Here is a 54,568-nt window from a genome sequence, read left to right as displayed (position 1 = left end):
GGCCGGTGTCGAGCATTGTGTTCGCCGACCGCAGTACGGCGTGTGCGGGGCACAACAGGAGGGCCGGGCCGGCCTTGGCCTGGCCCCTCCCCCCCCCCTCTGCGGCGGCGGGATGGCCGGCCGTCAGGGCGGGTCGGGAGGGGAGCACCTCGAGGGTTCGGGACCTCTCCCCATCCGCCACGCGTGCGGACTCGGCGCACCCCTCTCCCGGCCCGCTTCGGGGGCCACCCTCCCCCGCAGAGGGGGGAGGGAGAGCCGCAGTGTTTCCTGTGTCTTCTGTGACCCCGATGTGTGGATCTGCAAGCCCCCAAGGGGGAGGGGAAAACGCGTCGTGTTTCCGGGACTTATTCTACGCCCGTCCCCCGGCCACCCGCAGCGTCGGCCGCGCCCGCTCGGCACAGCGCGCGATCACGGCATCGTAGGTCTCGAGGTAGCGCTCGGTCATGGCGGCGGCGTCATAGAGCGCCTCCGCCCGGTCGCGGCAGGCCCGGCGCGACAGGCCGGCCGCCTCGCGGATCGCCACCGATAGATCGTGCGAATCATCCGGCCGTGCGAGGCGACCGCACTGCGCGTCGAGGATGTCGGGCAGGGCGCCCCGGCGGAAGGCCGCCACCGGCGTGCCGCAGGCCAAAGCCTCGGCGACCACGAGGCCGAACGGCTCCTCCCAGCGGGGCGAGACGATCGCCACCCGGGCGCGGCCGAGATGGTGGGCGAGGTCCCGGTGCGAGAGGTGCCCGAGATGGGTCAGGTCCGGCCCGAGCCGCGGGGCGATCTCGGCCGCCCAGTAGCCGGGATTGAGCTTCGGGCCCGCGAATTTTAGCGGCAAGCCGGCCGCGCGGGCGGCGTCGATGGCGAGGTGGAGCCCCTTTTCGGGCACGATCCGGCCGGACCAGAACACGAAGGGCGTCGCGTCGGGCGTCTCGGAATATGCGAAGGTCGAGAGATCGACGCCGTTATCGACGACCTGCGCGCCGGGCACGAGCGATTCCCATTCCTGGGCGAGCGACGGCGACACCGCCAGGAAGGCCATGTCGGGATCGGCCTGCACCACCCCGGAGACCAGGGCGTCGAAGGGCGGCGTGTGCAAAACCGTGACCCAGGGCAGGCCGAGCCGGGCGCTCTGCTGCAGCGGCAACGCATGAAGGGCGTTGTTGTGCACCAGGTCGAAGCCCCCGGCCGCGACCATCTCCATCATCCGCCGGTAGGCGTCGTATTCGGCCTTGTCGATCGCTTCCTCGCGCTCCGGATCGGACAGGGCGTCCCCGGTCGGATCGCACAGCATCACCGGATCCAGCGCCGGGTCCGAGCCCCGGCTTGCGAACAGCGTCACGTCGTGCCCGTGCCGCTTCAACGCCACGGTGAGGAGATGGGTGTGCATCTCCAGACCGCCGGCATAGGGCTGGCCGATCGGGTACTTCAGATGTGCCAGGACAGCGATCTTCACGCGCGCACCGCATCCGGTTGTGTGGGGATCTTTGCCGGCCGCAGCGGAGCGAAAGGAAAATCGTCCGCAGCGAGCGTGGCGGGTATCATGCCCATCGTTTCTTCACCAAGCGTTGCGTCATCGGCACCGGGAGCGACGACGGACGCAGCGCGTTCCCATGTCCATAAGGGCTGTGGTCTGAACCGATGATGATCGAGACGACAGGTCGACCATTCAGCCGCGTGCGCCATCCGGCCTGGGTGCGCCTGACCCATTGGATCGGCGCCGCCGCGACGCTCGCGCTCATGGTGAGCGGAACCGCGATCCTGCTGGCCCTGCCGAAGCTGTTCTGGGGGGAGACCGGGTCCAACAGCGCGCCGGCCTGGATCACGCTGCCCCTGCCGGTCGATCTCGAGCAGACCGGCTGGGCGCGCAACCTTCATTTCCTGGCCGCCTGGATCTTCGTCCTCAACGGCGCCGCCTATCTGGCCCTCGCCCTGTTGCGCGGGCATCTGCGGCGGCGCCTCCTGCCGGCGCCGGCCGAGATCAAGCCCCGGGCGCTGGCCGGCGAAATCCGGGACCATCTGCGCCTGCGCGGCGGGGCGCCGCCGACCGGCCGCTACAACGCGCTCCAGAAGATCGCCTATCTCGGGGTCCTGCTGGTGCTGGCGCCGCTGATTCTGCTCACCGGCCTGACGATGTCGCCGGGCGTCACCGCGGCCTGGCCGGAACTGTTCACCCTGTTCGGCGGCCGGCAATCGGCCCGGACGATCCACTTCCTCTCGGCCTTCGCGATGGTCGCATTCCTCGCCATCCACATCTGGCAGGTGCTGGCCAACCGGCCGGTGGCGCTGATGCGCGGCATGATTCTCGGGCGGGCCGGCAACGCGGAGGAGACCCGATGAGCGCGCTGACCCGGCGCCGCCTGGTCCTCGGAACCGCCGGGTTCGGCGCGGCCGGCCTCGTAGGCGGCTGCGATCCCGGTGCGCCGCAACTGCGCCCCAACCCCTACGGCCTGAGCGACTGGCTGACCTTCGCCGGGCAGCGCCTGCTGTTGGCGCGCCAGCCGCTCGCCCGGGAATTCGGGCCCGAGGCGATCTCGGCGGTGTTCCCGACCATCAACACCACCGACCCGGACGATCCGGCCTATCGCCGCTCGAAAGCGGCCGGCTTCTCGGATTGGCGCCTGCCGGTGACCGGCCTCGTCGCGCGGCCGGGGGCGTTCTCCCTGGCGGAGCTGAAGGCGATGCCGGCGCGCACGCAGATCACGCTCCATTCCTGCGAGCAGGGCTGGTCGGCGATCGGCCAATGGACCGGCGTGCCGCTCGCGCAGGTGCTCGCCGCCGCCGGGATGCGCCCGGAGGCGCGCTACGTGGTGATCCGCACCGTCGACGGCTGGTGGGACAGCTACGACCTGTTCGACGCCCTGCACCCACAGACGATCCTGGCCTACGGCATGAACGGCGCCGACCTGCCGGTGGCTCACGGCGCTCCTGTTCGCCTGCGGGTGGAGCGCCAGCTCGGCTACAAGTCCTTGAAATACCTCAGCAGCATCGAGGCCGTGGACCGGGTCGACGGCATCGGCCACGGCCGCGGCAGCATGGTCGCGGGCCTCGGATTCAGCTGGTACGCTGGCATCTGAGCCGCCCGATGCGCGGCGGGCAAGGGGGGCTTGGCGGCGATGGATCTCACGATCGGGCTGAGCACGTTCGCGGTCGGCGCGGCGGCGCTGGCGGTGATCACGCTGGCGGCCGGCGTGAAGATGATCCCGCAGGGTCACGTGTTCACGGTGGAGCGGTTCGGCCGCTACAACCGCACGCTGGAGTCCGGCCTCGGCCTGATCATCCCGTTCGTCGAGCGCATCGGCCGCCGGATGAACGTGATGGAGCAGGTCATCGACGTCCCGAGCCAGCAGGCCTTCACCCGCGACAATGCCGGCGTGACCATCGACGCGGTGGTCTTCTACCAGGTGCTCGACGCGGCCCGGGCCTCCTACGAGGTCGCGAATCTCGACCTGGCCATGACCACCCTGACCATGACCAACATCCGCACCGTGGTCGGCTCGATGGATCTCGACCAGCTCCTCGCCCACCGGGACCAGATCAACGAGCGCCTGCTGCGGGTTCTGGACGCGGCGGCCTCGCCCTGGGGCGTGAAGATCAACCGCATCGAGATCAAGGACATCGTCCCGCCCGCCGACCTCGCCGGCGCCATGGCCCGCCAGATGAAGGCCGAGCGCGAGAAGCGCACCTCGATCCTGGAGGCGGAGGGCCAGCGCGCCGCAGAGATCCTGCGGGCCGAGGGGCGCAAGCAATCGGCGATCCTGGAGGCGGAGGGCCGCCGCGAGGCCGCGTTCCGCGATGCCGAGGCGCGCGAGCGCTCCGCCGAGGCCGAGGCGGCGGCGACCGGGATGGTCAGCCGGGCGATCGCCGAGGGCGACATCGCGGCGGCAAAACCTGCCCGCCGGGGGACGGGTGCGGGTGGTCGGGCTCTCGGGGACGGTGCTGCGGGTGGAGGCGGCGTGAGGCGCCGGATAGGCCCGCCGCGGCATTCTGACGGCGATCACCCGATCCGTCGCGGCCGGACGGTTCCGCGGGCGGACAGGCCTCGCGGCGCGGTGCGACCCTTTATCGTCCGTCGGGGCGAACACCTTCTGGCAGCTGGGTAAACCGGCTCGGACGTCCGCGCGCAGTGCAACGCGGAGCGTCCTCTCACTCGACCGTGACCATCGTCCGACGCAACAATCACGACGGGCGCAGATTGGGCAGGCGGCCGCCACGTTTCCTGGCGTGCCTTTCATCCCTGTTCCGACGAGATATCAATGACGCCTCAATTCTGGCTGTGGCTGGGCTTTGCCGGCATGGCCGCCGGCGCCGCCGTGATCCTGTTCATGGCAAAGCGACGGACCCCGGCCGAAGAAGCGGACGGGATCATCCACGGCATCGTGCCGATCATCGCGGCCTGCTCCTACTTCGCCATGGCGACCGGGCAGGGGAGTCTGGTTCTTCCCGCCGGCCCTGATGCCGCGGAAGCCGCGCGGCAGTTCTACTTCGCGCGCTACATCGACTGGACCTTCACCACGCCCCTGCTGCTGCTCGGCCTCTCGCGGACCGCGATGCATTCCGGGATGCGCCGGCCGGCCGTGGTCTGGGGGCTGATCGGGTCCGACCTGATCATGATCGTGACGGCTCTGGCCTTCGGTCTGTCCAACGTCGCTGCGGTGAAGTGGACCTGGTTCGCCATCTCCTGCGGCGCGTTCGTCGCCGTGTTCTACGGGATCTTCGTGCAGCTGCGTGAGGAGAATGCCAGCGAGCGCGCCGATGTGCGGAAAGCCTTCCTGCGCAATGCCGTGTTCCTGACCGGCGTCTGGTGTGCCTACCCGGTGGTGCTGCTCATCGGACAGGACGGCCTCGGTTTCCTGTCGCCGACCCTCGCCCTGGCGGTGATCGCGATCTTGGATCTCACCGCCAAGGTCGTCTACGGCATCATGGCCACGCTGGAGACGACCCGGGCCGTCGACCGCGACCTGATGGAAAGCCCGAAAGCCGCTCCGCTGCGCCGGGCGGCCTGACGCGGATGGCGGCTCCTTCGTCCATCCTCTCCCGCGGGGAGTCTGTCCGGGCGAGCCGCCATCCCGTTCCTGTATCGGGGACGGCGCCGCTGCGGCTGGCCGGTGCGCTCGTCGCTGCCGGTCTCGTCGCCTCCGCAATCCTGCCGCGCGAGACCGCGTGGCTCGTCGCGCTGACGGTCGTGATCGTCCTCGGGGTGCCCCACGGCGCTCTGGACGGGGCCGTGGCGGCCCCTCTGCTGCGCCCCCGCTTCGGACGCATGTGGTTCGCGGTCTTTGCCGTGCCGTATCTCGGGCTTTCGGCCCTGGTCCTCCTGGCTTGGCAGGTGGCGCCCCTCGCTACCCTGGCGGGCTTCCTGGCGCTGTCGGTGCTGCATTTCGGTGAGGAGGATGCCGGCCCGAGCCGGCACTTTGAGGCCCTCGTCCGCGGCGGGCTCCCGATCGCCCTGCCGGCTCTGCTGCGGCCTGAGGAGACGGCCGGGCTTTTTGCGGTGGTCACGCGGGTGCCGATGCCGCAGCTCCCCGTGTGGTGGGCGGCTGCGGCCTGGGTCTGGGTCGCCGTTACGGCAATCTGGTTGTTGACGGGGCCACGGCGGACGTCCGTGCTCATCGAGATGGCGCTTCTCGCGCTCGCCTTCTGGTCTCTGCCGCCGCTGACCGCGTTCACCCTGTATTTCGTCGGCCTTCACGGCCCCCGGCATGTGCGCGCCTTGTTGGCGGATCCGACGAAGGCCCCCGGTGTCGATACGATCCGGCGCGCGGTCCATGCGGCGCTGCCGGTCTTCGGGCTGACGCTTCTCCTCGGCGCGGCGCTCTGGCCGCTCTACGCGCCCGGCGCCCCCGATGCGCCGGCGAACCTGCTGACCCTGACACTCCAGATGCTGTCGGCCCTCACCGTGCCGCACATCCTGCTCGACCGGATCGCGACCCGGTATCCCGCTCGGGGCTCGTAACGGCTGGTGGGCCCCTGGCGGCGTCAGTCGCCTCGTCCGATCGGACCACATGCTGCATCAACCCCGAGATCTCCCGCACCGGGTCTAAGGGGCAGCGGATCGGCCGGAACAGGTCGGCAAGCTCGGTCTCGTGGATGTCGGCGTCCCGGGGCTGGCCGGTCAACGGTCTGGCCGAGCGTCGAATCCGGGGTGAGGGAGACGATTCGGCGAGCGGCGTCAGGCCGCTCGCCATGTCGACGCAGCGGAGCGTGCGATGGGCCGTGACCGTATAAACGGTCACGGCGGTTTCCTGTCCGAATCCGTATCCTTGGGAGGCCCGGCCTTACGCGGCCCGCACCGTCTTCAGGAAGCTGCTCACCTCGGTCGAGAGATGCTCGGACTGGCGTGACAGCGCGGAGGCCGAGCTGAGGACATGGGCTGCCGCGGCGCCGGTTTGCTCGGAGGCCTGGGCGACGCCGACGATGTTGCCGGTCACCGCGCTCGTGCCCGTCGAGGCCTGGGCGACGTTCCGGACGATCTCCTGGGTCGCTGCACCCTGTTGTTCCACCGCCGCCGCGATGGATGTGGCGACGGTGTCGATCTCGCGGATGCGGGCGGTGATCGTGGCGATCGCATCGACCGCCTGTTCGGTGACGCCCTGCACCGCGCCGATCTGGCGGGCGATCTCATCGGTGGCCCGCGCCGTCTGGCTGGCCAGTTCCTTGACCTCGGTGGCGACCACGGCGAAGCCACGGCCGGCCTCGCCGGCACGTGCGGCCTCGATCGTGGCGTTGAGCGCCAGCAGGTTCGTCTGGCTCGCGATGTTGGCGATCAGGCCGACCATGTCGCCGATCTTGGCCGAGGTCTGGCTGAGCACCTGTACGAGCTGCGTGGTCTGGTCGGCGTCCAGGACCGCCGCCTTGGCGAGGTTTGTCGAGCCCGTGACCTGACGGCCGATCTCGCTGACGGACGAGCCGAGTTCCTCGGCCGCCGCCGCGACGGTCTGGACGTTGGTGGCGGCCTCTTCGGCGGCCGCTGCGACGTTCGTGGATTGCACTGCGGTCTCAGTCGCGGTCTTGGTCATCGTCTGCGCCGTGGCCTGCAGCTCGATCGCCGCGTCTGAGACGAGGCCGACGATGCCACCCACGGCGGCTTCGAAGTTGTCGGCGAGCTCCATCATGGTGCGCTGGCGTGCCGCGGCGGCGGCGGCATCGGCGGCCTGGCGCAGCGCCGCCTCTTCGCCCGCCTTGCGGGCGACCATGGATTTGATGTTCTCGACGGCCCGGCCGAGGGCGCCGATTTCGTCCGTGCGCTGCGCTTCGCGGATCTCGGCGTCGATCTCGCCGCTCGCCATGCGTTGGAGAGCCGCCACCAGCCGGACGAGCGGCCGTTGGATGTTGAGCATCAGCAGGATCGCCGCCGCAAGCAGGCTCAGGAGCAGCGCCGCACCCGCGACCAGGCCGATGCTTGTCGCCGCACTGACCTGTCCGAAGGCCGTCTGCAGTGCAGCCTCGGTGAAGCGATTGGCGTTCGCCACCGAGGCATTGATCGTCTTCTCGCCACGCTCGCTCAGGTCGGCGATCTGCTTGCGGGCCGCCCCTGCTCGGGCACTGTCGACCTCCCGGCCGTACAGGTCCGCGCGGCCGATCTGGACATAGTCGCGCAAGGCCGCGGCCAGGTCGCGCAGATGGCGCGCGCTCTCCTGAAGGACGTCCGGCTTCAATGCGATCGCGATCGGGCGTTCCAAGCCCCTGGAGGCCGCCGCCGCCTCGTCCAATGCCGCCGTCGCGACCTTCTCCGCCTCCGGTCCGGTCCGCGCCAGATCGATGGCCTTGTAGTCGACCTGGATCCGATTCAGGGCGAGCTGAGCCTGAGAGATGCCGAGGAGGATCGCCTGTTCGCGCGCCAGCGCTTCGGTCGCCATCCGGATCTGTGTGTTGCTGCTCCACTGGTTATAGATCACACCGGCGGCGATCAGGCCAGTCAACGTTGTAGACAGCGTAAGTTTGCGACCGATGCTGAGACTGGGCATGATGTGTACTTGAACCTGCGATAGAACGAGATCTTTCGTCGGCCCGTTCGAATTTCTTTGCTAAAGAAAAATGCCGATCTGGGCGACACTCTATCGGCAACCGTATGAATTTATGCTTTCGAGTCAAATAAAATTATTTTCTAAACACCGTTAGGATCGCAATAATTCAAAATCCGATCGTCTGTTTCTTATCTCGATGATTTATATTCGAACCTGCTGAGTGTTAAATTTTGTTCACGATTGCGAGGATGTCGATCTATGCCGCCGTTTTCGGACGTGCTCGAAGTATCGAGTGTGCGATTGCATCGGAGGCCCGGTGCGATCGCGCGCTGTGGCCTTCGGCATCGCGTCCGGTGAACCCGTGCGCACGTCTGTGCGCAGGGTTCTACCCGAACGCTCCGACCTCGTGCTGGATCATCCCCGAGATCTCCCGCACTTGGTCGAACAGGCGGCGGATCGGCTGGAACAGGTTGGCATGCTCGGCCTCGTAGGTGCCGACATCCCGGGGGCCGGCCGGTTCGCCGAAATTCAGGCCGAGCGTCGGATCCGGGGTGACGGGAAAGATCTCGTCGAGGAGCGTCAGGCACCCGTCGATGTCGAGACGCAGGAACCGCTCCAGCAGCTGCTCGCGGGAGATGCCGGCTTGCGGCCGGAATCCCGGGATGTGCACGGCCAGGAACCAGATCCGGTGGATCAGCGCCAGGCGCAGGGCGTGCAGCAGGGTCAGGCGGGCCGACATACCCGGCAGGTCCGGGGCGGCGGTGGTGAGCGCCAGCCAGTCTCGGGTCAACCGACCGAACAGGCCGCGCAGCGACGCCGCGAGGTCGAGCCGCTCCAGGGCGCCGGCGATCACGACCAGCTCCTCCCGGCGGAAATCCTTCCGGGTGCGCCGGGCCCGCTCCAGCCAGACGGCCGGGTCGAGGGTGTCGATATAGGCGCGCAGCACGTCGAGATCGCCCACCGCTGCGGCGTGCTGGACTAGCCGGAACGCCCGCGAGAAGCGGACCGAATCCCGGCGCATGTCGCGGAACAGGTCGGGGCCGCGCTGGGCGGCCCGGCCGATCCCGTGGAGGGAATTCGCCAGGAAGCCGAGCTGGTGCAGGATCGCGTTGTTCGGGATCGCCCGCATCTGGGTCGGATGGGTGATCCGCGCCGGCCCGCCCGTGTCGGTCTGGCGGGCCACCGGGCGGGAGCCGGTGCGGTCGATCAGGCTCGGGCCGAAGGTGCCGAGCAGGGCGGCGTAGCCGGCATCGTCGACCAGCGCCTCCATGTCCTGCCGGGCGGCGGTGAAGAATTCCAGGGCGAAATCCGGCTCCGAATAAATCGGGTCGTCCTTGGAATCGGTGCGCGCCGCATCGTCGTTTAGGGCATAATCCGAAAAGCTGTCCTCCTCGGCGATGTCGAGGGCGTAGACGTGCTCGGCGATGCGGGCGACGCTGGCCTGAGCCAGCGCCTCGGTGCCGTAGAGCAGGTAGCCGTCGGTGCCCTGGAAGCTCGATTCGAGCCGCACCTTCAGGCCGGCCTTGCGGGCGCGGTCGCGGGCATCCTCGGGGGCCAGGTAGGCGAGGCGGTCGCGCAGAGAGGTCGGGTGGGCGCCCCGGCCGATCGATTCGCCGTGGGTGTCGAAGATCGCGAGTTCGACATCGGCCAAGCCGTTCTGGACCAGCATCTCGGTGATGCGCAGGCGCAGCCGCTCGATCCAGAAGGTGGCGGCGAGCTGGCCGACATAGCGGCCGGAATCCGAGTAGCCGAACTGCACGGTCAGCCGGCCGATGCGCTTCAGGTACTGGCGCCAGTGCGGGTTGCGCAGGGCGTCGTCGAGCACCCGGATGCCCTGTTCCAGGGCGCTCGCGGTCTCGAACAGGGGCGTGATCTCGAGCTTGTCCGCGATGCCGTAATGGCGCGCGAGCCACAGGGCGGCCAGCAGGGTGTAGCCGGTCTCGGTCTCGGCGATCAGGAAGCGCACCGGGTGGGTGCCGTCCACGTGCTTGAGGATCTGGGCGATGGTCATCATCAGCCGGGCGGCCGAGGCCCGCTCGGCGGCCAGCGCGCCGAAATCCACCGCCACCGGGCGGACGTCGTTGAGCAGGCTGTGGATGGTGGCGAGGTGCGAGCGGCGCTGGGCCGAATCCGTCGGCTCGCCCTCCAGGTCGATGACCCGGCGCACGGCGTTGTGGATCTGGCTGGCGTTCAGCCGGAAATGCGGCAGGGCGTTCGACAGGCCGTGGGTGGCGACGCCCGAGCGGAGGATCGCGATCGCCCGCTTGTCGGATTCGTCGGCGGCTTCGAGCGCGGCGGTGAGGCCGGCCACCAGGGCGCCGGCATCGGTCTGCGCCCGCTCGCGCTCGATGATCAGCGCCAGGGCGAAGCGGTGGACCGATTCGAGCGAGGGCTTGTCGCCGAGCCGGGGCGCCACCGCGAGCTGGCGGTTGACCGCGGCGAGCGCCCCCTCGGCCAGCGCGCGGACCTCCCGGCAGGCGGGGCTCTCGGGCAGGTCGCGCATCACCCGGTCGAACTGCATGCGCTTGGAGATCAGCCGGTAGCGCAGGGTGTCCCACCAGCCGATATCGGTGCGCCCGTCCGTGTCGCAGCCGACCCAGCTGACGATGGCGAAGGGCCGGGGCGTCAGCTCGGTCCAGCTGTCCCGCCAGCGGGCTCGGGCGGCGTCGAGCAGGGCGCCGTTGAACGCGTCCAGCGCGAGCCGGCCGTTATTGGCCGCCGCGCAGGCCTGCTCGAACTCGACATCTAGGGTGATCGGCGCGTCGGGCCGGGTCGAATGTGCGGCGGCCCGGGCGATCAGCTCGGCGCGGGCGGCGACATCGGCCAGGCTCGCGGCCTGGGCGAGCAGCGTTGCCACAGCCTTGGGCATGCCGAAGGTCGGGTGCGCGGTGAACACCACCGCGAAGGCGGTGTGGTGGATGAAGGCCGCGAAGGCCGAGACGCCGTCGGGGCCGTCCTTGGCCGCGGCCACGAGGCGGGCCGGGATGGCGGATTGCGGGTCGGCCGGCCCGGCCTCCAGCCCGACATAGCTGCGCAGCCGCTCCGCCCGAGCCGCGAGCGCAGCGGCGCGCAGCCGCGCGAACAGGATGTCGAGATCGCCCGCGGAAATCTCGTTGCGGTCGAACCGGCGGGTGATCGCCAGGGTCACGGCCAGGACCGGATTGCGGAACGGGTCCTCCCGGGCCTGCTCCCGGGCACTCTCGATCAGGCCGAGGAGATGGCTCTCCAGTTCCTCGGGCTCGCGGCTCGGCTCGTGTTGCATGAATCCGTCCCGGCTCCGGTCTGCTGGCCTCTACTGTTATAGGCAAGGCATGTTCCACGCGTGACGGGGTGACGGCGCCGCCGCGGGCGGCTAGAGCTTGCCGCCTCATGGAGCGCCTGCTGATCATCCTGGCCGTCCTGATCTGTGTCGTGGCCGGGGTCGCGGTCATCGCCATGGCCGCCCGCGGCCGGCGCGAGCCGCTGCGCATGGGCTCCGAACTCGACGTCGAGGACGAGCACCTTCTGATCGGCACCCTCGGACCGCAGCGGAGCCCGATCGACCGGCAGGCCGATGTGCTGGATCCGCGCCTGCTGGATGTGGAGTCGTTCGACCTGAACGCGATCCCAGCCCCCGCGCGGACGGTGCGGATCGCGCCGCCGCATCCCGAAGCACCGGATTCCGGGCGATGAGAGCTGTGATCCCCGGCACGGCGCGTCTGATGCTCGCCCTCCTGGCCGCCCCGGCGGCGCTCGCGGCACCGGCTTCTCAACCGCCGGCTCAGGTTCCCCCGGCTCCGGTCGCTCCGGCGCTAGCCGAGCCCGCTCCGGCGCCCGATCCCACCCCGGCCGCCGCTCCGCCGGCCGAGCAGCCCTGCGGGACCCGGGCGGCGCGCTACGAGGGCGGCAAGGGCTTCACCATGGTGGTCACCCGGGCCGGGCAGGTGAAGACGACGAATCCGCTCCGGCCGCTCACCCCGGAGGTGAACGAAGTTCTGCAGGTCGTGATCGCCGGCAAGGTCGCGACCGCGTACGGGCCCGATTTCACCAGCCTGCGGCGCGGCACGGCCCCGGCCACCATCGAGGCGATGCTGGGCGGGCCGATCCGTTGGGAGCCGTCCCTGCCGACCCTGGCGGACCCGATCGCCATCGTCACCGAGGAAGGCTCGACCCTGGCCCAGCTCACGTTCCGCGCCTGCCAGGATGCCCCGGCGGTCAAGGCGGCGCCGAAGCCCCAGGCCAAGAAGAAGGCTCCGGTCAAGCGCGCGGCCCCGAAGGCGGCCGAGAAGGCGCCCCCGGGCTTCTCCATGCCCCAGGGCGCGATCGCCGAGTAAGCCGCTACTTCTGCTTCGCGATGACCTTGTCCTTGATCCCGTCATAGACGCTCTGCGGGATGATCTTCTTGGACACGAGGTCATCCTTGCCGCGATAGGGGCGGCCCTTGATGATCGCGGCCGAGCGGGCGGCGCCGATGCCCGGCAGGGCGTCGAGCTCGGCGGCGCTGGCGCTGTTGAGGTCGATCAGGGCGCCCTTGGCGGCGTTGGGCGACCCGGCGACGGGGGCGCTCGGCGCCATCGGCTTGGCGGGGGCGGTCGGCGTTGCGGGGCTCGCGGTCTGCGGCGCCTGCGCCAGGGCGGGCACCGCCATCAGGCTCGAGAGCAGGACGAGGAAGGCGAAGGTCTTTTTGGAGGAAGCCATGGCGGTTCTCCCGAGGGGGCGGCCCGCTCTGCGGTGCCGTCGGAGAGATCTGGGCTCCGCGACTTGAACCCGGGCTTAACGGTTGTGGTGCGGCGCCTCTAGCCAGCGGCGGGCGCCGACGCTATAAGCGCGCCCTCATCCGTATCCCGCGGTGTGCGAGGCGATCCTCGATCGAGGAGCCGCCCGCGCGCCGCTTTGCCCGCGGCGTCACGAAGGATTTCTGTCATGGCCGTTCCGAAGCGAAAGACCTCCCCCTCCCGCCGCGGCATGCGCCGCTCGGCCGACGCCCTCAAGGCGCCGACCTATGTCGAGGACAAGGATTCGGGCGAGCTGCGCCGTCCCCACCACATCGACCTGAAGACCGGCATGTATCGCGGCCGTCAGGTTCTGAAGGTTAAGTCGGCCGAGGCGTAAGCTTCGGACTCGGTTCGACCCTTCGTCGTTCCGACCCTCGCCCTCATCCTGAAGTGTGAGCGCAGCGAGCCTCGAAGGAGTCCTCCAGACGTCTCCGTGATCCCTGGAGGGCTCCTTCGAGGCTGCTGCGCAGCATCTCAGGATGAGCGGCGTGATTTGGATGCGCCGTCAGGCTTGCATCCCGCATACTGTCATTGCGAGCGCAGCGCATCAAACTAGGGCCGGCGCGCGATCTCCTCGCGTGACGGTTCACTGGGTTGCTTCGCTGCGCTCGCAATCACGGCGCGAATAATCAAAGACACATCATGCGAGCCGGCGCGCGGTCTCGGCATAGCGTGCCGCGGCCGCTTTCGTCCGTTCCAGTCGCGACGGCGTGAGGGTCGGGTCGCTGGCGATCAGCAATTGCGCGACGAAGCCCGCCGAGGCGCGGCCCCCCTCGAATCGATCCGTCGCCACGATCGACGCGTGCGCCTCACGCCGCCCCCCATCCAGCACCACCAAAGCCCGGACCGGCGGGATCTCCTCGACCGACCCGACCGGGCCGGCAGCAGCGCCCGCCTGTCGCGCGGTCCTGCTCCAGCTTGCACCGGTCCGGCCGACTGTCCCGATCCGCGCCATTGCGACACCCTCCGCACGTTTCCGTGCCCGTGTTGCAAACGTGGGACCGCCGTTAAGGGTTCGTCAACTTATCGAAAACGCGTAGAGACGCCCGCCGTGATTGGTTTTGGCACAACCAATGTCACTTTTTAGCGAGCGCCTCGAGCCGCTGCTGCATCTCCAGCATCTGCCGCTTGAGATCGTCGAGCTCGCCGCCGGCAAAGGAAGCCGGCGCGGCCGGCGGGGCAGGGGGCTGCGTGCCCGCGGCGGGCGGCGTGAAGCCCGTGAACATCTTCATGGCGTCGCCGAAGAAGGTCATGTTGGTCCGCACCGATTGCTCGATCGCATTCTGGAACGCGGCCGGTCCGAAGCTGTGGGCGAATTTCTCGCGCAGGCCGTCCTGGTCCTTGGCGAAATTCGCCATCGAGAATTCCAGGAAGCTCGGCACCATGGTGCGCATGCTGTCGCCGTAGAAGCGGATCAGCTGGCGCAGGAACGCCACCGGCAGCAGGTTCTCGGCGCCCGCCTTGTTTTCCTGCTCGAAGATGATCTGCGTCAGCACCGAGCGGGTGATGTCGTCCCCCGCGCGCGCATCGTAGACGACGAAATCCTCGCCGTTCTGGACCATCGTGGCGAGGTCCTCCAGCGTCACGTAGGTCGACGTGCCCGTGTGATACAGGCGCCGATTGGCGTATTTCTTGATGACGGTCTGGGTGGCCTTGACGGTATCCGCCATCGGGAACGGCCTTTCTGGACTCTCGGGACTCTGGGGCTTTGCAGGCACGCGCGGCGCGGCCCGGCGGTGGTCGTCTTCGCGCCCGCAGCACGAACCTTAAAGCCTTCCACAGGCGCAGAAAACAGCAAACTGCACGTCTTCAACGCAGAATAATGCCGGGTGTCGACTGTGCATGGGTCATTTCAGTCTCGCAGTCGCGTCATCGTGGGATTTTCACCGTCGAGGGTCGATCCTTGACTTCGCCGACCCCAGGCCCTTCATCCCATCACCGGCTTTAAGAGCGCGCCCGGACCGAGGAGGCGCGCCGGCTCGTGAGAGGAGAACGTTCACATGGCAGGCAGCGAAGAGATCGTCATCGTCGGGGCCGCACGCACGGCGGTCGGGTCGTTCGGCGGCGCCTTCGGGGCGGTGCCGGCCCACGACCTCGGCGCCACCGCGATCAAGGCCGCCCTTGAGCGCGCCAACGTGTCCCCCGATGACGTGGACGAGGTGATCTTCGGCCAGGTGCTCACCGCCGGCGCCGGCCAGAACCCCGCCCGCCAGGCCGCGATCAAGGCCGGCATCCCCGAGAAGGCCACCGCCTGGGGCCTCAACCAGGTCTGCGGCTCGGGCCTGCGCACGGTGGCCATCGGCATGCAGCAGATCGCCAACGGCGACGCCAAGGTGATCGTGGCCGGCGGCCAGGAATCGATGTCCCTTTCGCCCCACGCCCAGTACCTGCGCGGCGGCCAGAAGATGGGCGACATCAAGCTCGTCGACACGATGATCAAGGACGGGCTCTGGGACGCCTTCAATGGCTACCACATGGGCCAGACCGCCGAGAACGTGGCCCAGGCCTTCCAGCTCACCCGCGAGCAGCAGGACCAGTTCGCCACCCGCTCGCAGAACAAGGCCGAGGCCGCCCGCAAGGAAGGCCGGTTCAAGGACGAGATCGTGCCCGTCACGATCCCCGGCAAGAAGGGCGACACGGTCGTCGACACGGACGAGTACATCCGCGACGGCGCCACCATGGAGGCGATGGCCAAGCTGAAGCCGGCCTTCTCCAAGGAGGGCACGGTCACCGCCGCCAACGCCTCCGGCCTCAACGACGGCGCCGCGGCGCTGGTGCTGATGTCGGCCTCCGAGGCGGAGCGGCGCGGGCTCACGCCGCTGGCCACGATCAAGTCCTGGGCGACGGCGGGCGTCGACCCGAAGGTGATGGGCACCGGACCGATCCCGGCCTCCCGCAAGGCCCTGGAGAAGGCCGGCTGGAAGCCCTCCGACCTCGACCTGATCGAGGCCAACGAGGCCTTCGCGGCTCAGGCGCTGGCGGTGAACAAGGATATGGGCTGGGATGACGCGAAGGTGAACGTCAACGGCGGCGCCATCGCCATCGGCCACCCGATCGGCGCCTCCGGCGCCCGTGTCCTCGTCACCCTGCTGCACGAAATGAAGCGGCGCGATGCCAAGAAGGGCCTCGCCACGCTGTGCATCGGCGGCGGCATGGGCGTCGCGATGTGCGTCGAGCGGCCGTGATCGTTTTGTAACGCCAGGTTCTCCACCAATATAGACTTGAGACGTAACTCAGAAAAAATCGCGTGCGGACGCCATCCGCACGCGGCATCAGGTGATGCGAAACAGGAGGAAACAACAATGGCTCAAGGACGCGTCGCACTCGTCACGGGCGGCACGCGCGGCATCGGCGCCGCGATCTCGAAGGGCTTGCAGGCCAAGGGCTACCGGGTCGCGGCCAATTACGCCGGCAACGATGAGGCGGCCCAGGCCTTCAAGAGCGAGACCGGGATCCCGGTCTTCAAGTTCGACGTCGGCGATTACGAGAGCTGCCAGGCCGGCATCGCGGCGGTCGAGGCCGAGCTCGGCTCGGTCGAGGTGCTGGTCAACAATGCCGGCATCACCCGCGACGGCGCCTTCCACAAGATGGATTTCGCCAAGTGGCAGGCGGTCATCAAGACCAACCTGGACTCGGTGTTCACCTGCACCCGGCCGGTGATCGAGGGCATGCGCAGCCGCGGCTTCGGCCGGATCATCATCATCTCGTCGATCAACGGCCAGAAGGGCCAGGCTGGCCAGACCAATTACTCGGCCGCCAAGGCCGGCGTGATCGGTTTCGCCAAGGCGCTGGCCCAGGAGAGCGCCTCCAAGGGCATCACGGTCAACGTGATCGCACCGGGCTACATCGCCACCGACATGGTGATGGCGGTCCCGGAGGACATCCGGAACAAGATCATCGCCACGATCCCGACCGGCCGCCTCGGCAAGCCGGAAGAGATCGCCCACGCGGTGGAATACCTGGCGAGCGACGAGGCGGGCTTCATCAACGGCTCGACGCTGACCGTGAACGGCGGCCAGCACTTCGTCTGATTTTTTAAGGGTGTGACAGGGTCCGGTTCCCCGCGGGGCGCCCGGCTCACCTCCAACGCCGCGCCGCCCTGCCGGGCCGTGCGGCGTTTTTTGTGACCGGCGCCGGACGCCGCTTCGATCGGGGGCGGGGAGCCTGTTGGACTGGTCTTGACCCAATCCTCCACCTCAGGATGCGGCTGGGGATTGGATGAGACCGGGATTGGTATCTTTGACCGAGGCCGTCGTTCCCCAAGCCGTCATTGCGCGCGCAGCGAAGCAACCCAGGGCAGCGCGCGATCCCAGACCGCTCCCCGAGGCTCGTCAAATCGCTGCACGCCATCCGGCCAATCCAGGGTTTCGGACGGCGAAGACTTCGCAGGCCGGGCAATCCTGACGAATCCTTTTCTCCTCCGCAGATTCATCGGGTCCGCATGTGGATCTGTGCATTGCGGGTGCGGGTGCACGAAATCGCACACGTGTTCCGACACACGAACAATTTGAGCGGACCGGGTTAGCTCCCGTTTCAGCCGGACGTGGTTGTTCGCGCCAGCAGAAACGAAGGCCCCGACACGATGAACACCGCATTCACCACGCGCCGCACCGGTGAAACTCTTTCCGCCGACCGGACCGGCAAGGCGCGTGGCGTCTCGATGCTCGCCAAGCTCGGTCTCGCTGCAGCTTGCACGCTGGGGCTTGCCGCCTGCGTCACCCCGCAGGAGCGGCACGCGATGGATAACGGCCAGTGCTACGAATTCGGGTTCGAGCCCGGCACCGATGCCTTTGCCCAGTGCATGATGGACCTCCACCAGCAGCGCGCGCTGACCCAGGCCAACCGGGATCTCTACTGGCAGTCCCACTTCGCCGAGCAGACCCGCCGCCGCGAGGCCCAGCAGGATCTCTACAAGCAGGTGAGCCTGCAGCGCAGCGGCGACCCGCGCTTTCCCGTCTGCGGCGCCTCGTCCGAAGGCGGCCTGGACCGCCGGACCATGACCTGGTTCGGCCCGAACTGCCGCGCCCGCTGATCCGGCTCGCAAGGAATCCCCGATGTCCGATATCATCACCCGCGGCCCGAAGAATCCGGGCCGGCTCATCTTCGTCACCACCGCCCTGGTCGGCATCGCGACCGGATTCGCAACCGGCGATCTCGGGTTGTTTGCCAAGGCTGTTGTCGGCTGCGGGCTGCTGCTCGGCCTCAGCTACGTGCTGGTCCGGCGGTGGCTTGGTTGGACGCCGCTGACGTTCGACGACCTGTCCGCCGTCGTGCAGCTGCTGTCGCCGCTCTGACCCGGTTCCCTTCGCGGGCCATGCGAAGGGATCCCCGAAAGACCGGCCCAATTCTTCGAAGGCTGGCCGGTCACGCTCCCCATTGTCGTCGCCGAAATCACGCCCCCGAGGCCGCCATGACGCTCGCCCTGATCCTCGCCGCTATCCTCCTGGTCAACTTTCTGATGGCCGGCCTGTTCTCCCTGGTCGCCCTCTGGGCCGACTGAGCTACGGTGCGCCGACGCAATTGGCGTAGAAGGTGGTGGTCGCCGGCCAGTCCGAGAATACGCCGAGCACGCCGACCTGCCCGTGCAGCACATCCAGCAACCGCAGGATGTCGCCATCGCCGGTCACCACCGGCTTGATCGACTGGTAGTAGTATCCGCCGCCCTCTTTCAGCGGTCCCGACCGCTCCAGCGACCAGGCGATCAGGCCGAGCCCGGCTTTCTTCGCCTCCCGGGCATAGGTCGAGGGCTCGATAGTGCCCTCGGGGCCCGGCCGGACCAGCATCCACAGCGGCGGCGCCAGGATCTTCACGCCCTTGGCGGTCAACTCCGCCATGCCGGGCTTCCAGGTCTCGGGCTTCTCCGGGTCGAAGCCCTTGGTGGTCTCGTCCCGGTCGTCGAGATAGATCGCTTGGCGACCGAATTCCGGGTCCTTCTCCAGCCAGTACAAGATATCCCTCAGCTGGAAGCTCTGTGGATAGACGTCGGAGGCCGGAATACCGGCCTGCTTGTACTCGTCGATGAGCTGCTGGGCGTATTGATCCTGGGTGTAGGTCCCCTCGAACGGCATCTGGACCTGGGGCGCCTTCAGTTCGGGGGTGAACTTGCGGCCCATTCCCTTGACCAGGGCGATGTACTCCTTGTGGGACATCAGCGTGCCGGTGGAGGCGTAGAGGTCGGTGCGCCAGTGCGGCGTCGCGTTCATGTAGGCGGCCACATTGGTGGCATCCGGGTTGGCCGCATCCATCTTGCCGTTGAGCGACTTGAATTCGGCCAACGTCAAGTCGCTGGTACAACACTTGGCGGAGGCCTTGCGGCCGGTGGCCGGGTCGGCGGGCTCGAACCCTGTCGTGCATTTCGCCGCGAGGTTCGGACGGGCCAGGATGTCGGTCGTCGTATGCAGGTCGCACTGGCTGTGCCGGCAGACCAATTGGCGATCCTTCGTGAAGGCCACGTCGCATTCGATGATCCCGGCGCCCATCCGACAGGCGGCGAGCACCCCCTCCCGGGTATGCTCCGGGAACATCAGCGGCGCCCCCCGGTGCGAGATCGAAAACGTTCTCGGCGTGTAGGGCCGGTCGATCCCGCAGGCGGCCAGGTGCTCCTTCAGCGGCCCGGGCTTCAATTGGTCGACCAGGTAGAAGGGCCGCGGACCGAGCTGCACGCCCTCGCCGGCCAACGCCGCCCCTCCGGCAAGCAGCAGCCCAAGGACGGCCAGGATCGCGCGCATCGACAGATCTCCCGTTTGAACCGCCCCTAAAGCGCGGCGATGACAGGGTCGTGACCCCTCTCGCCGACTCGACCGCCGGCATGATAGCGGCGATCCATGAGCCGGACAGTTACATCTTCCAGCCGAGCCACCACACGCTCGGCAGCCACCCTGGCGGGGTTCGCCGCGATCCTGCTGTGGTCGCTGCTGGCCTTGTTCACCGCGGCCTCCGGGACGGTGCCACCGTTCCAGCTCGCCGCGATGACGTTCCTAGTCGGCGGCCTGTGCGGCTGCCTCACCTGGATAGCTCGGCCGGCCCGGGCTCGGGCCCTGCTCCAGCCCTGGCCAGTCTGGCTGCTCGGCGTCGGCGGGCTGTTCGGCTATCACGCCCTCTATTTCAGCGCCCTGCGGTTGGCCCCACCGGCCGAGGCGGGGCTGATCAACTATCTCTGGCCGCTGCTGATCGTCCTGTTCTCCGCCCGGCTGCCGGGCTCGGGCGGGCTGCGCGCGGGCCACGTCGCGGGTGCGGCGCTGGGGCTGGCCGGCGTGGCCGCCTTGTTCGCCGGCAGGGGCAACCTTGATTTTGCCGCCGGCGCGCTGCCCGGCTACGCCGCCTCCCTGGCGGCGGCCTTCGTGTGGGCCGGCTACTCGGTGTTGTCGGCTCGGGTCGGTCAGGTGCCGACCGATGCGGTCGCTGGGTTCTGCCTCATCACGGCGGCCCTGAATTTGGCCTGTCACCTGGCCTTCGAGACGACGGTCTGGCCCGCGGATGCCACGCAATGGGGCGCCGTTCTGCTCCTCGGGATCGGGCCGGTGGGCGCCGCGTTCTATCTCTGGGATATCGGCTGCAAGCGCGGCGACGTCCGCCTGCTCGGGGTCACCGCCTATGCGGCGCCGGTTTTGTCGACGCTGATCCTGGTGGCGAGCGGCTATGCCAGCGCAAGCCCGGCGCTCGCGCTGGCCTGCCTGCTCATCGTAGCCGGCGCGCTGACGGCCGTGTGGGCCTCCCGGGCGGAGCCGAAGCCGGTCTGATACGGCTTCCAAACCAAGGCTTTGGTCAGCGGCGCCCCTGCGGCGGCAGAGCCGACCCCAGCTCGTCTCAGGGTGTCGAAGGCGGGACCGTGCGCGGTCTCAGCTGCGTCAATCGAACGGACGTTCTGGCTCGCCCAGTTCGCGCCGCAGGAGAGGGGCTGGAACGGGACGCGTCAGGCGATGGGCGCCTCAAGCCGCGATCAGCCGTGTGCCATCATGCCCCGCGATTGAGACCGCGTGAAACGTCCCTGCCGCGACCTCTCCGGTCAGCCGCACGGGCGTGAAATCCGCGCTCCGGCCGGTGCCGCCGCGCTCGGCCAGAACCGTCAGCCTGCGCCCGACCTGAGCGTCGAGATGCCGGCGCAACGCGTCCGCGCCGGCTTCGCGCAGGCGGGCGGCGCGGTCGCGGATCGCATTGGCCGCCACCGGGGGCATGCGGGCGGCAGGCGTCCCGGGGCGGGGGGAATAGGGGAAGACGTGCAGATGCGTCAGCCCGCACTCGGCCACGAGGTCGAGGGAGCGAGTGAACTGCGCCTCGGTCTCGGTGGGGAAGCCCGCGATGAGGTCCGCGCCGAACACCACGTCCGGGCGCAGGTCGCGAACCGTCTCGCAGAAGCGGATCGCGTCTGCGCGGTTGTGCCGGCGCTTCATCCGCTTGAGGATCAGGTCGTCGCCGGCCTGGAGGGACAGGTGCAGGTGCGGCATCAGCCGCTCCTCCTCGGCGAGCGCCGCGAGCAGCGCGCCGTCCGCCTCCACCGAGTCGATCGAGGAGACGCGCAGGCGCGCCAGCTCCGGCACGCCCCGGAGGATCGCCCGCACCAGGCCCCCAAGGGCGAGTGGCGGTCCGGGCAGGTCGCGGCCATAAGCCGTGAGGTCGACACCCGTGAGGACGACCTCGCGGCCGCCATGGGTCACGATGGTCTCGACCTGCGCGATGACGTCGGCCACCGGCACCGAGCGCGAGGTGCCGCGGCCGAACGGGATGATGCAGAAGGTGCAGCGATGGTCGCAGCCATTCTGCACCGGCACGAAGGCCCGCGTATGGCCGGTGACGGCGTCGATCCGCGTCGGCGCGATGGTTCGGGCCGTCATCACGGCGCCCGGGCCGGTGCCGGAGGGCGACCAGCCCGTGGAACTGAGCTTCTCGGCATTGCCGACGAGGCGCGTCACCTCGGGCATGGCCGCGTAGGCTTCGGTCTCGACTTCGGCGCCACAGCCGGTGACGACGATCTCGGTTCCGGGCCGTTCCCGGGCGATCCGGCGGATCGCCTTGCGGGCCTGCCGGCCGGCTTCCTCGGTCACCGCGCAGGTGTTCACCACCACCCGGTCGCGCCCGTCTGCCGCCGCGTGGACGCGCAGGGCTTCCGACTCAACCGTGTTGAGCCGGCACCCGAAGGTTAGGGTCTCGACGCCCATCAGGCGACGCCGGCAAACAGCTCCGGCGCCAGGGTGCCCTCGGCGACGAGCGCGACCGGGCCGGTCATCAGGACGTGGTCGTCGGCGCGCCATTCCACGAACAACTCGCCCCCGGGGAGGCGGACATTGGCCTGCCGGCCGATCATCCGAAGGCGCGAGGCTGCCACGACGGTGGCGCAGGCAGCCGTGCCACAGGCGAGCGTAAGCCCGGCGCCGCGCTCCCAGACCCGCAACGTGATCGCCTCGCGTTCGGTCACCTGGGCGATGGAGATATTAGCCCGTTCGGGGAAGAGCGGGTGGTTCTCCAGCATCGGCCCGATCCGGGCAAGGTCGAAGGAGGCGGGATCCCGGTCCACGAAGAACACCGCGTGCGGGTTGCCCATGTTCACGACGGCTGGCGAGTGCAGGATCGGATCGTCGATCGGGCCGATCTGCAGTTCGATCCGCCGCGTGTCGGGAAAGGGCTCCGACAAGGGGATCTCGTCCCAGGCGAGCTTTGGACGGCCCATATCCACCGTGAAGGCGCGCTCCGAGATCCGGCGCACGCCAACCCGCCCGGTTGCGGTTTCCAGGACCAGCCTTCCGCCCTCGGCGGGGCGGGCCATGGCGGGGTCGTCGAGCATCGCGTAGGCGACGCAGCGGGTGCCGTTGCCGCAAGCGCCGGATTCCGAGCCGTCGGTGTTGTAGATCCGCATGAACGCGTCGGTGCCCGCGCTCACGGGATCGTGCAGCACCATCAGCTGGTCGAAGCGCGAGCCGGGATCCTGCGCGATCGCCCGGGCCTCCTCGGGCCGGACTTTGGCGGTCGAGCCGCGCAGGTCCAGCACCACAATCGCGTTGCCGGCACCGTGCATCTTCAGGAAGCGTCTATGGGCGAGTGCGCTCATGCGGCCAGAAGCTTTGAGGGGATGAAGCGGCTATATGGCAAACCCGTTCGTCCGACGCGAGGGGGGCCGCCAGCGTGGCAGATGCGCCGCACCCGCGGCTCTCGTGGTGCGCGCCCTCGCAGGCCGACGGGATCGCCATTAGGTTAGCCGGCGGGAGCCCACGCGACGATCCGCCGGGACCCGACCGGAGCGCCACCCGTGATCCGCCTTCGTGCCCTCGTCGCCTTCTCGACCGCGCTGATCCTCGCCGCCGGCGGCCCGCTGGCCGCGCAGCAGCAGCCCGCGCCACCGCCCTCCACCGCGCCGGCGCCCGCTCAGACCAGCCCGCTGCCGACCACCACGGCGCCCAACCCGGTTGCCGACCCGACCAAGAGCGCGGCTCCGGCGCCCCAGCAAGCTATTGCGCCGCCCCCTGCAGGCCAGGCGGCGGTGGGCACGCCCGGGCGTCCGACCCTCATCGAAAAGCCGGGCGAGCCCGGCGACGTCGACGAGGTCACCCTGCCGGCCAAGCCCGCCGCGATCGTCTCGGGCAAGACCAAGTGGGAAGAGGCCATCGTCAACCTGACCCAGGCTTTCACGCGGATCGAGGCGGATCTCGCCAAGCTCGGCATCGCCCCCGCGGGCCGGCCGCTGGCGGTCTTCACCCGCACCGACGATGACGGTTTCGAGTTCGAGGCGATGATCCCGGTGGCCGCCGCCCCGAACCCGGCGCCTACCGAGACAGACGGGCTGCGCTTCGGGACGACCCCCTCCGGCAAGGCCCTTCGCTTCCCCCACCGGGGCTCCTACGAATCGATCGACAGCACCTACGAGACGCTGACGGCCTATCTCGACGCCAAGGACATCGTCGTCCAGGACCGCTTCGTGGAGGAATACGCCACCGACTTGAAGGACGGCACCGACGACAATCTCGACGTGAATATTTTTGCGCTGGTGAAGTAATCACCGGCCAAGCCTGTACCGTTCAGGCCGAGGGGACAGATCGCCGCTGTATTCGGCAACCTGGAACAGTGGTGGCGGCTCGCGGATTCATCGAGCATGCCGACCTCCCTATTTCCAATCACCTCCACGCCGCCATCGCGCCGCCGGACCGCCTCGCTACCGGGCGATCCGGCGGTTGCCGACAAGGCGCTGGCCATCCATGCTCGGCTCTGCCCGGTCTATGGCTGCCCAATCCCGTACTTTCATAGTCTCGATCCGCTGAGCGAGCTGGTCTCGTCGCTGCTCTCGCACCGGACCCGCAACGCCGAGTCCGGCCGGGCCTTCAAGGCTCTGCGCGCCCGCTTCCCAGATTGGGAGGCGGTGATCGACGCGGAGGTGCCGGAGATCGAGGCGGCGATCGCCGGGGTGACCTGGCCGGAACTCAAGGCGCCACGGATCCGCGAGGTTCTGGTCGCCGTGCGGGAACGGTGCGGCAGCCTCGACCTCGCCTTCCTGGGCGACATGGATGTCGCGGCGGCCCGCGCGTGGCTGGAGGCGATCCCCGGGATCGGCCCCAAGACCAGCGCGGCGGTGCTGTCGTTCTCAACCCTGCGGATGCCGGCCCTGCCGGTGGACAGCCACCACCACCGGGTCGCCCAGCGCCTCGGCCTGATTGGGCCCCGGGTCGATGTCGGGCCCTCGCACGCGATCCTGCGGGCGCAGCTTCCCGCCGACTGGAGCGCGCAGGATCTCTACGACAATCACGAGATCCTGATGCTGCATGGCCAGCAGGTCTGCCATCATCGCCGCCCGGCCTGCGGGCGCTGCGTCCTGGTCGATCTCTGCCCGAGCGCAGCCGTCGGTGCGCGGGAGCCGTGACGGCATCCTTGACCGGTCCGGGCCGCGGGTGCGAGTAACCCCGCGCCCGGCAGGCGCGGAGCCCCGGCGTCTTCGTTTTCAGGATCGGCGCCGATGGCCGCGTTCACCGAATTGGTCTTCTCGGGCGTCCAGCCCACCGGCAACCTGCATCTGGGCAATTACCTTGGGGCGGTAAAACGCTTCGTGGAGATGCAGGCACGCGAGGCGCAGTGCCTGTACTGCGTGGTCGACATGCACGCGATCACCGTCTGGCAGGACCCGGAGGCCCTGCGCGGCCAGATCCGCGAAGTCACGGCCGCATTTCTGGCCGCCGGCATCGATCCGAAGCGCTCGATCGTGTTCAACCAGAGCCAGGTGCCTCAGCACGCCGAGCTCGCCTGGGTGTTCAACTGCGTCGCGCGGCTGGGCTGGCTGAACCGCATGACCCAGTTCAAGGAGAAGGCCGGCAAGGACCGGGAGAACGCCTCGATTGGGCTCTACGATTACCCGGTGCTGATGGCGGCCGACATCCTGGCCTACCGCGCCACCCATGTCCCCGTGGGCGAGGACCAGAAGCAGCATCTGGAGCTGACCCGGGACATCGCCCAGAAGTTCAACACCGACTTCTCGAAATCGATCGCGGCCCATGGCCATGGCGATGCGTTCTTCCCGATCACCGAGCCGCTGATCGGTGGCCCGGCGGCGCGGGTCATGTCGCTGCGGGATGGATCGAAGAAGATGTCGAAGTCGGACCCGTCCGACAACGCGCGCATCAACCTCACCGACGAGGCCGACACCATCGCCCAGAAGATCCGGCGGGCGAAGACCGATTCGGAGCCGTTGCCCTCCGAGATCGCGGGGCTCAAGGAGCGACCGGAAGCCGACAACCTCGTCGGGATCTACGCGGCGCTCGCCGGCATCACCCGCGAGGCGGTACTGCGTGATTTCGGCGGGGCGCAATTCTCCACCTTCAAGCCGGCGCTGGCCGATCTCGCGGTGACCAATCTCGCACCGATCGCTGGTGAGATGCGCCGGCTGACCGCCGATCCCGGCCATATCGACGCCGTTCTGGCCGACGGCGCCGGGCGGGCCGAGACGATCGCCGCCCAGACCCTCGACGCGGTGAAGGACATCGTCGGCTTCGTCCGCCGGAGCCCAAACCTTCAGGCGGTGCGGTGACGATCCGGGCGCTCGTCTTCGACGTCTTCGGGACGCTCGTCGACTGGCGCTCCGGGGTCGCCCGGGAGGCCGCGCGCCTGCTCTGCGCCTACGCGCCAGCCCTGGATGCTGGTACCTTCGCGGATGCCTGGCGCGGCCGCTACAATCCCTAGATGGAGATTGTGCGCTCCGGCGCCCGGCCCTTCGTCGATCTCGACACTCTGCAGGCGGAATCCCTGCCCGACGTGCTGGCGCAGTTCGGCATCGCCGGTGTGCCCGAGGATGTGCGGCGGGAGCTGGTCCAGGCCTGGCACCGGCTCGACGCCTGGCCGGACGTGCCGGACGCGATGCGCCGGCTGCGGGAGCGGTACCTCCTGGCGCCGAACTCGAACGGCCATGTCCGGCTGATGGCCGACCTCGCCCGGCGCAACGGCCTGATCTTCGACGCGATCCTGGGCGCCGGCTATTCCCGCGACTACAAGCCGAAGCCCGCGCTCTACCGCGACGCGGTGGCGGCTTTCGGCTTCGCCCCCGCAGAAACCCTGATGGTGGCCGCCCATTCGAACGATCTCGTGGCGGCGGCGAGCCACGGCCTGTCCACCGCTCACATCGCTCGGCCCCACGAGCACGGGCCGGCTGGCGGCGAGACCGCGCCCAGCATCCCGGTGACCTACGCGGCCCGGGACCTGACGGAGCTGGCCGACCAGCTGGGCTGCTGACCACAGAGCAGAAGGGGAGCACGATGACCGATTGGAACCCTGCCCTCTACACCCGCTTCGAGGACGAGCGCACCCGCCCGGCGGCCGAACTCCTGGCGCGCGTGCCGCTCACAGAGCCATGCCTCGCCTACGATCTCGGCTGCGGCCCCGGCAATTCCACGGCCTTGATCGCGGCGCGCTTCCCGGAGGCGGAGGTGATCGGCCTCGACACCTCGCCGGCGATGCTGGAGAGCGCCCGAGCCCGGCTGCCCGGTCTCGCCTTCGCGCTCGCCGACGCCGCGACCTGGGCGCCCGAACGGGCACCGGACCTGATCTACGCCAACGCCGTGTTGCAATGGTTGCCGGACCATCCGGTGCTTCTGCCTCGGCTGTTCGATCTGCTGGCGCCGGGCGGCGTGCTGGCCGTCCAGATGCCGGACAACCTCGCTGAGCCGTCGCACCGCCTGATGCGCGAGACCGCCGCGTCCGGGCCCTGGGCCGAGGCGATCGGCGATCCGGCGTTGGCCGGGCGCCTCGGACGCATGCTCGAACCGGCCCGGTATTACGATTTGCTGGCGCCGCTCGCCGCCGACGTGGATGTCTGGCGCACCGCCTATCACCACCCGATGGCAGATGCCGCCGCCATCGTGGCCTGGGTCAGGGCAACCGGACTGCGTCCATTCCTCGATCTGCTGGACCCGGACCAGACAGGCAGCTTCCTCGCCGCCTATGAGGCTGCGATCGGATCGGGCTACCCGCGCCGCAGCGACGGACGGCGTCTGCTGTCCTTCCCGAGGGTGTTCATCGTCGCGCGCAAGAACGGGTAGGCCCGGGAGCCCGGCTTGATCGGGGCGCGCGCGGGGGCGTGCGGATCTTGGGGCGGGGATTGGTCTCATCCGCGGTGCGGGTGGACAGTCCAGTAAGGGGATCACGCGCGCCCTCTCTACCGAAGAGGGCTACCGCATCCATACATCGGCTTAAGAAGGTCGCGACGCGAGCCCTCTCCTGCACGGAAGAGGGGACACGCGCCTCACCCGGCCACGTGCGACCGGCCGTGGTCCCTATGGGCGCGATGAAAAAGGCAAGAGCGCCGGCGAGAAAGCTTGGCCCCTCAGGCCGCCCGCACAGTGCCGAGGAAGCGGTTCACCTCGGCGTTCAGCTGGTCGGATTGACGCGACAGCTCGGAGGCTGAGGTAAGGACCTGGCTCGCGGCCGCGCCGGTCATCTCGGCGGCGTCGGCGACCCGGGTGATGTTGGTCGTCACCTCGCCCGTTCCCGAGGCGGCCTGCGTGACGTTGCGGACGATCTCCTGGGTTGCAGCGCCCTGCTGCTCGACCGCGGCCGCGATCGTGGCGGCGACGCCGTTGATCTCGTCGATGCGCGCCGAGATCGTGCCGATCGCCGTCACCGCCTCGCCGGTCGAACCCTGGATGCGCGCGATCTGGCCGGCGATTGCTTCCGTCGCCTTGGCAGTCTGATTGGCCAGTTCCTTGACCTCGGCGGCAACGACGGCGAAGCCGCGACCGGCCTCCCCGGCCCGGGCCGCCTCGATCGTGGCGTTGAGCGCCAGCAGGTTCGTCTGGGCCGCGATATTCGTGATCAGCGTCACTACGTCCCCGATCGTCGTCACCGCCGTGCTCAGCTCCTGCACCAACTCCACCGTGTGCGAGGCCTCTGCGGCCGCGGCCTGGGCGAGTTGGGCCGAGCCGTGGACCTGCCGGCCGATCTCCTGGACCGACGTGCCTAGCTCCTCGGCCGCCGAGGCTGCGGCGCCGACATTCGACGCCGCCTCTTCGGCTGCGGCTGCGGCAGTGGTCGACTGCACGGCGGTATCGCTGGCCGTGCCGGATAGGCTCTGGGCCGTGGCCTGAAGCTCGTTCGCGGCGGCCGTGACCGTCTCGACGATGCCGCCCACCGCCCGTTCGAACTCACTCGCCAGCGTCGCCATTGCCTTCTTGCGCTCCGCCTCGGTGGCAGCCTGGGCGGCGGCCTTGTCGAGGGCGTCGGTGTCGGCTTGCCGGCGCAGCCCGTCCCGCAGCTTCAGGACCGCCTGCCCGACGATCCCGACCTCATCCGAGCGCCGGGCCTCGGGCACGCTCGCCTCATAATTACCGCCGGCCATATCGCCGATGGCCGCCCCGAGAGCGCGGATCGGCGTCCCGACCATCCTGTGCAGCACGCCAACCAGGACAGCGCAGCCGATCAGCACGCACAGGAGCGAGATGCCGATGAGCATCGTCCGTGCCTGATCAGCGGCGGCCGTCAGCGTCCGGACAGGCACGGCGGCCACCACCGCCCAACGATCCTGAGTACCGCCGGCCTGTATCGGCTCCGACATGTAGCGCCACAGCGCGCCGTCCGGGCCTGCCGCATCGACCACGACATGGGATCCCGCGGCGATCGCCGCCTTCGCGGCATCGGCTGCGGAGGCATCGACGGTCCGGAGCGGTTTTCCGGCGGCCTCGCCGGTCGGATGCGCGACGCTGATCCCGCTCGCCGAAACCACGGCCAGGTAGCCGGTGCCGAACGGCTTCACTACGTTCAACGCGGCGTTGAGGGAGCCGAGGTCCAGGTCGATGCCGGCCGTGCCCCGATACGTCCCATCAACCGTGATCGGTGCGCCGAACGACATGATCGTCAGCTTTTGGCCGGCTACGGGATATATATAGGGCTCGATGGCGACCGGACGGTTGAGCCGCTTCGGCAGCAGGTAGTAGGCACCATCCGCCTCGGTATCGTATCCGGTGAGCACCTCGCGCTTGATCTCACCCGTGCCGCGATTCCAGTAGGGCAGGAAGCGACCTGTCGCGTCCGATGAAGCCGTGCCGGCAAAGTCCTTGTCGCGACCATCGAGCGCGTCCGGCTCCCAGCCGGTCCAAGTGGCGAGAAGATGGGGATTGGCGCGCAGCAAATCGTGGACAACGGCATCGTAGGCCGCGCGATCCTGGATTCCACTCGCCCGCAGGGCCGCGGTCGCGACCGCGAGGCTTTCTGCCGTCTCGGCCGCCGCGGCCAGTTGCGCGCGAACCTCGCGCGCCTCGTTCGACAGGGTCTCGGACTGGATCTTGGCCGTCTGTTCTTCAAACGCGGCATCGATGCGTTGGGTCAGAAACGCCGTTCCGCCGGCGAAGACGAATGCCAGCGAAAGACTGCCGGCGACCGCGGCTTTCAGTGGAAGCGATGCCATTGACCAACATTTTCTAAGTGCGAACGCGAATCGTTCTATCGCACGAACATAACCTGCCAGTTAATCATCATTTGCGTCTTTAATGCGCTTTCAGCACTGAAGATATATCGCCGAAAAATTGTTGAATGAGAAAAATGACAACATATTTTTATCTTAAATAGGTAATTATCACGACGTGAACACGTCAAATTGCCAATTCAATAATGTTTTCATCGGCCCTCATGTTGACCATGAGGGCCGGTTCTTACCTCAAGCCTCGCCGCGAGCGACCAGAGCCTCGTACTCAGCCACCTCGAGCTTGCCCTCTTGGGCGACCCGGGCCTTGTCCGCATCGCTGATCACGTCGCCGGCGAGGTCGAGGCGCTTCCAGGAGGCGAGGGGGGTCTCGCGTTCCGGGGTCGGGACGTACTTGTTTTGCTCGAGTTTCTGATACTTGTGAATGTAACGCGGGCAATTGACCCAGATCTTCTTCACCGTGACCTTCACCAGATACTTGGCCTCGGTGTACTCGGCCATGAGGGCGTCGTCGCGCAGCAGCGTCGCGTGGCCCTGCACCCGGATCCGGTGTGGCGTCTCGAAATCGATGAACAGCAGGCCGACCTTGGCCTGACCCTCGATGTTTCCCATCGAATAGAACATGCCGTTGCCGTCAAAGCCCGGGAACGCGAGGGTGTTCTCGTCGAGCACCTTCACCAGGCCCTGGGGCCCGCCCTTGTAGGAGACGGTCGGCATCCCGTCGGGATCAACCGTGGACAGGAAGAACATATCCCGGGAGCCGATGAAGGCGCCCTCGTCCGGGCGGATGCTGTCGTGGACCCAATCCTCGTCCAGGCGCACGGCGAGCTTCGTGGTGCCGAACTCGGTCTGCAACGCCCGGTGGGCGTCCGAATAGAGCGATGCCATGGCGTGTCCTCTCTAACCCTCACCGGTCCTCATACGTGCGGGACCGCTGAGGCGTTTATCGCCGGGAATGCCCGCGTTCGGCAACCGGCAATAGAAAAAGCCGGCCTCGCTATCACGTGACCGGCCTTCCGGAGGTGCGGCCGAGCAAAGCCCGGCCGCGAAATCCCAAAATCAGTTGCGGGTCTTGTCGACCAGCGCCTTCTCGGAGATCCAAGGCATCATGGCGCGGAGCTTGGTGCCGACCTCCTCGATCGGGTGGGTGGCGAGCTTGGCGCGGGTCGCCTTGAACGAGGTCTGGTTGACCTTGTTCTCCAGCATCCAGTTGCGGGTGAAGGTGCCCGACTGGATGTCGTTGAGCACGCGCTTCATCTCGGCCTTGGTCTCGGGCGTGACGATGCGCGGGCCGGTCACGTACTCGCCGTACTCGGCCGTGTTAGAGATCGAGTAGTTCATGTTGGCGATGCCGCCCTCGTAGATGAGGTCGACGATCAGCTTCACCTCGTGCAGGCACTCGAAATAGGCCATCTCGGGGGCGTAGCCCGCCTCGACCAGGGTCTCAAAGCCGGCCTTGATCAGCTCGACCAGGCCGCCGCAGAGCACGGCCTGCTCACCGAACAGGTCGGTCTCGCACTCTTCCTTGAAGGTGGTCTCGATGATGCCGGCGCGGCCGCCGCCATTGGCCGAGGCGTAGGACAGGCCGAGATCGTGGGCGTTGCCGGAGGCGTCCTGGGCGATGGCGATCAAGGTCGGCACGCCGCCACCGCGCAGGTACTCGGACCGCACGGTGTGGCCGGGGCCCTTCGGGGCGACCATCAGGACGTCGAGGTCCTTGCGCGGCTCGATCAGGTTGAAGTGGACATTGAGGCCGTGGGCGAACAGGAGGGCGGCGCCCTCTTTCATGTTCTTCTCCAGCGACTCCCGGTAGATGTCGCCCTGCAGCTCGTCGGGGGTGAGCATCATCACCACGTCGGCCCACTTGGCGGCCTCGGCGACCGACAGGACCTTGAAGCCCTCGTGCTCGGCCTTCTTGGCGGTGGCGGACCCCTCGCGGAGCGCGATGACGATGTCCTTCACACCGGAATCGCGCAGGTTGAGCGCGTGGGCATGGCCCTGGCTGCCGTAGCCGACGATGGCGACCTTCTTGCCCTTGATCAGGTTCAGGTCGGCGTCGCGATCGTAATAAACCCGCATGTCGATTTCCTCTTCAGCGTTGGTTTCGGGTAGGGTTAGGTGTTTGCCTGGCCGTACAGGGCCAGGAACTGGTCCACGGCGCGGCCCGCATCGCGCTGGATTTCGTCCGCGTCGAGGTCGAGCGCCTCGCCGAGCAGCAATCGGATCTGGATATCCCGGCCGACCAAGCCGAAGAAGGTCCGGAACGCTGCCTCGCTGTCGGCGAAGGCGAGCAGCCCCGCCGCGCGCCCGGCCTCCAGCACCGGCTTGACCCGCTCACCGATGGCGAAGCGGCCGTTCGCCAACACGATGCCGCCGAGATTGCTCTTGCGCGAGCCGGCATGGGCGACGGCGATCCGGTTCAGCGCCACCGAGGTGCGGCTGGTGATCACCGTGAGCCAGGAGACCGCGAAGTCCTGGAGATGTTCGCGCAGGCTGGTCCCGTCCAGCGCCTGCACGGCCTCGCGGCCGGCATGGACCCGGGACGCCTGCCATCGCACCGTCGCGGTGAGCAGGCCGTCGCGGTCGCCGTACCACTTGTACAGGGTCTCCTTGGAGCAACTCGCCCGGCGGGCCACCGCGTCCATGGTGAGCTGGTCACCGCCCTCGACCATGAGGGCGAGGACGGCGTCGAGCACCGCCTGCTGGCGCACGGACGGCGTCGCCGGCGCCACGGCGCCCGCCTCTTCCGTCTCCTGCCGCTCTGCAAGGCTCGACCGCATCGCTTCTAGTACCGTACCGTACGGTACGCTCGATAGAGCGATTCGCCGGACGCCGCAAGGGGCCCGGCGGGGCGGCTTCAGGCTGGCAGGGCCAGCCCTTCGCGGGCGAACACCGCCTGCACCGCCGGCCGCTCGGCGACCCGACGAGCATGGGCGTGCCAAGCCGGGAAGCGCGCGGGCATGTCGAACCGGAGCGACGCGCCGGAGGCCCAGACCCAAAATACCATCAGGTAGGCGTCGACCACGCCGTACCGGTCCCCCACGGCCCAGACGCCGTTCGAGAGGTGGACCTCGGTCATGGTGCAGAGATCACCGTAGGTGTCGGCGGCCTTGTCGCGGATGCCGGGAAAGGCGTCCTCGTCCGCAGTGTAGCGTTCCGGCCGGCGGACATGCGCGTAGGTGACGTGGTGATTGGCGGCGAGCCAGCCGAGCCACTCGTCGGCCCGGGCCTGCTCGCGCAGATCGGTCGGCCAAAAGCCCTTCTCGGGCACGGCGCGGGCGACATGGCGCAGGATCGCCGCGCATTCGGTCAACACCCAGCCGTCCTCGACGAGGGCCGGCACCCGGCCGCGCTCGTTGATCGCGAGGTATTCCGGCGCGCGCTGGTCCCCTGCCGCCAGGTTGAGCTTGACGCCTTTGAAGGGCAGCCCGGATTCCTCTAGGATGATGTGGGCGGCCAGCGAGCAGGCGCCGGAGGCGTAGTAGAGGGTGCGGGTGGTCATTCGGAGTTCTTACCGTTGCTGCACTGAGCGGGCGTCCGCACCGTCGAAAGTCAGGCCGAGAAGACTGCGCAGCTTGCCGCGCACTTCGGCGACAACATCGTCCGGTGCCGACCCGAGGCTTCTGAGGATCCGGGTCGCCCGGTCGATCGAACGGACTTGATCGACCAACACGGCGCCTCCGACGACCAGACCGGCTGGCAGGAAGACTTTGGTTGGCCATGGATGCGGGTTACGCGTGATCGGGCATATGATCACCCGGCGCGTCAGGTGGTTCATGTCCGGGTCCGATACGACGAGCGCCGGCCGGATCCCGTTCTGCTCGGTGCCGCGGACCGGTTCGAGATCGATGAGGAGCAACTGGCCCGGAATTGGCTGCCAATCAGTACGGGTCGTTGGCGTCATCGATGATCTCGGAACCGCGGTCGGGACCCCAATCGACGGATTCAGGCTCCGCCTCGGGCCTCAGACGCCGTGCTTCAGCGATCATCTCCGCCATCGTATAAACGGGCAACCCGTCAACGTACCGACGCCCGGTCCATTGCTTGGGCTCGACCTCCGGCCGCCCCTTCGAGACGATCTCGACGGTCTCTCCTTCGAGGATACCGAGTTCCTCGGCCTCCATGCTGCTCAGCCGCACGGCGAGATCATCGCCCCAACGAATCACCTTGGCTTCCATCGCTTCGCCTCCCGTGAGGACGGCGGAGCATAGCAGATCGGAGCCGCGGGATCCTACAGCGGCTCCGAACCCCGGCCCATGGCGCTGATGCCGGTGCGGCAGATCTCGACCAGCCCGATCACGCTCATCAGCCGCACGAACCGGTCGATCTCCTCGGTGGCGCCGGTGAGTTCGAACACGAAGGAATTGAGCGTGGCATCCAGCGTCTTGGCGCCGAAGGCGGCGGCCAGGCGCAGGGCCTCGCTGCGATGCTCGCCCTCGCCCTTGACCTTCACGAGGCAAATCTCGCGCTCCAGCGCATTGCCCTGGAGGGTCAGGTCGACGACCCGATGGACTGGCACCAGCCGATCGAGCTGCGCCTTGATCTGCTCGATCACGGCGTTCGTACCGGTGGTCACGATGGTGATGCGTGAGATATGGCGCGCCTCCTCGGTCTCGGAGACGGTCAGGCTCTCAATGTTGTAGCCGCGGCCGGAAAACATGCCGGAGATGCGCGCGAGCACGCCGGGCTCGTTGTCGACGATCACCGCGAGCGTGTGCCGGTTCACCGGCTCGACGCGGCCGGCATCGGGGTAGTGGGTGTTCATCGCGTTCATCGCCGGCTTCGTCCTCGTCATCCAGTCCGTGCTCATTGGCGGCCGCGCGCCGCCGCCCAAACGGCAGGCGGCCACCCCGAGAGGGCCGCCGCCAAACCCCTCACACCAGCATCTTGCCTTCCTCGGAAATCACGTCGCCGAGTTCGACGCCGGTCTCGCCGAGGTAGTCGGACAAGAGCATCTCGTTATGCGCCTTGCCCGAGGGGATCATCGGGAAGCAGTTCTCGGTCTTGTCGACGATGCAGTCGAACAGAACCGGCCCGTCATAGGCGAGCATCTCCGCGATGGCGCCGTCGAGGTCGCCCGGCTTCTCGCAGCGCATGCCCTTGGCGCCGTAGGCCTCCGCCAGCTTGACGAAGTCCGGCAGGCTCTCGGAATAGCTCTGCGAGTAGCGCGAGCCGTGCAGCAGCTCCTGCCACTGCCGGACCATGCCCATGTACTCGTTGTTCAGGATGAACACCTTGACCGGCAGCCGGTACTGAACCGCGGTCGAAAGCTCCTGCATGTTCATCAGGATCGAGGCCTCGCCGGCGATGTCGATGACCAGCCCCTTCGGGTGGGCGAGCTGCGTGCCGATGGCCGCCGGCAGTCCGTAGCCCATCGTGCCGAGACCTCCGCTCGTCATCCAGCGGTTCGGCTCGTCGTACTTGAAGTACTGCGCCGCCCACATCTGATGCTGGCCGACCTCCGTGGTGATGTAGGTCTCGCGGTCCTTGCAGGCCTCGTAGAGGCGCTGCACGGCGTATTGCGGCTTGATGATCGTCCCCGACGGCCAGTAGGCAAGGCAGTCGCGGGCCTTCCAGGCGCTAATCTTCTGGAACCACGGGTCGAGATTGGACTTTTCGGGCCGCGATGGCAGGGCGCGCCAGGCTTCCAGCATATCGGCCAGCACCGAGGCACAATCGCCGACGATCCCGACATCGACCTTGACCACCTTGTTGATCGAGGAGGCGTCGACGTCGATGTGGATCTTCTTCGAGAAAGGCGAGAACGCATCGAGCCGGCCGGTGATCCGGTCGTCGAACCGGGCGCCGACGCAGATCATCACGTCGCACTCGTGCATCGCCAGGTTGGCCTCGTAGGTCCCGTGCATGCCGAGCATGCCCAGGAACTTCGGATCCGTGCCCGGATAGGCGCCGAGCCCCATCAGGGTCGAGGTGACCGGGAAGCCGGTCTCGGCGACGAGCTCGCGCAGGAGGCGCGAGGCCTCCGGACCGGAATTGATCACGCCGCCGCCGGTGTAGAAGACCGGGCGGCGGGCGGTCGCCATCAGTTCCACCGCTGCGCGGATCCGGTCGCCGTCGCCCTTGACGGCGGGGCGGTAGGTCTTGTGGCTCGCGATCTCCGGGCGCTCGTAGAGGCCGGAGGCGAACTGGATGTCCTTGGGCAGGTCGACCACGACCGGGCCGGGCCGGCCGTTCGCGGCGACGTAGAACGCCTCATGCAGGATACGCGGCAGGTCCTCGATCGATTTGACCAGGTAATTGTGCTTCGTGCAGTGGCGCGTGATGCCGACCGTGTCGCATTCCTGGAAGGCGTCGGTGCCGATCAGATGCGTCGGAACCTGCCCGGTGATGCAGACGAGCGGGATCGAGTCGAGCAGCGCGTCGGTGAGACCGGTGACGATGTTGGTGGCGCCGGGGCCCGACGTGACCAGCACGCAGCCGACTTTGCCGGACGAGCGCGCATAGCCCTCGGCCGCGTGGACGGCACCCTGCTCGTGGCGCACGAGGATGTGCTTGACGGCGTCCTGATGGAACAGCGCGTCGTAGATCGGAAGTACGGCGCCGCCCGGATACCCGAACAGTGTGTCGACCCCCTGATCCTGGAATGCCCGGATGACCATCTCGGCCCCGGTCATGACCTCGCCGCCCATGCTCTCCTCCTCCGCTCCCCGGATCGTCAGCGGCGGTCGTGCGCCGCCGGACGAACCGGTTCCTTTCGTCCTGCACTTTCGTCACGCGAGGCGGCATCCGCCTCGCTCGAAAGTACTGTCTTGGTCGGTATCTCGAACGCGTGGATCTCGTTGACCGTGATGCGTCACTGAGCAGCGGGCAATAAAAAAGGGCCCCGAGGGACCCTGCATGCGCCACCGCTCGGATTGCAGCCCTGATCTAGGGCCGCCCCGTCGGTGACGCTTCCACTACAATAAGAACCGCGTTCATCGGATATCCGAGCCTGCCTCGCGGCGGACGCCAAATCCGGGGTCGGATTCGTGCGACTCACGCGTGAAGTGTCGAGCCTCATACCGGAGCCCCGGGAGCCGGTCAACGCGTTTGCCGAGGATCGGACGCGCGCTCAGTGCAGAGGCGGCGGCCGGCGGCGGACCCAGTTGCCCGCGGCGTCGTAGGCGGCGCCGAGCTGGAGGCAGGCGAGTTCGCCGTGGTTGCGAGCGACGATCTGGATGCCCGTCGGCAAACCGGCCTCCCCGAAGCCCGCCGGGACGTCGAGGGCCGGCAGGCCGGACATGGTCACCGGGACCACAGTCTGCATCCACCGATGGTAGGTGTCCATCGCGCGGCCGCCGACCTCCCGGGGCCAACGCAGGCCCTTGTCGAACGGAAAGACCTGCGCGCTCGGCATGACCAAGTAATCGTAGTTTTCCATGAACCGGCGCACAGTCTCGTACCAGCGGGTGCGACCCTCCAGGGCGGCGACGACCTGATCGGCGGTGAGCGCCAGCCCACGCTCGGCCTCCCAGATCGCCTCGGGCTTCATCTGGGCCCGGTGGCCGGGCTCGTCGTAGAGCGGCCGGAGCGCCGCGGAGACCGACAGCGCCCGCAACGTCAGAAAATCGCGCCAGAGCTGCTCCATATCGAACCGGGGCGCCGCCTCCTCGACCACGCAGCCGATCTCCGCGAAGGTTGCCAGCGCCGCGCGGCCGAGTTCGAGCACGCCGGGATCGAACGGGATCTGTCCGTCGCAATCGCCCAGCCAGGCGATCCGGGTCCCGCGGAAATCCCGGGCGAGCGGGCTTGCGAAGGCCGTTGGGTCCTGGCGGATCGTGTTTGGGCAGCGCGGATCGTAGCCAGCCTGGACCGACAGCATCAGGCCGATATCGGCCGGGCTGCGCCCGACGGCGCCAAGCACCGACAGGCCGGGGCTGAACACGTCCTTGGTCTCGACCGGGATCCGGCCCCAGCTCGGGCGCAACCCGTAGCAATTGTTGAAGGCGGGCGGGTTGCGCAGCGAGCCGCCGAAATCGCTGCCGTCGGCCACCGGCTGCAGTTTTAGGGCGACCGCCACCGCCGCACCACCACTCGATCCCCCGGCGCTCTTCTCTGGATCGTAGGCGTTTCCGGTGGCGCCGTAGACCGGATTGAAGCTGTGCGAGCCGAGCCCGAATTCGGGGATGTTGGTTTTGCCGATGAAGATCGCCCCGGCCGCGCGCAGCCGGGCGACCATGATCGTGTCCGTTTGCGCGATCCGGTCCGCGAAGATCGGCGATCCTTGCGTGAACGGCAGCCCGCGCACCGCATCGAGATCCTTCACGGCGAGCGGGAAACCGTGCAGCGGCCCCACGGCCTCGCCGCGGGCGAGCGTGGCATCCCGCGCCTCGGCCTCCTGCAGGAGTGCCGCCTCGCCCTGAAGCCCGACGATGGCGTTGACCTGCGGATTGAGCCGGTGAATCCGCTCCAGATAAGCGCGCATCACCTCGACGCAGGAAACAACCCGGCCGCGGATGGCGGCCGAGAGATCGACGGCGCCGAGCGCCGTGATGCCGTCCTGTCGCTCATCCTGCATGGTCGGTCGTCTCCCTCTCGCGGTCCGCGCCGGCATAGCAAAGGCAAGGCCGATCACACGTTTGATCGTGTGCGGCGGTCTACTACTCGTGATGGTCGGAGAGGCAAGAGACGTGCAGGGATTCGGCCGATGTTTCCGAGCCCCGACAAGGGGCCCCCGTCGCGCGCAATGGCGCGATGATCCCTGGTCCCACTTCCACGCCCAGCACCGTCATCGCGAGCGGAGCGAAGCAACCCAGGGCAGCACACGCTCGCCGAGTGTGGCGTTTCCCTAGATGGCTTCGCTCCGCTCGCAAGGACGGTGGGAGGGGTACGTGCTCCCGTCGGAGCCAGATCAGACCACAGCCCAGGGCAGCGTTTCATCCCCCCGGAACACCACCACGGCAGTGTCCTCCACGGCCACCGCCTCGATCACGCTACTCTCTCGACGCTCGAGGGTAACGGTGGCATCGTTGGGTGCCAGCCCGTGGAAGCGCGCACCATTGAGCGACGCGAAGGCTTCGAACTTGTCGAGCGCGCCCTCCTCGTCGAAAACCTGCACGTAGGTCTGCAGAGCGCTCGGGCCGCAGAACACGCCGGCGCAGCCGCAGGAGGCCTCCTTGGCGCCGCGGACATGCGGGGCGGTGTCGGTGCCCAGGAAGAAGCAGGCCTCGCCCGAGGTCGCGGCCGCGCGTAGGGCCAGGCGATGCCGCTCGCGCTTGGCCACTGGCAGGCAGTAAAGGTGCGGGCGCAGGCCGCCCTGGAAGATATGGGTGCGGTTGATGACGAGGTGATGGGGCGTGATCGTCGCCGCCACGCGACTCCGGTTGGCCCGCACCACGTCGAGGATCTCAGCCGTGGTGGCATGCTCGACGGTGACCTTCAGGCCCTGGTGCCGGGCCAGCAGCGGGATCAGGCTGCCCTCCATGAAGGCGGCCTCGCGGTCGAAGATGTCGATCTCCGGGTCGGTCGCCTCGCCGTGGATCAGAAGCGGCATGCCGATGCGCTCCATCCGCTCCAGAACGGGCGCGAGCCCGATCAGGTCGGTGACGCCGGCATGCGAGTTCGTCGTCGCGCCGGCCGGGTAAAGCTTGGCGGCGATCCAGACCTTCTCGGCGAAGCCGCGCGCGATTTCGTCCGGGTCGGTGTCGTCCCGCAGATAGCAGGTCATCAAGGGCGTAAAGTCGACCCCCTCGGGCAGCGCGGCCAGGATCCGCTCGCGATAGGCCCGCGCAGCTGCCACGGTCGTCACCGGCGGCACCAGGTTCGGCATGATGATGCCCCGGGCGAACTGGGCCGCCGTGTAGGGCAGCACCGCCTTCAGCATCGCGCCGTCGCGCAGGTGGATGTGCCAGTCGTCCGGCCGGCGGATCGTGATCCGGTCGGCCGCGGTCGAAGCGGGCGGCTGCGCCGCGGGGAACAGATCGGCGACGCTCATCGCTTGCGGCTCCTCAGCCCTGCCCGAAGGACGAGATGCCGCCGTGGGCGGCCGACCACTCCGCCGGGGCATTGAGGAAGCGCTCGACCTCGGCCAGGGTGTTGGCGTCGAAAGTACCCATCTCCTTGGCCACTGCCAGCACATCCCACCACGTGGTGAGGTAGTGCAGCTTGATGCCGATCTCCTGCATCAGCGCGGCGCTGCCGGGGAAGATATCGTAATAGAACAGCACGAAGCAGTGATCGACGTTGGCGCCCGCATCGCGCAGAGCCTGGCAGAAATTGACCTTGCTGCGCCCGTCGGTGGCGAGATCCTCGACCAGCAGGGTCCGGGCGCCGTCCACGACCTCGCCCTCGATCTGGGCGTTGCGGCCGAAGCCCTTCGGCTTCTTGCGCACGTACTGCATCGGCAGCATCAGCCGGTCGGCGATCCAGGCGGCGAACGGGATGCCGGCGGTCTCGCCGCCCGCGATATGGGTGAGCGACTCGTAGCCGATCTCGCGCACGATCGTGGAGGCGGCGAAATCGATCAGCGTCGAGCGCAGGCGCGGGAACGAGATGATCTTGCGGCAGTCGATATAGACCGGGCTGGCCCAGCCCGAGGTAAACTTGAACGGTTCGTCCTTGTAGAAATGGACGGCCTGGATCTCCAGGAACATCTTGGCCGCTTCGCGGGCGATGATCGTTCGGTCGATGGGCAGGAACGACGTGGTCATGCGGCGTGCGCGCTCCGCTGAGTGCGCTCTCCGGCGGGGACCGGTCTCGAAGAGCGCGGGATGGGTAGGCCTGACCGGTCTCCTCCGCCCTGTCTCCGCCAGCGTCAACCCTCCCGAAGCCGCTATCCGCGTCTCAGGCGGCGTCGCCTTTCGTTCGGAGCAGCGCCAAATGCCGGATTGCAAGCGCGTAGCCATGTGTGCCGAAGCCGGCCAGGACTGCGGTCGCCGCCAGTGAGATGTAGGAATGGTGGCGAAACGCCTCGCGCCGGTGGACGTTCGAGATGTGGCACTCGATCACCGGCACCTCGCAGGTGTTGAGCGCGTCGAGGATCGCCACCGAGGTATGGGTGTAGGCGCCGGCATTGATCACGATGCCGGCCGACCCGACCCGGAAGGCGTGGATCGCGTCGATCAGCACGTGCTCGGCATTGCTCTGGCGGAAATCGACGTTGAGCCCGAAGCCGACGGCGGTCTCACGGCACAGGACCTCGACATCGGCGAGCGTCTCGCGCCCGTAAATCTCCGGCTGCCGTTTGCCCAGCAGGTTCAGGTTCGGCCCATTCAGGACCAGGACGGTGTCGTTCATTGCGTTCCTCGCCGCGCGAGAGGTGCGGCAAGCCGCCGTCCGACACAAGTCCACCCTGTCACCGGCTCCGAGATGTCCCGCGCCGAAGGCCGCCCGGTCCGCCAGAGCGGTTCAGTTTCCCCGCCTGCGGGGCTATCCCGGGCGCGAATCAAATGAACGATCAGGGAGAAGACGCGATGGCAGGATCCCCGAGCGACGCGCCCGTCGTGATTGCGGTGGCGATCACCGGCTCGGTGCCGCGCAAGACGGACAACCCGGCCGTGCCGGTCACCGTGGCCGAGCAGATCGAATCGTCCCAGCAGGCCTTCGAGGCGGGCGCCACCCTTGCCCATATCCACGTGCGCAACGACGACGAGTCGCCCTCGTCGGATCCCGACAAGTTCGCGGCCGTGCAGGAGGGGCTGCGCAAGCACTGCCCCGGGATGATCGTGCAATTTTCGACAGGCGGGCGTGGACGTGACCCCGCCGCAAGGGGACTCTCGCTCAAGCACCGGCCCGACATGGCGTCGCTCTCCACCGGCTCGGTGAACTTCCCGACCATCGTGTACGAGAACAGCGCCAGCCTCGTCACGGACCTCGCCGGCCAAATGAAGCAGTTCGGCGTGCGGCCCGAGATCGAGATCTTCGACCTATCGCATCTGCACGGGGCGAAACGGCTGGTGGAGGCCGGCGTCATCGACAGCCGTCCACATGTTCAGTTCGTGATGGGCGTGCAGAACGCGATGCCGGCCGAAGCGCACCTGCTCGATATCCTGCTCGCCGAGACGCGCCGGATCCTGCCCGAGGCCACCTGGACCGCCGCCGGGATCGGCCGCAACCAAGCGGTCGTGATGGAGTGGGCGCTGGCCCGCGGTGCCGACGCGGTCCGCACCGGGCTCGAGGACAACATCCGGATCACGAAGGACCGGCTGGCGGCGAGCAATGCCGAGCTGGTCGCCCTCGCGGCCGATGCGGTGCGCCGCCATGGCCGCCGGGTCGCAAGCCCGGTGGAGGCGCGGGCCACCTTGGGGCTGGGCTGAGAGGAACCGTATTCTAAAACTCCGCGTCGGGCGACTTCCAATCTCGTCGGTCGTCAAGCGACCGCTCGCGAAGCCTTTCCTGCATCACGGCTTTCGGGCGACGATGGCATGCAGTCTACCGACGGAGCGGTCCTGATCGATGATGAAGCCGATGGCCCGCAATTCCCTCGCCAAGGCTGCAGGCTGAAGCCGCAGCTTCCGATAGCTGCTTTTGCGCAGCGTCCAACCGCCATTGTTGCGGACGTAGATGATATCCGCTACGACGACGCTTTCGGGCTCGTAGTCGAGTGCGCAGACCATCAAACGTTGGTCGTCCGCCCGAACCGGAATGAAGCGATCCAAGCCCGTCAATTCCAGCGAAAGATCGCGAAACGTCAGGACCAAGCGACCTGCCGCACGTAGCGCATCATGCGCATCGCGGAAAAGCTTCGATACGTCGCCGCGATCGTCGAGATGCGTCAGGGTATCGCCCATACATACGATCGCATCGATGCTATCGCGCTCGACCAATGTCGCGAAGCCGCGTATATCGGTCAATCGCGGTTCGATTGAATCTCTCGCTTTAAGCGTCTTCAATTCCTCAAGCAGAGCGTGACAGGAATCGAGTGCAATAACGGATTCGAAGCCGAGATCGCGAAGAGCAAAGCTCTGATAGCCCGGCCCGCAACCGAGGTCGATGGCCCGACCATTCGGTCGTGAGCATATTCCAAGGTCGATAAGCAGTTTTCGCTGCTCGGCAACCTTATCGCTGAACGATGAGCCGTTCATCCACGATTAATGTTTCGTCAGAATATTGTCATAATATGCTCGAACCTGGCTCATCAGCAGCTCCGGGATCGCGTTTTAAACCGCATTATTGTCGTGCCGGGCCGCTTGTCGAGATTGCGATCAGCGCAGCCTATCTCGCGACACCCTTCACCCGAATGCGGGCACGGCCCCAATGCCCATCTTCTCACGGGCCGGGCGGTGTGCTAACGCTCCGCCCGCGCGGGTGTAGCTCAATGGTAGAGCAGCAGCCTTCCAAGCTGAATACCCGGGTTCGATTCCCGGTACCCGCTCCACGTCTCTCCCCGGATGGCACAGGGCACGGGGTACATGATCCCAGGATGTGTGGGGTGGATAGAGACTGACGCGTCTGAGTTCTCTCGTTCTGGCCTGATGGACATCCTGGCAGGTCGTAACACCGTGCTGAGCCCTCAGGCGTCGCGCATGATTGTGGTCGACGAATAGCTGCAGGTGCGGCTGTGGCTTATGGCGGACCTCATCGATATCGCCTAGCCATCGCGGGCTTGGTGGTGCCGCTCCTTCGCTTGACCTAACTTCTAGTTCACGGATGCTTGGGCTTGGTCAGGTGATGCGCGATGCCGCGCTCCTGCCAGGCACGACCGAAAATGCGCCCTCTTCAGAGGACTATCGGGCCTGAGCGGTTGCGCGCGGAAAGGCAGGGGTGCCCCCCGTGTCCGTTCGCACCTTTTGCATCTGGCGCGGCACGATCGCCCTCAATGCGGGTAAGACGCCCGATGCCGCGTCGGGACCAACTTCCGCCCGCAGTCGACGAAGGCAGACGAATACCGCCGAAAAGGTAAAGCTTGCCCGCCTTCGTCCTAACACCGGCGATATCGACGTAGACATCGCTAATGGCGTAAGCGGCGAGACGCGTCTGCTGGGGTTTGTCGCCGTCAATCTGCCTGGGCGGCTGATATCCTGTCGCTCAAGGAAGTATCTAGCAGTTCGGGTGGAGGATCGTGGGCGAGAGGCGATGGAGGCCGTCGTCCGACGGCAGCAGCGTATGCCGCCAGAAGGGAACGATGCCCGACTTGTTCTATGATGTGAGGACGGTCGAGCGCGGCTGCTGTGCCCTCCATGGCGGGTATCCGACGTCGTCCGACGCGTCCATTTCTGTATGGTTGTCCGCCTGATACCGCAGCGTCTGATGGCAGCCCTTACACTCCATGGACGCAACTATTTCGCGCCTTGCATCTCCTTTGTCGTGCCTGCGCTACCGCAAAAAAATCGGTCCGTAGCGCATGTTCTGCAGCAAGGTGCCAAACCCTATTGCCACACCACGGGATCAAGCCTGAGCTGGCTCGCTATACGAGGTGTCCCGTGGTGATGCTGTCGTAAAGATCCTCAGGCGTCCTGCGTGCCTGGAGACCGGATCGGCAGCGTCCAATTCGGCCTGACGAAGTGGCAGGTATAGCCGTCCGGTCGACGTTCCAGGTAATCTTGATGCTCCGGTTCGGCCTCCCAGAACGGACCCGCTGGCGCCACCTCGGTCACCACCTTGCCCGGCCAGAGGCCCGACGCGTCGACGTCGGCAATGGTCTCCTCCGCGACCCGCCGCTGCGCGTCGTCGAGGTAGTAGATGGCCGACCGGTAACTCAGGCCCCGGTCGTTGCCCTGGCGGTTCGGCGTCGTGGGGTCGTGGATCTGGAAGAAGAACTCCAGGATGCGCCGGAAGCTCGTCTGGGCCGCGTCGTAGACAATCTCAATGCCTTCTGCATGGGTGCCGTGGTTGCGGTAGGTCGCGTTCGGCACATCGCCGCCGGTATATCCCACGCGGGTGGTGATGACGCCCTCCTGCCGTCGGATCAGGTCTTGCATGCCCCAGAAGCAGCCGCCCGCCAGCACAGCCTTCTCTTCGCTCATCGTGTTTCCTCCGTAGGACCGAAGCGTCCCATCCTGACCCATAGATGGGGATTCCGATCAGGCTTCGCCCCTTCCCGGGGCGACATCGCCCGCGGCACTCTCTCATCCTCTGCTAACCCGCGCTCGGTCAGCGCGCCTCAACTTTCACGCAGGTGAAGGCGACGGGCAGGGCCTAGCCGCCCTCCATCGTCTCCGTAAACGAGGCGGCGTTAGCGGTGGTCGACGTGACGGCGTGCTCGGCATTCGGGCTGTCGACCGGCAGCACGTAGTCCTGGCCGCTCTCCAGCCCCTTGGTCGAGTCGAACACTCGGATGGTGCCGTTGAAAGGCTTACGTGCCGTCTTCGCCATGTCGTCCGCCTGAACCTGAGTCGCGCCGAAGAGGATGGCGGCCATCGTCGCCAGGGTGGACATGCGCATATCGGGGTTCCTCAGCGCCCGCTGCCGGGCTCGTGGATCGGGCAGCCGTTGAACCGCTGGCGGAATTCGGCCGAGTGCCGGTAAGGCGCATTGCGGGCGCGGTTGATGTTGCCCAGCGGCCTGTGGGCGGCGAGCCCCGTCCAGACGCTGAAGCGCATCTCCTCATCCACGGTGCGGACGCGGATCTCGTCCCAGCTGTCCTGCGGGCGGACGGTGATCAGGCCAACCCGCTGAAATGGCGCCTCGTCCTCGCTCCATTCGACGGTCGGATCCTCGACGGGCTGGCGCTCGAGGTCGCGGCAGAGTTGGACCCGGAATTCCCACATGCCCTCAATCACCGCCATCTCGGAGCGCACCGTCTCGCGGATCGCGTTCGGGCGGCCGGAGGCATCGATCTCATTGCCGGTGAGCGCGGTCAGCCCCGGGGCGATCGGCGCGATCGAGAATTTGGCGACGTGGTCGCCGTACCGAAACGGGGTGACGCTGTAATAGGTCTCGCCGAGCGGATCGACGTTGGGCGCGCCGCCAAGCGAGCCGATGGTCGGGCTTTCGATGCCGACGGCGGTCAGTGCCTTGTTGACTCCACGCAGCACCGTCGAGGCAGCGACCTTCAGGCCCTCGACCCGGTCGGTAGTGCCGGCGAGCAGCTTGAGGCTGCCAAGAAACTTCTGTGCGTTCGGGGCCTGGAATATCTTGCCGTTGACCATGATGAAGTTTTGGGTCGTGCCCTCGGCATCGGGCAGGCGCTCGCCCTCGACGTCCAGGACCTTCAGCGCGAGGCCGCGAGGTAGCGAGACCGCATCGGGCAGGATGTCGCCGGCATTGGTCGACAGCCGCATGTAGACCTTGTGCTCGCCGGGCTTGGCGAACAGCCCCTGTGCCAGCTCTGGCGGCAGGTTCGGATCGATCCGAAGGACGCCTTCGAGGATCCCGTGCGCTTTGGCGTGGACGGAGCGGACGGCATGGCCGGAATCGTCGGCGACCGTTTGGAGGATGGTGTCGAAGGTCTGGTTCAGTCCCTCGATGGTCTTGCCCTCATCGGGCTGCACGACCTCGTGATCGGGGCTGTAGCGAATCGGTGCTTGCAAGATCAGAGGCTCCAGCTTGGTTCCGTTTCCGATCGAACAACGCTGGGGGATCTCCGTTCCAAGTTGCATTCCATTCAATTATCCGTGAGCAATTGGTTGGGAATGCGGGTACCGGGCGGTGATTGTCGGCGGAAGGACGCCAGATGTGGTACCCGCTCTAATTTATAAGAGTTCTGACGTGCGTCTTTGGCTTGGTCCGCCGAAACGCCTGACCGCCGAGCCATGGCCGCGTCACGCTCTTTTTTCATGTGGGGATCGCTGAGCAGTTCCGGGATTTTGCGGACTGCCATGTCGGACGGCCCCCCGATCAGCCCATTCGATCCTTGGCTACACCAGCCGGCCATCAGCCGAGCAGTCTTGGACCTAGCCGAGGCCGTATCCAAGCTCCGGGCCCTGTTGGAGACCGCCCGTCAGGTCGCGACGATCGTGGCCGGGCAGCACCCGTTCTACTTAACCATGGACGTAGCCACCGTCTACGACGCGGGCAGCCCCATGAATACGGCTGGTATTCTGCCGCGCCGGTTCTGCAACTGTATTTCTGTGTACATTAACTGAGTTGGCGTCGCCGAACTGATCCAATTATTCGGTCTGTGCACGGTGGTCTGCGTTGCATTGGACAAATTCGATGTGCCTGTGCCTGAATAAGATGTCCATTCGGTCCGTCGGTGTCGTCGTTTAATGGGCTCGCTTCGCCGACCTAGAATCTGCGTCGTTGACTAGAACCATAGCCGCAACAGCAACCGAATTATCCTGTGAACAGCGGCCGCGTCTACAACGCTATCATCAATGTCGATAAGCCGCTTACAGGAACGATCGAGCATCTCGGCCTGCGCGGGCCTCTAGGAATGATCCCTGTGCCCGCAAGCTCGCGACGGGCCGCAATGATTTGACCGACATGCATCACCCGAACCTTCCTCACGGCTTTACCCAGATGACCGCCCATTCCAAGTGCTGCCTGCAGGCGATGGAGTAACTCGCCGCGCTTCTCGGCGACGCCCTTCGTAGGCCGTAAATCGCTGCTGTCCTGACCGTGGACGCATAGCCTCTGCGCGTGTGCTATCGTTTCTGGGCACGCCATGCGTGAACAGGGAACGGCGCGACACACAGTCTCGTCACGCTGATCCGATCCGGTGGGCTCCGGTCCTTTGGGAAGCATTACCATGAAGGTATCCGCCGACCTGTGCATCGTGCCGATGGGCGTCGGTCCCTCGGTCTCGTCCTACGTGCGCGAGATTAAAGCGATCATCGAAGCAAGCGGCTTGACCGCCACGATGCATCCCAACGGTACCAATATCGAGGCCGAATTGTCGGAGGTCTGCGCGCTGGCCGAGCGTTGCGAGGCGCGTCTCGCCGAGCTCGGTGTCGAGCGAACCTTCTTCACGCTGATCTTCTCGACCCGCCGGGACAAGGAGCAGTCCATGGCCGACAAGCTCGCGGCCGTCTCCTGACGGATCGTCTCTGAGGCGCCGCGCGGCGTTCCTGCCGTCGCGCGGGCCCCGTCGTTCGAGACCGCTCAGCCGTGGCAGGCGCAGCCGGCATGCTCGCAACCGGTGTGATCCTTGTGACCGTCGGCACATTCGTCACAGCAATAGGCCTTGCCGTCCCGGGACACCGCCTTGGACAGTTGGACGACGCACACGCAGTCCTGACAGGCGCATTTCACCATTTCGACGTCGACGCTGGCCATTCTTCTCTCCTCTGAGCGTTTCGTTCACTGACCGAGTCTAGTTCCGCCACAGCAGGGACGGAAGCGCTTCGGCGCCGCGGTGACGCGCCTTTGATCCGACCTGCAGTCTCGCGCGTTCCCCCCGGTCCGGACGCTGGCGTGCCGGGAGGAGGACGGCATGAGCGACCAGGACACCGGTGACATACGGATCGAACCCTATGACAGCCCTGCGGGCGGCTGGGGCTCGGCCCGCTCCCTCGTAGAGATTTTGACGCGCGAAGGCGTCCCGGTCACCGGCTCGGCGATGCTGCTGAAGCAGAACAAGCCGGACGGATTCATGTGCGTCTCCTGCGCCTGGGCGAAGCCGGCCAAGCCCCTGGCCTTCGAGTATTGCGAGAACGGCGCCAAGGCCACCGCTTGGGAACAGACCCGTCGTCGGGCAACCCCGGATTTCTTTTCCGCCCACACAGTCACCGAGCTGCTCGGCTGGAGCGACTACGCCCTGGAGGAGCAGGGCCGCCTAACGCATCCGCTGCGCTACGATCCCGAGACAGACCGGTACCGGCCGGTCGCCTGGGGCGAAGCGTTTGCCGAGATTGGGCGGGAGCTGAAGGCTCTGCGCGAAGAGGCCCCGAAATCGGCGGTGTTCTACGCCTCCGGGCGGGCCTCGCTGGAGACCAGCTACATGTGGGCGCTGCTCGCGCGCCTCTACGGCAACAACAACCTGCCGGACTCGTCGAACATGTGCCACGAGCCGACCTCGGTGGCGCTGCCGCAATCGATCGGCGCGCCGGTTGGCACGGTGCTGCTGGAGGATTTCGAGACCACCGACCTGATTTTCTTCTTCGGCCAGAATGTCGGCTCGAACGCACCCCGGATGCTCCATCCGCTCCAGGAGGCGCGGCGCCGGGGGGCGCAGATCATCACCTTCAACCCGCTGCGCGAGCGCGGACTCGAACGCTTCACCAACCCGCAATCGCCGGTGGAGATGCTGACGCGCTCGGCCACCAAGATCTCGACGCAGTACCACCAGGTGAAGGCAGGCGGGGACCTCGCGGCGCTCACCGGCATGTGCAAGATCCTCATCGCCCAGGACCGGGAGGCCGTGGCCGCGGGCAAGCCTGCGGTGCTCGATCACGCCTTCATCGCCGAGCACACCCATGGCTTCAATGCGTTCGTAGCGTTCTGCGATCGTGCGGATTGGGCGGCGATCGAGCGGCGCTCCGGCCTCACCCGCCCGGCCCTCGAAGCCGCGGCCGGGGTCTATGCCCGCGCCAAGGCGGTGATCGGCATCTACGGGATGGGCCTGACCCAGCATCGCAAGGGCACCGAGACCGTGCGGATGCTGGTGAACCTGCTGCTGCTGCGCGGCAATATTGGCAAACCCGGCGCCGGGATCTGCCCGGTGCGCGGCCACTCGAACGTGCAGGGCCAGCGCACGGTCGGCATCACCGAGAAGCCGGAGCTGGCACCGCTCGACAAGCTGAAGGAGCTCTACGACTTCGAGCCGCCGCGGGAGAAGGGGCTTAACACGGTCGAGACCTGCGAGGGCATCCTCGACGGCAGCGTCAAGGCCTTCGTCAGCCTCGGCGGCAACTTTTTGCGTGCGATCCCCGATACCGGGCGGATGGAGCCGGCCTGGCGGCGGCAGCGCCTCACGGTGCAGATCTCGACTAAGCTCAACCGCTCGCATCTGGTCAACGGCACGGTCGCGTACATCCTGCCCTGTCTCGGCCGGATCGAGATCGACCAACAGGCGAGCGGCCCGCAGGCGGTTTCGATGGAGGATTCCACCGCGCGCTTCCACGGCTCCCGGGGCGTATCGGATCCGGTCGGCCCGGAGGTGCGCTCTGAGCCCTGGATCGTGGCCGAGATCGCCAAGTCGGCGCTGCCGCACAACCCGCGCATCGACTGGGATGCCTGGGTCGCCGATTACGCCCGGGTGCGCGACGCGATCGAGGCGACCTATCCGACGGTGTTCCACGACCTGAACGGGCAGATGTTCCGGCCGGGCGGGATCACCAAGCCGCTTGGCGCCCGCGACCGGAAATGGGAGACAGACACCGGCAAGGCGAACTTCTCGGTGACGGAGGGGCTGGAGGCCGATCCCGACCTGCCGGCGCACAGCCCGGACGTGCTCGACCTGATCACTTTGCGCTCGAACGACCAGTTCAACACCACGGTCTACGGCTACGACGACCGCTTCCGCGGGGTGAAGGGCACCCGCGACATCCTGTTCATGAACCGGGCCGACATCACCCGGCTCGGGCTCAAGGACGGCGGCTCCGTCGATGTCGAGGCGGTGGCCGGCGACGCGGTCACGCGGCGCGTCGGCGGTCTGCGGGTGATCGCCTACGACATCCCCCAGGGGAATTGCGGTGGTTACTACCCGGAGCTGAATGTCCTGCTGCCGCTCTGGCATCACGACGAGCAGTCCAAGACCCCCGCCGCCAAGGCCATCACCGTGCGGGTGACGGCCACGACCTGAGCCGAGGGATCTGGCGCGGCGCCGTTCTCTCCGGCAAAGAGCCTGGATGGATCAGGTCACGCCCCGAGATGTGGAGCCGCGCCTGCGCGGCCTCCTGGACCTGATCGCAGCCGGCACGCCCGTCCGCGAGCCGGGCCTCGACCTTGCGCATGTGGATGCCAGCAGCACGGCGCTTGCCACCGTCGCGCCGGCCGATGCCGAATCCGGCGGCCTTCCCCTGGTCGGTGCGGACCTGTCCCGGGCCCGCATGGAGGAGGCCGACCTGTCCGGCGCAAATCTGCGCCGGGCCAGCCTTACCGGAGCGGTCGGGCGCTCAACCCGATTCATCGGGGCGATCCTAGAAGAAGCCGATCTGTCTGAGGCCGACCTTTCGGGGGCGGATTTCAGCGGCATCGTGGCGGGCCAGGTCAGGTTCGCCGAAGCGATGCTGGAGGATGCCCGCTTCGGGCAGGCCGCCATGCGCTTCGCCGATCTGTCGGGTGCGCTTTTGGACGGGGCGAATTTCGCCGAAGCTGACCTCTGGGGCGCGAATTTTTCCGGTGCCGATGCCGACGACACCGTGTTCCGCGGCGCGCGGCTCGACGAAGCCAAGCTCGCCGACGCCAACCTGACCCATGCCGATTTCGAGGGCGCGAGCCTTACAAAGGCATCCCTCGCGGGCTCGCGCCTGCGTGGCGCCAAGTTCACCGGAGCGAAGCTTGACGGCGCCGACCTGTCCGGCGCCGACCTCTCCGACACCGATCTCGTTCGGCTCAACCTCGCCACCTGCCGACTGCGGCATGCCCGCTTCGCTGGCGCCTGGCTTAACGGCACTCGAATGAGCGTCGAGCAGCTCGGCGGCGCCGTGGGCGAAGAGGTATCCGGTGCCTACGAGGCGGCGCAGGCGAGCTATCTTGCCCTAGAACAGAACTGGAAGAGCATCGGCAGCCAGGACGCTGCGAGCTGGGCCTACAAGCGCGGCCGCCGGATGGGCCGCTTTCATGCCGGGCAACAGGCGCGCGTCGCCTGGATCGCGCGAGACTGGGTCGGAATCCTGGGCCATGGCTACCGCTGGACCGCCGACAGATTCGTCGAGTGGCTGTGCGATTACGGCGAGAGCCTGTCGCGTATCGCCCGAGCCTTCGCGCTGCTGATTGTCGTGTTCGCCGGCCTATACGGACTCACCGGCGGCCTATTCTTGACCGAGGGGCCTGAGGCGGGGCCGACCTACAATCCGATCGACCTGATGAGCTACAGCGCGCTCAACATGATGACCGCCAATCCACCGGAGATCGGCCTCAAGCCGACCGGGCGCGTTACCAATCTGCTGGTCGGCCTGGAGGGCGCGGTCGGCATCATCCTGATGGGACTCTACGGCTTCGTCCTCGGCAATCGCCTGCGACGGTAGAATCCCTCAATCGTTCCCACTCAACCGCTCGATCAGAGTGCCAAGATCCTTGCGCAAGGCCCGGATCTCCGGCTCGCTGAGTTCGAGCTGGCACATCACGCTCTCACGCACGGTGACGGCCTCCGCTCGCAAGGCGGCCCCTTGCGGCGTCAGCGCGATCTCGACCTCGCGCTCGTCTGACTGGCGCCGGGTTCGGACCAGGAATCCCGCGCTCTCCAGTCGCTTCAGCACCGGTGTGAGCGTGCCGGAATCGAGCCGCAGTCGCCGGCCGATCTCCGAAACCGTGACGCCGTCCTGCTCCCACAGCACCAGCAAGACGAGATATTGCGGATAGGTCAGGCCAAGCCGCTCCAGGAGTGGGCGGTAAGACTTCGTCATCCGGTGCGCGGCAGCGTAGAGCGCGTAGCAAAGCTGGTTATCGAGCAGGAGCGGGTCCGTCACGTGCTCCGTCTCGACCGTGTCCACTGAATACGACATGTTTCTCGCCCATCGCGGTCCGAGGGCCGCTTGTCTCGCACCGCGACCGCGGGTTGGCCACCCTAGCATAACACGCGCATCACGAGCGCAAGCCCCTGCGCGACTTGCTCTTTCTCAACAACCCCGGCGCCCGGGCGCTCCGTCACCTGGGGATGACAAGTTCGATAGGCTGTTCAAGAACCCGGTTTCGTCCTCCAGAGTACGCAGGTCGAGCACGATGGCATCGCCGCTGATGCGGCCGATTACCGGTGCCGGCAATTCGCGCAGACGTTCGGCGAGGCGCTTGCAGCGGCCCCCGGCGCCGCGGCGGCCGTCGCCCTCCGGTGTCAGCACCAGGGCTGCGCTGGGTAAGGTCTCCACCGGCAGCGCCCCGGAGCCGATCTGGCTGATGCACTCGGTGACCGAGACCGTCGCCCAACCGGATATCCGTTCGGCGACCGCCGGCGCGATGGCCCGGGCCTGCGCGTCGATTGCCCCGCGCGGGCGGGTGAGCAGGCGCAGGGTTGGCAACTCCTCGGCCAGTCGTTCGGGATGGAGATAGAGCCGCAGCACCGCCTCCAGGGCCGCGTAGGTCATCTTGTCGACCCGCAAAGCCCGCTTCAGCGGGTTCTTGCGCACCCGGGCGATCAGATCCTTGCGCCCGGCCACGATTCCGCACTGGACCGCACCGAGGAGCTTGTCGCCGCTGAAGGTCACCACATCCGCTCGCGCCAGGGCCTCGCGAACGGTGGGCTCGGGGGGCAAGCCGTAGGCAGAGAGGTCGACGAGGCTGCCGCTCCCAAGATCCTCCGCCAGAGGCACGCTGTGCTCCCGGCATAGGGCGTGGAGCGCTATCGGGTCCGCTTCGGCGGTGAAACCGGTGATCGCGTAATTGCTCGGATGCACCTTCATGACGAGGCCAGTGCGCGGCCCGAGCGCCTCGGCGAAATCGCGCAGATGGGTGCGGTTGGTGGTGCCGACCTCGCGCAGCCGGCAACCAGCCCGGGCCATCACGTCGGGCACTCGGAAGGAGCCGCCGATCTCCACGAGTTCGCCGCGCGAGACCACCACCTCCTTGCGCATGGCGAGCGCGTTCAACACCAGTAGGACGGCGGCGGCATTGTTGTTGACGACGACCGCGGCCTCGGCCCCGGTCAAGCGGCAGATCAGCGATTCCACGTGGTCGTCGCGCTCGCCCCGTGCGCCGGTGGTGAGATCGAATTCGAGATTGCTTGCCTGGACCATCACGGCGGTCACGGCTTCTGCAGCTGAGCGAGGCAGGAGCGCCCGACCGAGATTGGTGTGGAGAACCGTGCCGGTAAGGTTGAAGACTGGCCGCAGTGAGGACCTACGCTCGGCCGCGAGCTTATCCCCTGCCGCGGACCGGATTGCCGCCTCGTCCGGCACCGGGCCACCCTCTGAACGGATCCCGGCCAGGATGGCTCGCACCGCCTCGGTGCAGGCCGTGCGCCCGTAGGAAGCGAGGATCTCCTCCGAGACCCCGCTGACGAGACGTTCGACCGAAGGAATTTGGCGCGGAACCTGCGCGGGATCTTCGAGGGTAGGTTGGGTTGTTGCTGAAGTTGGCATGTGACGCTGAGAGTTAACGATGGTTGCGTTTAAGACCAGCCCGGCGCGGCGCGTCGCGCGCAATCCCGGCAGGATTTGCACAGAAGCGGGCGAAAGCTAGCTGCCAAATTGCGCGACGTCGTCGGACTCTACGTCGATTCGCCCGCCCATGCCTTCGTGCTCTCAGTCGATGAGAAGAGCCAAATCTAAGCGCTCGCCCGCACGCAGGACCCGTTGCCGATGAAGCCGGGCCGGCTGATGACGCGCACTTAAGACCACAATTGCCACGGCACGACGACCCTGTTTGCCGCCCTGGACGTGCTGGAGGGCAAGGTGATCGGCCGCTGCATGCAGCGCCACCGGCATCAGGAGTTCATTTTTTTTCGTTGACGCGGTCGAGGCGGCGGTTCCGGCGGGTAAGATCGTCCACGCGATCCTAAACAACTATGCCGTCCACAAGCACCCCAAGGTCCGCGCCTGGCTCGACCGCCGCCCGCGCTGGACCTTCCACTTCACCCCGACCTCAGCCTCGTTGCTTAATGCCGCCTGTGGTGCGGCTTGTTCGGATCGCTGATCGAGGTGCAGGCAGCCATTAGAGCCGTGTCCGGCTGTGTTGAATCGTTGGGGGTTGCGGGCAGTCTGCGGATCTGATTCGCTGTTGGGCTTTCCGAGGAGGTCGGGATGCCGTCAGCGCTATCGATGGATCTGCGAGAACGCGTGATCGCGGCGATCGACCTGAAGGATCCGCTCAGCGTGCGCTTCGATGGCCGGTGCGGGGCGCTGCCCGCACGAGGGCCGGGGCGCGATCGCGCCCTCCGCCTGGAAGCGTTCATGCCAGCGGATCGCGCTGGATGGGCCGACCCCGAAGCGCTTGGCCGCCTGTCGGCGCGAAGCTCCCGCCGCGATCGCCGCGATCACGCGTTCTCGCAGATCCATCGATAGCGCTGACGGCATCCCGACCTCCTCGGAAAGCCCAACAGCGAATCAGATCCGCAGACTGCCCGC

The 54,568-nt window shown here is 67.5% G+C and carries 50 protein-coding genes, 1 tRNA gene and 3 pseudogenes; 24 read left to right on the top strand and 30 right to left on the bottom strand.

Annotated elements, in window-relative coordinates; translation table 11 throughout:
* Positions 1-349: 349 nt before the first annotated feature.
* Positions 350-1,444 (bottom strand): glycosyltransferase family 4 protein, encoded by a 1,095-nt coding sequence (locus MKK65_RS04700; RefSeq protein ID WP_243955854.1) that lies wholly within the window; start codon positions 1,442-1,444, stop codon positions 350-352.
* 185 nt (positions 1,445-1,629) lie between these two features.
* Here MKK65_RS04700 and MKK65_RS04695 point away from each other — a divergent pair, with 185 nt between their 5' ends.
* From MKK65_RS04695 to MKK65_RS04675, 5 genes are all read left to right on the top strand, one after another.
* Complete coding sequence (locus tag MKK65_RS04695) at positions 1,630-2,328, top strand: cytochrome b/b6 domain-containing protein (protein ID WP_243955852.1); 699 nt, start codon at positions 1,630-1,632, stop codon at positions 2,326-2,328.
* Positions 2,325-3,065: a molybdopterin-dependent oxidoreductase gene (locus tag MKK65_RS04690; protein ID WP_058193964.1), complete on the top strand. Its 741-nt coding sequence runs from the start codon at positions 2,325-2,327 to the stop codon at positions 3,063-3,065. Before MKK65_RS04695 ends, MKK65_RS04690 begins: the two co-directional genes overlap by 4 nt.
* A 39-nt stretch (positions 3,066-3,104) precedes the next feature.
* The gene (locus tag MKK65_RS04685) at positions 3,105-4,091 is read left to right on the top strand and encodes an SPFH domain-containing protein (RefSeq protein WP_243955850.1); all 987 of its coding nucleotides are present in this window, start codon (positions 3,105-3,107) and stop codon (positions 4,089-4,091) included.
* A gap of 153 nt (positions 4,092-4,244) precedes the next feature.
* Positions 4,245-4,994 (top strand): bacteriorhodopsin, encoded by a 750-nt coding sequence (locus tag MKK65_RS04680; protein WP_243955848.1) that lies wholly within the window; start codon positions 4,245-4,247, stop codon positions 4,992-4,994.
* A gap of 5 nt (positions 4,995-4,999) precedes the next feature.
* A complete protein-coding gene (locus MKK65_RS04675; RefSeq protein WP_243955840.1) occupies positions 5,000-5,944 on the top strand; it encodes a Brp/Blh family beta-carotene 15,15'-dioxygenase in 945 nt (314 codons plus the stop codon).
* 322 nt (positions 5,945-6,266) lie between these two features.
* Here MKK65_RS04675 and MKK65_RS04670 read toward each other — a convergent pair whose 3' ends face one another.
* Together MKK65_RS04670 and MKK65_RS04665 are read right to left on the bottom strand one after the other, a co-directional pair.
* Positions 6,267-7,955, bottom strand: a complete 1,689-nt coding sequence (locus tag MKK65_RS04670; RefSeq protein WP_243955833.1) for a methyl-accepting chemotaxis protein — start codon at positions 7,953-7,955, stop codon at positions 6,267-6,269.
* A 385-nt stretch (positions 7,956-8,340) separates the two neighbouring features.
* Complete coding sequence (locus MKK65_RS04665; RefSeq protein WP_243955831.1) at positions 8,341-11,217, bottom strand: phosphoenolpyruvate carboxylase; 2,877 nt, start codon at positions 11,215-11,217, stop codon at positions 8,341-8,343.
* Between the two features lie 107 nt (positions 11,218-11,324).
* Here MKK65_RS04665 and MKK65_RS04660 point away from each other — a divergent pair, with 107 nt between their 5' ends.
* A complete protein-coding gene (locus tag MKK65_RS04660; RefSeq protein ID WP_243955829.1) occupies positions 11,325-11,627 on the top strand; it encodes a hypothetical protein in 303 nt (100 codons plus the stop codon).
* Positions 11,624-12,268 carry a hypothetical protein gene (locus MKK65_RS04655; RefSeq protein WP_243955821.1) on the top strand — a complete coding sequence of 215 codons (645 nt, stop codon included), beginning with the start codon at positions 11,624-11,626 and terminating at the stop codon, positions 12,266-12,268. The genes MKK65_RS04660 and MKK65_RS04655 overlap by 4 nt, the downstream gene beginning before the upstream one ends.
* A 4-nt stretch (positions 12,269-12,272) precedes the next feature.
* Here the strand turns inward: MKK65_RS04655 and MKK65_RS04650 are convergent, their stop codons facing one another.
* On the bottom strand, positions 12,273-12,632 hold the full coding sequence (locus MKK65_RS04650) for a ComEA family DNA-binding protein (RefSeq protein WP_243955819.1): 360 nt from the start codon (positions 12,630-12,632) through the stop codon (positions 12,273-12,275).
* 225 nt (positions 12,633-12,857) lie between these two features.
* Here MKK65_RS04650 and rpmF point away from each other — a divergent pair, with 225 nt between their 5' ends.
* The gene (rpmF, locus tag MKK65_RS04645) at positions 12,858-13,046 is read left to right on the top strand and encodes a 50S ribosomal protein L32 (RefSeq protein WP_003601373.1); all 189 of its coding nucleotides are present in this window, start codon (positions 12,858-12,860) and stop codon (positions 13,044-13,046) included.
* Positions 13,047-13,349: 303 nt separating this feature from the next.
* On the opposite strand, the gene MKK65_RS04640 is transcribed toward rpmF, so the two are convergent.
* Both MKK65_RS04640 and phaR read right to left on the bottom strand, forming a co-directional pair.
* Positions 13,350-13,664 (bottom strand): hypothetical protein, encoded by a 315-nt coding sequence (locus MKK65_RS04640; RefSeq protein ID WP_243955817.1) that lies wholly within the window; start codon positions 13,662-13,664, stop codon positions 13,350-13,352.
* Between the two features lie 121 nt (positions 13,665-13,785).
* Positions 13,786-14,379: a polyhydroxyalkanoate synthesis repressor PhaR gene (gene phaR, locus MKK65_RS04635; RefSeq protein ID WP_243955815.1), complete on the bottom strand. Its 594-nt coding sequence runs from the start codon at positions 14,377-14,379 to the stop codon at positions 13,786-13,788.
* A gap of 330 nt (positions 14,380-14,709) precedes the next feature.
* Between phaR and MKK65_RS04630 the strand changes: the two genes are divergently transcribed.
* The 4 genes from MKK65_RS04630 (at position 14,710) to MKK65_RS04615 (ending at position 18,003) form a co-directional block, all read left to right on the top strand.
* Complete coding sequence (locus tag MKK65_RS04630) at positions 14,710-15,894, top strand: acetyl-CoA C-acetyltransferase (protein ID WP_243955813.1); 1,185 nt, start codon at positions 14,710-14,712, stop codon at positions 15,892-15,894.
* Positions 15,895-16,011: 117 nt separating this feature from the next.
* Positions 16,012-16,740 (top strand): acetoacetyl-CoA reductase, encoded by a 729-nt coding sequence (phbB, locus tag MKK65_RS04625; RefSeq protein WP_243955811.1) that lies wholly within the window; start codon positions 16,012-16,014, stop codon positions 16,738-16,740.
* Between the two features lie 551 nt (positions 16,741-17,291).
* The gene (locus tag MKK65_RS04620; RefSeq protein ID WP_243955809.1) at positions 17,292-17,741 is read left to right on the top strand and encodes a hypothetical protein; all 450 of its coding nucleotides are present in this window, start codon (positions 17,292-17,294) and stop codon (positions 17,739-17,741) included.
* A 22-nt stretch (positions 17,742-17,763) separates the two neighbouring features.
* On the top strand, positions 17,764-18,003 hold the full coding sequence (locus MKK65_RS04615; RefSeq protein ID WP_243955807.1) for a hypothetical protein: 240 nt from the start codon (positions 17,764-17,766) through the stop codon (positions 18,001-18,003).
* Positions 18,004-18,210: 207 nt separating this feature from the next.
* Here MKK65_RS04615 and MKK65_RS04610 read toward each other — a convergent pair whose 3' ends face one another.
* Positions 18,211-19,437 (bottom strand): glycerophosphodiester phosphodiesterase family protein, encoded by a 1,227-nt coding sequence (locus MKK65_RS04610; RefSeq protein ID WP_243955805.1) that lies wholly within the window; start codon positions 19,435-19,437, stop codon positions 18,211-18,213.
* A 96-nt stretch (positions 19,438-19,533) separates the two neighbouring features.
* Here MKK65_RS04610 and MKK65_RS04605 point away from each other — a divergent pair, with 96 nt between their 5' ends.
* Positions 19,534-20,448, top strand: a complete 915-nt coding sequence (locus MKK65_RS04605) for a DMT family transporter (protein WP_243955803.1) — start codon at positions 19,534-19,536, stop codon at positions 20,446-20,448.
* A 189-nt stretch (positions 20,449-20,637) separates the two neighbouring features.
* Here the strand turns inward: MKK65_RS04605 and mtaB are convergent, their stop codons facing one another.
* Positions 20,638-21,864 carry a tRNA (N(6)-L-threonylcarbamoyladenosine(37)-C(2))-methylthiotransferase MtaB gene (gene mtaB / locus MKK65_RS04600; RefSeq protein WP_243955801.1) on the bottom strand — a complete coding sequence of 409 codons (1,227 nt, stop codon included), beginning with the start codon at positions 21,862-21,864 and terminating at the stop codon, positions 20,638-20,640.
* Entirely contained in the window at positions 21,864-22,751 is an 888-nt protein-coding gene (dapF, locus tag MKK65_RS04595; RefSeq protein ID WP_058193949.1) for a diaminopimelate epimerase, read from the bottom strand. The genes mtaB and dapF overlap by 1 nt, the downstream gene beginning before the upstream one ends.
* A gap of 198 nt (positions 22,752-22,949) precedes the next feature.
* On the opposite strand from dapF, the gene MKK65_RS04590 reads away from it, so the two are divergent.
* From MKK65_RS04590 to tam, 5 genes and pseudogenes are all read left to right on the top strand, one after another.
* Entirely contained in the window at positions 22,950-23,693 is a 744-nt protein-coding gene (locus tag MKK65_RS04590; protein ID WP_058193948.1) for a GyrI-like domain-containing protein, read from the top strand.
* 96 nt (positions 23,694-23,789) lie between these two features.
* A complete protein-coding gene (gene nth / locus MKK65_RS04585; protein WP_058193947.1) occupies positions 23,790-24,551 on the top strand; it encodes an endonuclease III domain-containing protein in 762 nt (253 codons plus the stop codon).
* Between the two features lie 93 nt (positions 24,552-24,644).
* Positions 24,645-25,709, top strand: a complete 1,065-nt coding sequence (gene trpS, locus MKK65_RS04580) for a tryptophan--tRNA ligase (RefSeq protein WP_243955799.1) — start codon at positions 24,645-24,647, stop codon at positions 25,707-25,709.
* Positions 25,706-26,407 (top strand): annotated as a pseudogene (locus MKK65_RS04575) (haloacid dehalogenase type II). Before trpS ends, MKK65_RS04575 begins: the two are co-directional and overlap by 4 nt.
* Before the next feature lie 23 nt (positions 26,408-26,430).
* Complete coding sequence (gene tam / locus MKK65_RS04570; RefSeq protein WP_243955790.1) at positions 26,431-27,213, top strand: trans-aconitate 2-methyltransferase; 783 nt, start codon at positions 26,431-26,433, stop codon at positions 27,211-27,213.
* 284 nt (positions 27,214-27,497) lie between these two features.
* Here tam and MKK65_RS04565 read toward each other — a convergent pair whose 3' ends face one another.
* The 13 genes from MKK65_RS04565 to aroQ form a co-directional block, all read right to left on the bottom strand.
* Positions 27,498-29,573 carry a methyl-accepting chemotaxis protein gene (locus MKK65_RS04565; protein ID WP_243955788.1) on the bottom strand — a complete coding sequence of 692 codons (2,076 nt, stop codon included), beginning with the start codon at positions 29,571-29,573 and terminating at the stop codon, positions 27,498-27,500.
* A gap of 249 nt (positions 29,574-29,822) precedes the next feature.
* A complete protein-coding gene (locus MKK65_RS04560) occupies positions 29,823-30,476 on the bottom strand; it encodes a pyridoxamine 5'-phosphate oxidase family protein (protein WP_243955786.1) in 654 nt (217 codons plus the stop codon).
* 171 nt (positions 30,477-30,647) lie between these two features.
* Positions 30,648-31,667 (bottom strand): ketol-acid reductoisomerase, encoded by a 1,020-nt coding sequence (gene ilvC / locus MKK65_RS04555; protein WP_007561887.1) that lies wholly within the window; start codon positions 31,665-31,667, stop codon positions 30,648-30,650.
* 35 nt (positions 31,668-31,702) lie between these two features.
* A complete protein-coding gene (locus MKK65_RS04550; RefSeq protein ID WP_243955784.1) occupies positions 31,703-32,368 on the bottom strand; it encodes a TetR/AcrR family transcriptional regulator C-terminal domain-containing protein in 666 nt (221 codons plus the stop codon).
* A gap of 77 nt (positions 32,369-32,445) precedes the next feature.
* Positions 32,446-33,090 (bottom strand): glutathione S-transferase family protein, encoded by a 645-nt coding sequence (locus tag MKK65_RS04545; RefSeq protein WP_243955782.1) that lies wholly within the window; start codon positions 33,088-33,090, stop codon positions 32,446-32,448.
* A 9-nt stretch (positions 33,091-33,099) separates the two neighbouring features.
* Entirely contained in the window at positions 33,100-33,492 is a 393-nt protein-coding gene (locus MKK65_RS04540; RefSeq protein ID WP_243955780.1) for a type II toxin-antitoxin system PemK/MazF family toxin, read from the bottom strand.
* Positions 33,470-33,766, bottom strand: coding sequence for a MazF family transcriptional regulator (locus tag MKK65_RS04535; RefSeq protein ID WP_243955775.1), 297 nt, complete (start codon positions 33,764-33,766; stop codon positions 33,470-33,472). Before MKK65_RS04535 ends, MKK65_RS04540 begins: the two co-directional genes overlap by 23 nt.
* Positions 33,767-33,819: 53 nt before the next feature.
* The gene (gene ilvN / locus MKK65_RS04530; protein ID WP_058193937.1) at positions 33,820-34,362 is read right to left on the bottom strand and encodes an acetolactate synthase small subunit; all 543 of its coding nucleotides are present in this window, start codon (positions 34,360-34,362) and stop codon (positions 33,820-33,822) included.
* 100 nt (positions 34,363-34,462) lie between these two features.
* Complete coding sequence (locus MKK65_RS04525) at positions 34,463-36,238, bottom strand: acetolactate synthase 3 large subunit (protein ID WP_243955773.1); 1,776 nt, start codon at positions 36,236-36,238, stop codon at positions 34,463-34,465.
* Positions 36,239-36,660: 422 nt separating this feature from the next.
* Complete coding sequence (locus tag MKK65_RS04520) at positions 36,661-38,106, bottom strand: amidase (protein WP_243955771.1); 1,446 nt, start codon at positions 38,104-38,106, stop codon at positions 36,661-36,663.
* Between the two features lie 333 nt (positions 38,107-38,439).
* Positions 38,440-39,522 carry a dihydroorotase gene (pyrC, locus tag MKK65_RS04515; RefSeq protein ID WP_243955769.1) on the bottom strand — a complete coding sequence of 361 codons (1,083 nt, stop codon included), beginning with the start codon at positions 39,520-39,522 and terminating at the stop codon, positions 38,440-38,442.
* A gap of 13 nt (positions 39,523-39,535) precedes the next feature.
* On the bottom strand, positions 39,536-40,237 hold the full coding sequence (locus MKK65_RS04510) for an orotate phosphoribosyltransferase (RefSeq protein ID WP_243955762.1): 702 nt from the start codon (positions 40,235-40,237) through the stop codon (positions 39,536-39,538).
* 133 nt (positions 40,238-40,370) lie between these two features.
* Positions 40,371-40,823, bottom strand: coding sequence for a type II 3-dehydroquinate dehydratase (aroQ, locus tag MKK65_RS04505; RefSeq protein ID WP_243955760.1), 453 nt, complete (start codon positions 40,821-40,823; stop codon positions 40,371-40,373).
* Between the two features lie 176 nt (positions 40,824-40,999).
* Here aroQ and MKK65_RS04500 point away from each other — a divergent pair, with 176 nt between their 5' ends.
* A complete protein-coding gene (locus MKK65_RS04500; protein ID WP_243955758.1) occupies positions 41,000-41,842 on the top strand; it encodes a 3-keto-5-aminohexanoate cleavage protein in 843 nt (280 codons plus the stop codon).
* Positions 41,843-41,926: 84 nt separating this feature from the next.
* Here the strand turns inward: MKK65_RS04500 and MKK65_RS04495 are convergent, their stop codons facing one another.
* Positions 41,927-42,610 carry a class I SAM-dependent methyltransferase gene (locus MKK65_RS04495; protein WP_243955756.1) on the bottom strand — a complete coding sequence of 228 codons (684 nt, stop codon included), beginning with the start codon at positions 42,608-42,610 and terminating at the stop codon, positions 41,927-41,929.
* Between the two features lie 219 nt (positions 42,611-42,829).
* On the opposite strand from MKK65_RS04495, the gene MKK65_RS04490 reads away from it, so the two are divergent.
* A tRNA-Gly gene (locus tag MKK65_RS04490) sits at positions 42,830-42,903 on the top strand.
* 1,069 nt (positions 42,904-43,972) lie between these two features.
* On the opposite strand, the gene msrA is transcribed toward MKK65_RS04490, so the two are convergent.
* The 3 genes from msrA to MKK65_RS04475 all read right to left on the bottom strand — a co-directional run bounded on the left by msrA (position 43,973) and on the right by MKK65_RS04475 (position 45,997).
* A complete protein-coding gene (msrA, locus tag MKK65_RS04485) occupies positions 43,973-44,491 on the bottom strand; it encodes a peptide-methionine (S)-S-oxide reductase MsrA (RefSeq protein ID WP_243955754.1) in 519 nt (172 codons plus the stop codon).
* A gap of 172 nt (positions 44,492-44,663) precedes the next feature.
* Complete coding sequence (locus MKK65_RS04480) at positions 44,664-44,903, bottom strand: hypothetical protein (RefSeq protein ID WP_243955753.1); 240 nt, start codon at positions 44,901-44,903, stop codon at positions 44,664-44,666.
* Between the two features lie 17 nt (positions 44,904-44,920).
* Entirely contained in the window at positions 44,921-45,997 is a 1,077-nt protein-coding gene (locus MKK65_RS04475; protein WP_243955751.1) for a catalase family protein, read from the bottom strand.
* Between the two features lie 1,160 nt (positions 45,998-47,157).
* On the opposite strand from MKK65_RS04475, the gene MKK65_RS04470 reads away from it, so the two are divergent.
* Positions 47,158-47,445 carry an MTH1187 family thiamine-binding protein gene (locus tag MKK65_RS04470; RefSeq protein WP_243955750.1) on the top strand — a complete coding sequence of 96 codons (288 nt, stop codon included), beginning with the start codon at positions 47,158-47,160 and terminating at the stop codon, positions 47,443-47,445.
* A gap of 65 nt (positions 47,446-47,510) precedes the next feature.
* On the opposite strand, the gene MKK65_RS04465 is transcribed toward MKK65_RS04470, so the two are convergent.
* Complete coding sequence (locus MKK65_RS04465) at positions 47,511-47,684, bottom strand: metallothionein (protein ID WP_058193926.1); 174 nt, start codon at positions 47,682-47,684, stop codon at positions 47,511-47,513.
* A gap of 157 nt (positions 47,685-47,841) precedes the next feature.
* Between MKK65_RS04465 and MKK65_RS04460 the strand changes: the two genes are divergently transcribed.
* Complete coding sequence (locus tag MKK65_RS04460; protein WP_243955748.1) at positions 47,842-50,151, top strand: FdhF/YdeP family oxidoreductase; 2,310 nt, start codon at positions 47,842-47,844, stop codon at positions 50,149-50,151.
* 46 nt (positions 50,152-50,197) lie between these two features.
* Positions 50,198-51,538, top strand: a complete 1,341-nt coding sequence (locus tag MKK65_RS04455) for a pentapeptide repeat-containing protein (RefSeq protein ID WP_243955738.1) — start codon at positions 50,198-50,200, stop codon at positions 51,536-51,538.
* 6 nt (positions 51,539-51,544) lie between these two features.
* Here MKK65_RS04455 and MKK65_RS04450 read toward each other — a convergent pair whose 3' ends face one another.
* Entirely contained in the window at positions 51,545-52,015 is a 471-nt protein-coding gene (locus MKK65_RS04450) for a MarR family winged helix-turn-helix transcriptional regulator (protein ID WP_058193923.1), read from the bottom strand.
* A 114-nt stretch (positions 52,016-52,129) separates the two neighbouring features.
* Entirely contained in the window at positions 52,130-53,584 is a 1,455-nt protein-coding gene (gene selA, locus MKK65_RS04445; RefSeq protein WP_243955736.1) for an L-seryl-tRNA(Sec) selenium transferase, read from the bottom strand.
* Between the two features lie 93 nt (positions 53,585-53,677).
* Here selA and MKK65_RS04440 point away from each other — a divergent pair.
* Positions 53,678-54,116 (top strand): annotated as a pseudogene (locus MKK65_RS04440) (transposase); the annotation flags it as partial.
* A gap of 182 nt (positions 54,117-54,298) precedes the next feature.
* On the opposite strand, the pseudogene MKK65_RS04435 reads toward MKK65_RS04440, so the two are convergent.
* A pseudogene (locus MKK65_RS04435) lies at positions 54,299-54,517 on the bottom strand (helix-turn-helix domain-containing protein); the annotation flags it as partial.
* Positions 54,518-54,568 lie beyond the last annotated feature (51 nt).

Source organism: Methylobacterium sp. J-001, from assembly GCF_022829565.1.
Classification (GTDB): Bacteria; Pseudomonadota; Alphaproteobacteria; order Rhizobiales; family Beijerinckiaceae; genus Methylobacterium.
This window is presented reverse-complemented; position numbering and strand designations above follow the sequence as displayed.

What these genes read in the sequence shown, in the direction of transcription:
- nth (WP_058193947.1), top strand. Translation starts at nt 23,790, where the DNA reads ATGCCGACCTCCCTATTTCCAATCACCTCCACGCCGCCATCGCGCCGC.
- MKK65_RS04670 (WP_243955833.1), bottom strand. Translation starts at nt 7,955, where the DNA reads ATGCCCAGTCTCAGCATCGGTCGCAAACTTACGCTGTCTACAACGTTG.
- rpmF (WP_003601373.1), top strand. Translation starts at nt 12,858, where the DNA reads ATGGCCGTTCCGAAGCGAAAGACCTCCCCCTCCCGCCGCGGCATGCGC.
- MKK65_RS04605 (WP_243955803.1), top strand. Translation starts at nt 19,534, where the DNA reads ATGAGCCGGACAGTTACATCTTCCAGCCGAGCCACCACACGCTCGGCA.
- MKK65_RS04500 (WP_243955758.1), top strand. Translation starts at nt 41,000, where the DNA reads ATGGCAGGATCCCCGAGCGACGCGCCCGTCGTGATTGCGGTGGCGATC.
- MKK65_RS04560 (WP_243955786.1), bottom strand. Translation starts at nt 30,476, where the DNA reads ATGGCATCGCTCTATTCGGACGCCCACCGGGCGTTGCAGACCGAGTTC.
- MKK65_RS04695 (WP_243955852.1), top strand. Translation starts at nt 1,630, where the DNA reads ATGATGATCGAGACGACAGGTCGACCATTCAGCCGCGTGCGCCATCCG.
- mtaB (WP_243955801.1), bottom strand. Translation starts at nt 21,864, where the DNA reads ATGGGCGTCGAGACCCTAACCTTCGGGTGCCGGCTCAACACGGTTGAG.
- trpS (WP_243955799.1), top strand. Translation starts at nt 24,645, where the DNA reads ATGGCCGCGTTCACCGAATTGGTCTTCTCGGGCGTCCAGCCCACCGGC.
- MKK65_RS04470 (WP_243955750.1), top strand. Translation starts at nt 47,158, where the DNA reads ATGAAGGTATCCGCCGACCTGTGCATCGTGCCGATGGGCGTCGGTCCC.
- MKK65_RS04690 (WP_058193964.1), top strand. Translation starts at nt 2,325, where the DNA reads ATGAGCGCGCTGACCCGGCGCCGCCTGGTCCTCGGAACCGCCGGGTTC.
- MKK65_RS04460 (WP_243955748.1), top strand. Translation starts at nt 47,842, where the DNA reads ATGAGCGACCAGGACACCGGTGACATACGGATCGAACCCTATGACAGC.
- MKK65_RS04450 (WP_058193923.1), bottom strand. Translation starts at nt 52,015, where the DNA reads ATGTCGTATTCAGTGGACACGGTCGAGACGGAGCACGTGACGGACCCG.
- MKK65_RS04615 (WP_243955807.1), top strand. Translation starts at nt 17,764, where the DNA reads ATGTCCGATATCATCACCCGCGGCCCGAAGAATCCGGGCCGGCTCATC.
- MKK65_RS04680 (WP_243955848.1), top strand. Translation starts at nt 4,245, where the DNA reads ATGACGCCTCAATTCTGGCTGTGGCTGGGCTTTGCCGGCATGGCCGCC.
- MKK65_RS04495 (WP_243955756.1), bottom strand. Translation starts at nt 42,610, where the DNA reads ATGAACGGCTCATCGTTCAGCGATAAGGTTGCCGAGCAGCGAAAACTG.
- phaR (WP_243955815.1), bottom strand. Translation starts at nt 14,379, where the DNA reads ATGGCGGATACCGTCAAGGCCACCCAGACCGTCATCAAGAAATACGCC.
- MKK65_RS04660 (WP_243955829.1), top strand. Translation starts at nt 11,325, where the DNA reads ATGGAGCGCCTGCTGATCATCCTGGCCGTCCTGATCTGTGTCGTGGCC.
- MKK65_RS04650 (WP_243955819.1), bottom strand. Translation starts at nt 12,632, where the DNA reads ATGGCTTCCTCCAAAAAGACCTTCGCCTTCCTCGTCCTGCTCTCGAGC.
- MKK65_RS04655 (WP_243955821.1), top strand. Translation starts at nt 11,624, where the DNA reads ATGAGAGCTGTGATCCCCGGCACGGCGCGTCTGATGCTCGCCCTCCTG.
- MKK65_RS04665 (WP_243955831.1), bottom strand. Translation starts at nt 11,217, where the DNA reads ATGCAACACGAGCCGAGCCGCGAGCCCGAGGAACTGGAGAGCCATCTC.
- ilvN (WP_058193937.1), bottom strand. Translation starts at nt 34,362, where the DNA reads ATGAACGCGATGAACACCCACTACCCCGATGCCGGCCGCGTCGAGCCG.
- MKK65_RS04675 (WP_243955840.1), top strand. Translation starts at nt 5,000, where the DNA reads ATGGCGGCTCCTTCGTCCATCCTCTCCCGCGGGGAGTCTGTCCGGGCG.
- MKK65_RS04550 (WP_243955784.1), bottom strand. Translation starts at nt 32,368, where the DNA reads ATGCGGTCGAGCCTTGCAGAGCGGCAGGAGACGGAAGAGGCGGGCGCC.
- MKK65_RS04610 (WP_243955805.1), bottom strand. Translation starts at nt 19,437, where the DNA reads ATGCGCGCGATCCTGGCCGTCCTTGGGCTGCTGCTTGCCGGAGGGGCG.
- MKK65_RS04525 (WP_243955773.1), bottom strand. Translation starts at nt 36,238, where the DNA reads ATGGGCGGCGAGGTCATGACCGGGGCCGAGATGGTCATCCGGGCATTC.
- MKK65_RS04510 (WP_243955762.1), bottom strand. Translation starts at nt 40,237, where the DNA reads ATGACCACGTCGTTCCTGCCCATCGACCGAACGATCATCGCCCGCGAA.
- MKK65_RS04565 (WP_243955788.1), bottom strand. Translation starts at nt 29,573, where the DNA reads ATGGCATCGCTTCCACTGAAAGCCGCGGTCGCCGGCAGTCTTTCGCTG.
- MKK65_RS04685 (WP_243955850.1), top strand. Translation starts at nt 3,105, where the DNA reads ATGGATCTCACGATCGGGCTGAGCACGTTCGCGGTCGGCGCGGCGGCG.
- MKK65_RS04545 (WP_243955782.1), bottom strand. Translation starts at nt 33,090, where the DNA reads ATGACCACCCGCACCCTCTACTACGCCTCCGGCGCCTGCTCGCTGGCC.
- MKK65_RS04535 (WP_243955775.1), bottom strand. Translation starts at nt 33,766, where the DNA reads ATGGAAGCCAAGGTGATTCGTTGGGGCGATGATCTCGCCGTGCGGCTG.
- MKK65_RS04520 (WP_243955771.1), bottom strand. Translation starts at nt 38,106, where the DNA reads ATGCAGGATGAGCGACAGGACGGCATCACGGCGCTCGGCGCCGTCGAT.
- MKK65_RS04465 (WP_058193926.1), bottom strand. Translation starts at nt 47,684, where the DNA reads ATGGCCAGCGTCGACGTCGAAATGGTGAAATGCGCCTGTCAGGACTGC.
- MKK65_RS04540 (WP_243955780.1), bottom strand. Translation starts at nt 33,492, where the DNA reads ATGACGCCAACGACCCGTACTGATTGGCAGCCAATTCCGGGCCAGTTG.
- phbB (WP_243955811.1), top strand. Translation starts at nt 16,012, where the DNA reads ATGGCTCAAGGACGCGTCGCACTCGTCACGGGCGGCACGCGCGGCATC.
- tam (WP_243955790.1), top strand. Translation starts at nt 26,431, where the DNA reads ATGACCGATTGGAACCCTGCCCTCTACACCCGCTTCGAGGACGAGCGC.
- ilvC (WP_007561887.1), bottom strand. Translation starts at nt 31,667, where the DNA reads ATGCGGGTTTATTACGATCGCGACGCCGACCTGAACCTGATCAAGGGC.
- MKK65_RS04455 (WP_243955738.1), top strand. Translation starts at nt 50,198, where the DNA reads ATGGATCAGGTCACGCCCCGAGATGTGGAGCCGCGCCTGCGCGGCCTC.
- MKK65_RS04630 (WP_243955813.1), top strand. Translation starts at nt 14,710, where the DNA reads ATGGCAGGCAGCGAAGAGATCGTCATCGTCGGGGCCGCACGCACGGCG.
- dapF (WP_058193949.1), bottom strand. Translation starts at nt 22,751, where the DNA reads ATGAGCGCACTCGCCCATAGACGCTTCCTGAAGATGCACGGTGCCGGC.
- MKK65_RS04620 (WP_243955809.1), top strand. Translation starts at nt 17,292, where the DNA reads ATGAACACCGCATTCACCACGCGCCGCACCGGTGAAACTCTTTCCGCC.
- selA (WP_243955736.1), bottom strand. Translation starts at nt 53,584, where the DNA reads ATGCCAACTTCAGCAACAACCCAACCTACCCTCGAAGATCCCGCGCAG.
- pyrC (WP_243955769.1), bottom strand. Translation starts at nt 39,522, where the DNA reads ATGAGCGTCGCCGATCTGTTCCCCGCGGCGCAGCCGCCCGCTTCGACC.
- aroQ (WP_243955760.1), bottom strand. Translation starts at nt 40,823, where the DNA reads ATGAACGACACCGTCCTGGTCCTGAATGGGCCGAACCTGAACCTGCTG.
- msrA (WP_243955754.1), bottom strand. Translation starts at nt 44,491, where the DNA reads ATGAGCGAAGAGAAGGCTGTGCTGGCGGGCGGCTGCTTCTGGGGCATG.
- MKK65_RS04480 (WP_243955753.1), bottom strand. Translation starts at nt 44,903, where the DNA reads ATGTCCACCCTGGCGACGATGGCCGCCATCCTCTTCGGCGCGACTCAG.
- MKK65_RS04640 (WP_243955817.1), bottom strand. Translation starts at nt 13,664, where the DNA reads ATGGCGCGGATCGGGACAGTCGGCCGGACCGGTGCAAGCTGGAGCAGG.